Annotated in this window: 52 protein-coding genes and 1 tRNA gene; 36 read left to right on the top strand and 17 right to left on the bottom strand. The window is 68.2% G+C overall.

Annotated elements, in window-relative coordinates; translation table 11 throughout:
- Nucleotides 1–136 precede the first annotated feature (136 nt).
- Genes ACWGLC_RS09000 through ACWGLC_RS08990 form a run of 3 tightly spaced genes read right to left on the bottom strand, consistent with a single transcriptional unit; the run spans nt 137 to nt 2,295 of the window.
- The gene (locus tag ACWGLC_RS09000) at nt 137–979 is read right to left on the bottom strand and encodes a DUF1707 SHOCT-like domain-containing protein (protein ID WP_452099562.1); all 843 of its coding nucleotides are present in this window, start codon (nt 977–979) and stop codon (nt 137–139) included.
- A 32-nt stretch (nt 980–1,011) separates the two neighbouring features.
- On the bottom strand, nt 1,012–1,656 hold the full coding sequence (locus ACWGLC_RS08995; RefSeq protein WP_452099560.1) for a hypothetical protein: 645 nt from the start codon (nt 1,654–1,656) through the stop codon (nt 1,012–1,014).
- Nucleotides 1,657–1,698: 42 nt separating this feature from the next.
- Nucleotides 1,699–2,295, bottom strand: coding sequence for a hypothetical protein (locus tag ACWGLC_RS08990; protein ID WP_452099559.1), 597 nt, complete (start codon nt 2,293–2,295; stop codon nt 1,699–1,701).
- Nucleotides 2,296–2,375: 80 nt separating this feature from the next.
- On the opposite strand from ACWGLC_RS08990, the gene ACWGLC_RS08985 reads away from it, so the two are divergent.
- Complete coding sequence (locus ACWGLC_RS08985; RefSeq protein ID WP_452099558.1) at nt 2,376–4,019, top strand: AMP-binding protein; 1,644 nt, start codon at nt 2,376–2,378, stop codon at nt 4,017–4,019.
- An 84-nt stretch (nt 4,020–4,103) separates the two neighbouring features.
- Here the strand turns inward: ACWGLC_RS08985 and ACWGLC_RS08980 are convergent, their stop codons facing one another.
- Nucleotides 4,104–4,847: a hypothetical protein gene (locus tag ACWGLC_RS08980; protein ID WP_452099557.1), complete on the bottom strand. Its 744-nt coding sequence runs from the start codon at nt 4,845–4,847 to the stop codon at nt 4,104–4,106.
- Between the two features lie 494 nt (nt 4,848–5,341).
- Between ACWGLC_RS08980 and ACWGLC_RS08975 the strand changes: the two genes are divergently transcribed.
- The 10 genes from ACWGLC_RS08975 (at nt 5,342) to ACWGLC_RS08930 (ending at nt 17,910) form a co-directional block, all read left to right on the top strand.
- Nucleotides 5,342–6,037: a hypothetical protein gene (locus ACWGLC_RS08975; protein WP_452099556.1), complete on the top strand. Its 696-nt coding sequence runs from the start codon at nt 5,342–5,344 to the stop codon at nt 6,035–6,037.
- A 180-nt stretch (nt 6,038–6,217) separates the two neighbouring features.
- Nucleotides 6,218–6,751: an alternate-type signal peptide domain-containing protein gene (locus tag ACWGLC_RS08970; protein WP_452099555.1), complete on the top strand. Its 534-nt coding sequence runs from the start codon at nt 6,218–6,220 to the stop codon at nt 6,749–6,751.
- A 7-nt stretch (nt 6,752–6,758) separates the two neighbouring features.
- Complete coding sequence (locus ACWGLC_RS08965) at nt 6,759–7,295, top strand: hypothetical protein (protein WP_452099554.1); 537 nt, start codon at nt 6,759–6,761, stop codon at nt 7,293–7,295.
- Nucleotides 7,292–7,912, top strand: coding sequence for a signal peptidase I (locus ACWGLC_RS08960; RefSeq protein ID WP_452099553.1), 621 nt, complete (start codon nt 7,292–7,294; stop codon nt 7,910–7,912). Before ACWGLC_RS08965 ends, ACWGLC_RS08960 begins: the two co-directional genes overlap by 4 nt.
- Nucleotides 7,899–8,513, top strand: a complete 615-nt coding sequence (locus ACWGLC_RS08955) for a SipW-dependent-type signal peptide-containing protein (protein ID WP_452099552.1) — start codon at nt 7,899–7,901, stop codon at nt 8,511–8,513. The genes ACWGLC_RS08960 and ACWGLC_RS08955 overlap by 14 nt, the downstream gene beginning before the upstream one ends.
- Nucleotides 8,510–9,115 carry a signal peptidase I gene (locus ACWGLC_RS08950; RefSeq protein WP_452099551.1) on the top strand — a complete coding sequence of 202 codons (606 nt, stop codon included), beginning with the start codon at nt 8,510–8,512 and terminating at the stop codon, nt 9,113–9,115. Before ACWGLC_RS08955 ends, ACWGLC_RS08950 begins: the two co-directional genes overlap by 4 nt.
- A complete protein-coding gene (locus ACWGLC_RS08945; protein WP_452099550.1) occupies nt 9,108–10,229 on the top strand; it encodes a hypothetical protein in 1,122 nt (373 codons plus the stop codon). Before ACWGLC_RS08950 ends, ACWGLC_RS08945 begins: the two co-directional genes overlap by 8 nt.
- Before the next feature lie 436 nt (nt 10,230–10,665).
- A complete protein-coding gene (locus tag ACWGLC_RS08940) occupies nt 10,666–12,042 on the top strand; it encodes an Ig-like domain-containing protein (protein WP_452099548.1) in 1,377 nt (458 codons plus the stop codon).
- Between the two features lie 248 nt (nt 12,043–12,290).
- Entirely contained in the window at nt 12,291–16,346 is a 4,056-nt protein-coding gene (locus ACWGLC_RS08935; protein ID WP_452099547.1) for an Ig-like domain repeat protein, read from the top strand.
- Between the two features lie 103 nt (nt 16,347–16,449).
- Entirely contained in the window at nt 16,450–17,910 is a 1,461-nt protein-coding gene (locus tag ACWGLC_RS08930; RefSeq protein WP_452099546.1) for an aldehyde dehydrogenase family protein, read from the top strand.
- 46 nt (nt 17,911–17,956) lie between these two features.
- Here the strand turns inward: ACWGLC_RS08930 and ACWGLC_RS08925 are convergent, their stop codons facing one another.
- The gene (locus ACWGLC_RS08925) at nt 17,957–18,763 is read right to left on the bottom strand and encodes a crotonase/enoyl-CoA hydratase family protein (RefSeq protein WP_452099545.1); all 807 of its coding nucleotides are present in this window, start codon (nt 18,761–18,763) and stop codon (nt 17,957–17,959) included.
- A gap of 81 nt (nt 18,764–18,844) precedes the next feature.
- Here ACWGLC_RS08925 and ACWGLC_RS08920 point away from each other — a divergent pair, with 81 nt between their 5' ends.
- Both ACWGLC_RS08920 and ACWGLC_RS08915 read left to right on the top strand, forming a co-directional pair.
- The gene (locus ACWGLC_RS08920; protein WP_452099544.1) at nt 18,845–20,482 is read left to right on the top strand and encodes an acyl-CoA synthetase; all 1,638 of its coding nucleotides are present in this window, start codon (nt 18,845–18,847) and stop codon (nt 20,480–20,482) included.
- A gap of 2 nt (nt 20,483–20,484) precedes the next feature.
- A complete protein-coding gene (locus tag ACWGLC_RS08915; protein ID WP_452099707.1) occupies nt 20,485–21,591 on the top strand; it encodes an NAD(P)H-dependent flavin oxidoreductase in 1,107 nt (368 codons plus the stop codon).
- Between the two features lie 331 nt (nt 21,592–21,922).
- Here ACWGLC_RS08915 and trhA read toward each other — a convergent pair whose 3' ends face one another.
- From trhA to ACWGLC_RS08895, 4 genes are read right to left on the bottom strand one after another with little or no spacing between them, the layout of a single operon-like run.
- Nucleotides 21,923–22,618, bottom strand: coding sequence for a PAQR family membrane homeostasis protein TrhA (gene trhA, locus ACWGLC_RS08910; RefSeq protein ID WP_452099543.1), 696 nt, complete (start codon nt 22,616–22,618; stop codon nt 21,923–21,925).
- Between the two features lie 34 nt (nt 22,619–22,652).
- Entirely contained in the window at nt 22,653–24,392 is a 1,740-nt protein-coding gene (locus ACWGLC_RS08905) for an AMP-binding protein (RefSeq protein WP_452099542.1), read from the bottom strand.
- Entirely contained in the window at nt 24,374–25,540 is a 1,167-nt protein-coding gene (locus ACWGLC_RS08900) for an acyl-CoA dehydrogenase family protein (protein ID WP_452099541.1), read from the bottom strand. The genes ACWGLC_RS08905 and ACWGLC_RS08900 overlap by 19 nt, the downstream gene beginning before the upstream one ends.
- Nucleotide 25,541: 1 nt before the next feature.
- Nucleotides 25,542–26,846, bottom strand: coding sequence for an acyl-CoA dehydrogenase family protein (locus tag ACWGLC_RS08895; RefSeq protein WP_452099540.1), 1,305 nt, complete (start codon nt 26,844–26,846; stop codon nt 25,542–25,544).
- Nucleotides 26,847–27,069: 223 nt separating this feature from the next.
- Between ACWGLC_RS08895 and ACWGLC_RS08890 the strand changes: the two genes are divergently transcribed.
- The 12 genes from ACWGLC_RS08890 (at nt 27,070) to ACWGLC_RS08835 (ending at nt 38,839) form a co-directional block, all read left to right on the top strand.
- Nucleotides 27,070–27,264, top strand: coding sequence for a ferredoxin (locus ACWGLC_RS08890; protein WP_182631440.1), 195 nt, complete (start codon nt 27,070–27,072; stop codon nt 27,262–27,264).
- A gap of 20 nt (nt 27,265–27,284) precedes the next feature.
- Nucleotides 27,285–28,199 carry a 3-oxoacyl-ACP reductase gene (locus ACWGLC_RS08885; protein WP_182631439.1) on the top strand — a complete coding sequence of 305 codons (915 nt, stop codon included), beginning with the start codon at nt 27,285–27,287 and terminating at the stop codon, nt 28,197–28,199.
- A gap of 242 nt (nt 28,200–28,441) precedes the next feature.
- Nucleotides 28,442–29,206, top strand: a complete 765-nt coding sequence (locus tag ACWGLC_RS08880) for an MlaE family ABC transporter permease (RefSeq protein WP_230930980.1) — start codon at nt 28,442–28,444, stop codon at nt 29,204–29,206.
- Between the two features lies 1 nt (nt 29,207).
- Complete coding sequence (locus ACWGLC_RS08875) at nt 29,208–30,059, top strand: MlaE family ABC transporter permease (protein ID WP_182631437.1); 852 nt, start codon at nt 29,208–29,210, stop codon at nt 30,057–30,059.
- Nucleotides 30,060–30,069: 10 nt separating this feature from the next.
- A complete protein-coding gene (locus ACWGLC_RS08870) occupies nt 30,070–31,308 on the top strand; it encodes an MCE family protein (RefSeq protein WP_452099539.1) in 1,239 nt (412 codons plus the stop codon).
- Nucleotides 31,305–32,360 carry an MCE family protein gene (locus tag ACWGLC_RS08865; RefSeq protein ID WP_452099538.1) on the top strand — a complete coding sequence of 352 codons (1,056 nt, stop codon included), beginning with the start codon at nt 31,305–31,307 and terminating at the stop codon, nt 32,358–32,360. Before ACWGLC_RS08870 ends, ACWGLC_RS08865 begins: the two co-directional genes overlap by 4 nt.
- On the top strand, nt 32,353–33,504 hold the full coding sequence (locus ACWGLC_RS08860; RefSeq protein WP_452099537.1) for an MCE family protein: 1,152 nt from the start codon (nt 32,353–32,355) through the stop codon (nt 33,502–33,504). Before ACWGLC_RS08865 ends, ACWGLC_RS08860 begins: the two co-directional genes overlap by 8 nt.
- Nucleotides 33,501–34,766, top strand: a complete 1,266-nt coding sequence (locus ACWGLC_RS08855; protein WP_452099536.1) for an MCE family protein — start codon at nt 33,501–33,503, stop codon at nt 34,764–34,766. Before ACWGLC_RS08860 ends, ACWGLC_RS08855 begins: the two co-directional genes overlap by 4 nt.
- Before the next feature lie 8 nt (nt 34,767–34,774).
- A complete protein-coding gene (locus ACWGLC_RS08850) occupies nt 34,775–36,013 on the top strand; it encodes an MCE family protein (RefSeq protein WP_452099535.1) in 1,239 nt (412 codons plus the stop codon).
- Complete coding sequence (locus tag ACWGLC_RS08845; RefSeq protein ID WP_452099534.1) at nt 36,010–37,428, top strand: MCE family protein; 1,419 nt, start codon at nt 36,010–36,012, stop codon at nt 37,426–37,428. Before ACWGLC_RS08850 ends, ACWGLC_RS08845 begins: the two co-directional genes overlap by 4 nt.
- Nucleotides 37,428–37,970, top strand: coding sequence for a hypothetical protein (locus ACWGLC_RS08840; RefSeq protein WP_452099533.1), 543 nt, complete (start codon nt 37,428–37,430; stop codon nt 37,968–37,970). The genes ACWGLC_RS08845 and ACWGLC_RS08840 overlap by 1 nt, the downstream gene beginning before the upstream one ends.
- Nucleotides 37,967–38,839 carry a hypothetical protein gene (locus ACWGLC_RS08835; protein WP_452099532.1) on the top strand — a complete coding sequence of 291 codons (873 nt, stop codon included), beginning with the start codon at nt 37,967–37,969 and terminating at the stop codon, nt 38,837–38,839. Before ACWGLC_RS08840 ends, ACWGLC_RS08835 begins: the two co-directional genes overlap by 4 nt.
- Nucleotides 38,840–38,870: 31 nt before the next feature.
- On the opposite strand, the gene ACWGLC_RS08830 is transcribed toward ACWGLC_RS08835, so the two are convergent.
- From ACWGLC_RS08830 to ACWGLC_RS08820, 3 genes are all read right to left on the bottom strand, one after another.
- On the bottom strand, nt 38,871–40,319 hold the full coding sequence (locus ACWGLC_RS08830; RefSeq protein WP_452099531.1) for an alpha,alpha-trehalose-phosphate synthase (UDP-forming): 1,449 nt from the start codon (nt 40,317–40,319) through the stop codon (nt 38,871–38,873).
- 56 nt (nt 40,320–40,375) lie between these two features.
- Nucleotides 40,376–40,558 (bottom strand): hypothetical protein, encoded by a 183-nt coding sequence (locus ACWGLC_RS08825; RefSeq protein ID WP_452099530.1) that lies wholly within the window; start codon nt 40,556–40,558, stop codon nt 40,376–40,378.
- Between the two features lie 75 nt (nt 40,559–40,633).
- On the bottom strand, nt 40,634–42,016 hold the full coding sequence (locus ACWGLC_RS08820; protein ID WP_452099529.1) for a threonine/serine ThrE exporter family protein: 1,383 nt from the start codon (nt 42,014–42,016) through the stop codon (nt 40,634–40,636).
- A 135-nt stretch (nt 42,017–42,151) separates the two neighbouring features.
- On the opposite strand from ACWGLC_RS08820, the gene ACWGLC_RS08815 reads away from it, so the two are divergent.
- Both ACWGLC_RS08815 and ACWGLC_RS08810 read left to right on the top strand, forming a co-directional pair.
- A tRNA-Thr gene (locus ACWGLC_RS08815) sits at nt 42,152–42,224 on the top strand.
- A gap of 43 nt (nt 42,225–42,267) precedes the next feature.
- Entirely contained in the window at nt 42,268–42,633 is a 366-nt protein-coding gene (locus tag ACWGLC_RS08810) for an META domain-containing protein (protein ID WP_452099528.1), read from the top strand.
- A 1-nt stretch (nt 42,634) separates the two neighbouring features.
- Here the strand turns inward: ACWGLC_RS08810 and ACWGLC_RS08805 are convergent, their stop codons facing one another.
- Nucleotides 42,635–42,904: a hypothetical protein gene (locus ACWGLC_RS08805; RefSeq protein WP_452099527.1), complete on the bottom strand. Its 270-nt coding sequence runs from the start codon at nt 42,902–42,904 to the stop codon at nt 42,635–42,637.
- 69 nt (nt 42,905–42,973) lie between these two features.
- Between ACWGLC_RS08805 and ACWGLC_RS08800 the strand changes: the two genes are divergently transcribed.
- Both ACWGLC_RS08800 and ACWGLC_RS08795 read left to right on the top strand, forming a co-directional pair.
- Nucleotides 42,974–43,387, top strand: coding sequence for a nuclear transport factor 2 family protein (locus tag ACWGLC_RS08800; protein ID WP_452099526.1), 414 nt, complete (start codon nt 42,974–42,976; stop codon nt 43,385–43,387).
- Between the two features lie 18 nt (nt 43,388–43,405).
- A complete protein-coding gene (locus ACWGLC_RS08795; RefSeq protein ID WP_452099525.1) occupies nt 43,406–43,798 on the top strand; it encodes a nuclear transport factor 2 family protein in 393 nt (130 codons plus the stop codon).
- An 11-nt stretch (nt 43,799–43,809) separates the two neighbouring features.
- Here the strand turns inward: ACWGLC_RS08795 and ACWGLC_RS08790 are convergent, their stop codons facing one another.
- Complete coding sequence (locus tag ACWGLC_RS08790) at nt 43,810–44,238, bottom strand: HIT family protein (protein WP_452099524.1); 429 nt, start codon at nt 44,236–44,238, stop codon at nt 43,810–43,812.
- 128 nt (nt 44,239–44,366) lie between these two features.
- Between ACWGLC_RS08790 and ACWGLC_RS08785 the strand changes: the two genes are divergently transcribed.
- From ACWGLC_RS08785 to ACWGLC_RS08775, 3 genes are all read left to right on the top strand, one after another.
- Nucleotides 44,367–45,098: a TetR/AcrR family transcriptional regulator gene (locus ACWGLC_RS08785; protein ID WP_452099523.1), complete on the top strand. Its 732-nt coding sequence runs from the start codon at nt 44,367–44,369 to the stop codon at nt 45,096–45,098.
- 80 nt (nt 45,099–45,178) lie between these two features.
- Nucleotides 45,179–46,435, top strand: coding sequence for a phosphoribosylamine--glycine ligase (purD, locus tag ACWGLC_RS08780; RefSeq protein WP_452099522.1), 1,257 nt, complete (start codon nt 45,179–45,181; stop codon nt 46,433–46,435).
- A gap of 303 nt (nt 46,436–46,738) precedes the next feature.
- A complete protein-coding gene (locus tag ACWGLC_RS08775; protein WP_452099521.1) occupies nt 46,739–48,709 on the top strand; it encodes a calcineurin-like phosphoesterase C-terminal domain-containing protein in 1,971 nt (656 codons plus the stop codon).
- Nucleotides 48,710–48,741: 32 nt separating this feature from the next.
- On the opposite strand, the gene idi is transcribed toward ACWGLC_RS08775, so the two are convergent.
- Nucleotides 48,742–49,290 (bottom strand): isopentenyl-diphosphate Delta-isomerase, encoded by a 549-nt coding sequence (gene idi / locus ACWGLC_RS08770; RefSeq protein WP_452099520.1) that lies wholly within the window; start codon nt 49,288–49,290, stop codon nt 48,742–48,744.
- A gap of 130 nt (nt 49,291–49,420) precedes the next feature.
- Nucleotides 49,421–50,578, bottom strand: coding sequence for an acyl-CoA dehydrogenase family protein (locus tag ACWGLC_RS08765; protein ID WP_452099519.1), 1,158 nt, complete (start codon nt 50,576–50,578; stop codon nt 49,421–49,423).
- Nucleotides 50,579–50,769: 191 nt separating this feature from the next.
- On the opposite strand from ACWGLC_RS08765, the gene ACWGLC_RS08760 reads away from it, so the two are divergent.
- From ACWGLC_RS08760 to ACWGLC_RS08745, 4 genes are all read left to right on the top strand, one after another.
- Nucleotides 50,770–52,401: an AMP-binding protein gene (locus ACWGLC_RS08760; RefSeq protein WP_452099518.1), complete on the top strand. Its 1,632-nt coding sequence runs from the start codon at nt 50,770–50,772 to the stop codon at nt 52,399–52,401.
- A gap of 179 nt (nt 52,402–52,580) precedes the next feature.
- Nucleotides 52,581–54,206, top strand: coding sequence for an SLC13 family permease (locus ACWGLC_RS08755; protein ID WP_452099517.1), 1,626 nt, complete (start codon nt 52,581–52,583; stop codon nt 54,204–54,206).
- A 35-nt stretch (nt 54,207–54,241) separates the two neighbouring features.
- On the top strand, nt 54,242–55,417 hold the full coding sequence (locus tag ACWGLC_RS08750) for an aminotransferase class I/II-fold pyridoxal phosphate-dependent enzyme (RefSeq protein WP_452099516.1): 1,176 nt from the start codon (nt 54,242–54,244) through the stop codon (nt 55,415–55,417).
- A 53-nt stretch (nt 55,418–55,470) separates the two neighbouring features.
- Nucleotides 55,471–55,614, top strand: coding sequence for a hypothetical protein (locus ACWGLC_RS08745; RefSeq protein ID WP_452099515.1), 144 nt, complete (start codon nt 55,471–55,473; stop codon nt 55,612–55,614).
- A 58-nt stretch (nt 55,615–55,672) separates the two neighbouring features.
- On the opposite strand, the gene ACWGLC_RS08740 is transcribed toward ACWGLC_RS08745, so the two are convergent.
- Nucleotides 55,673–56,326, bottom strand: a complete 654-nt coding sequence (locus ACWGLC_RS08740; RefSeq protein ID WP_452099514.1) for a hypothetical protein — start codon at nt 56,324–56,326, stop codon at nt 55,673–55,675.
- Nucleotides 56,327–56,512 lie beyond the last annotated feature (186 nt).

Here is a 56,512-nt window from a genome sequence, read left to right as displayed (position 1 = left end):
CAGATGTCGGGCAATCGCGCGGCCATGTCTTGCAACCGCGCGGGGGAGGGCGAACGGGGAGGCCGCGCGGGGAGGGCGCGGTCATCAGAGCGGTGGACTCCGACCCGAGGTCTCGGATCACGTGTGCGCGAGTTCGTCAGTCGGGGAGGGTGACTTCGCGGACCTGGCCAGCCGGGCCGAAGGTGGCGGTGCCGAGGTCGCCGTACTTGCCCTCGGAGGCCGAGACCCGGAATTCGGGGTCGCCGAGCGCGTCAGCCGAGACCTGGACATGGCTGATGACGGTCTTGTCGGGGTCGAGTTTGAGAACACCGGTGGCGGCGGTAATCGCGGCCATCACGTCGGCGGCGTCGATCGAGCTCACGGTGAGATCTGCGTCGGCCTGGATCGGATCGAACCGCCGCTCCTCCCATCCGCCACGGAATTCATGCGTGATCCGCTTGTGTGGATCGGCCGGGTCCTGCTGCGAGAGGGTGGCGTACTCGCCGTAGATCAGGATCGAGTCGATTTCTTGGGCGGGGAACTCGGATTCGGTCTCGGCGAGCAGGCGGGTGACCCCGTTCTCGGTGTGCAGGAGGCCCGGGCCGACCTCGTCTGTGCCGGCGTTCGACGAACCGTCGGAGACGTTGGCGGCGATCGCCCCGCCGGCGATCGCGAGCACCGCCACCGCGACCGCGATCCCGATCGTCCATCCCCGCTTCGCGTGGCTGAGATCTTCACGGCGACGTGCATCCCAACTGGTGTCCGCGGAGCCGGTGGGGGCGTTGTCGTCGTCATCGCCGTCTAATCCCAGGTCGTCGTCACCGCCGCGCAGGTCGGCCACGAGCGGGCGTAGCTCGTCGATGTACTTGGCCTTGGTGGCGGTCCGGATGCGCTCGAAGTGCTCGAAATGGTCGAGCCGGCCCGCCGCGAAGGCCTCGTCGATGGCCTGCTGGACGGCGGCGCGCTGGGCGTCGGATGCGCGGTTACGGTGCTTCGCCATGAGCGAGAGCGTAGCCGCCGGACCGGGTCAGATCACCTGGGAGCCTCGACCTCTCGTTCCTGGCCGTCGGGGCCGAAGGTCACAGTGCCAAGCGAGCCGCCGGTGGCCAACGCGACCAGGTACTCGGCCCGGCCGCTGTCGTCCGGATAGATGGACACGTGACTCAGCCGCGCCTCGTCGGTGCCCAGCAGCGTCGGAGTGGCCTCGATCGCGGAGCGGACCACCACCGGGTCGATCGCGTCCAGTGGCAGGGGCGGTGCGGTTCCCAGTCTGGGGCCGCGGGTGGGGGCGGACCAGGTCGAATCACGCAATTCCGTGCGGTGCCTGGTGCCCGGATCGGCCGGATCCACGTAGAACAGGCTCACGTGATCGGCGTAGACCAGGAGTAGATCGACCTCCACGTCGCCGAACTCGTCGGCCGCCGACGTGAGCGAGGCGGCGAGTCGGTCACTGATCGCGAGGGCCGCGGCGTCGGCGGGTTCGCCGTCGATGGTGGCGTCTGTAGTAGTGGCAGTCGCGGTGACAGCTGTGTCGGTGGCGGTCGCGGCGGTGGTCGTGTCCGTGCTGTCCCCGGAGTCGTCTGCGCTGCACGCCGTGAGCGTCAGGGCCGCGAGCACGGCGGTGATCAGCGCGGCGCCGGATGCGGCACGGCGGTGGGCGCGCGGGGCACAGGTCATGAGCTCGAGACTAGGCGGCGACGTGGTTCGATCGGGCCGGTCTCAGCGGTATACGGAGGTCTCCAGGACCCGGAGGTCGGGGGAGAAGATGACGGAACCGTCGCCGTCGTCCGCGGTCAACGACACCACGTACTCCTGCTCGCCGGTGTCGCCGGTACCGATCCCCACGTGATCGATCTCGGGGTCGGTCAGCTCGGACGCGTCGGGGGCTGCCTCGACGGCCGCTCTGACGGTGTCGGGGTTGATCTCGTCCAGCGACAGGTGCCGTCTGGGAGAAGGTCGGGAGTCGCGGGTCGGGCTGACCCAGGCCCCGTCCCGGTAGGTGCGGCGCAGGACCGAGGTGCGGGTCGGGGACGGGTCGGCGTGCGTGAGTAACGCGTGGTCGGAGAAGACATAGAGGACGATCACCGGGACCTCTCCGAACTCGTCCCGAACCGAGTCGAGAAGGGGCGCCACGTCCTCGTAGAGAGGGGCGGCGTCGGTGTTGGCGGCGGCCGTGCTGGAGGTGACAGCACCGGACGCGGTCGTGTGATCGGCCGCGATCATCGATGACTCCTGCCCGCAGCCGGACAGGACCAGGACCGGCACGAGGGCGAACGCGGCGGCGAGACACCGGCGTCGACGAAGACAGGAACCCATTGATGAAGCGTAGAGGCCCGACCCGGTTCGTCGGGAAGAAAGACCGCCGCTGAGATAGAACACGTTCTATCGTGGGGCGCATGAGTGCACCCACGCCTACCGTCCCCGCCGACGCCGGAATCCTGGACCCGCGGACCGGCGAGCACGTGACCAGCGTCTACCGCATCGCCGAGGCCGAGCCCGACCGGGTCGCGGTGATCGAGGGCGGCTCCGCCGACCAGCCCGGTCGCCAGGTGACCTTCGGCCAGCTCGCCGAGGCCGCCCACGGCTACGCTCGCGGACTGCAGGAATTGGGTCTGAAGACCGGTGACTGCATCGTGCTGCTGGCGCCCAACTCGATCGAGTTCCTCGAGGTCTACTACGCCGCGCTGGAGATCGGCCTCTATGTGGCGCCCGCCAATTGGCATCTCACCGGCCCCGAGGTCGCGTACATCATCGACAACTCCGGCTCGACGGTGTTCATCGCGGACCAGCGGTTCGCCGACGTCGCCGCAGTCGCCGCGGCCGAGGCCGGGCTCGACATGGCCCGCTGCTACGCGATCGGCGACGTGCCCGGATTCCGTCCGCTCGCCGAGCTGGCCGCTCCGGCTGCGGGTGACGGTGGCGCGGGGGAGGCCTCGTCGTCGTCGCTTCCCTCGGATCGCACCCTCGGCGCACCGATGCTCTACACCTCGGGCACCACCGGCCGACCCAAGGGCGTGCGCCGGCCGCTCACCGGCGCGAGCCCCGACCAGGTGACGGTCCCCAACTACTACTTCTTCGCCGGCTTCAACATCCACGCGCCGGACAACGTCCACATCTGCGGCTCGCCGCTGTACCACACGGCCGTGCTGAACTTCGTCACCATTTCGCTCAACCTGGGCCAGGCCGTGGTGCTCATGGACAAGTGGACGCCGGAGGAGATGCTGCGGCTCATCGACGCGCACGGGGTGACCCAGTCGCACATGGTGCCCACCCAGTTCTCCCGGCTGCTCGAGCTGCCCGACGACGTGCGGGCGAAGTACGACGTGTCGAGCCTGCGCACGATCGTCCACGGCGCTGCGCCATGCCCCAAGCACGTCAAGCAGGCGATGCTCGACTGGTGGGGTCCGGTGCTCACCGAGTACTACGCCGGCACCGAGGGCGGCGGTTGCACCATCACCGGCGAGGAGTGGCTGCGCAAGCCCGGCAGCGTGGGGAAGCCGTGGAAGACCACGACGTTGAAGATCCTCGACGACGACGGAAACGAGCTGGGCACCGACGAGATCGGGAACGTCTATCTGCAGATGCACGGTTCCAAGTTCGAGTATCACCAGGATGCCGAGAAGACCGCCAAGACGTATGTCGGCGAGCTGTTCACCATGGGCGACATCGGGTACGTCGACGCCGACGGCTACTTGTTCCTGTGCGACCGCAAGAACGACATGATCATCTCCGGTGGTGTGAACATCTACCCGGCCGAGATCGAGTCGGAGATGACCCGGCATGAGGCGGTGCGCGACGCGGCCGTGTTCGGGATCCCGCACAAGGACTGGGGTGAGGAGGTCAAGGCCGTGATCGAGCTGGCCGAGGGCTTTGACGAGTCCGACGAGATCAAGGCGCAGATTCTCGACGACCTGGCCGGGCGACTGGCCAAGTTCAAGATGCCGCGGACCATCGACGTGGTGAACGAGCTGCCGCGGCAGGCCAACGGCAAGCTGGTCAAGCGGACGCTCAAGGATCCGTACTGGGCTGACGTGAAGTAGGGCGTACGTTTCGAGCCCCTGACGCTCTCCGCAAGGAGGGAGTCAGGGGCTCGAGGCGTTCTGTGCCGGCTGGCCTCTAGCTGGTCAGCTGAGGCCGATCAGCTGACCGATGTCGATGCCGTTGATGATGTCGGAGCTGAAGGTGGCCGGGTCGCTCGAGATGCCGCCCGCGGTGGTGGATCCGGAGGTGACGGAGCCCAGCCCGAGGTCGTTGAGACTGCCGGTCGCGGCTTCGACGGCGTTGGGCTCGCGGATGGTGACGCAAACGTCGATGGGGTTGTCTACTCTGTTGCCGTTGGCAACTGCGGCCACTCGGAAGGCGGCACCGGTATTGAAGACGTTTCCGGCGCTGGCGTCGCGGGGCACCCGGTAGGTGGTCTCCAACGTCACCCGGGCGTTGCCAGCCGTAGTCCACCCACTGCTCGTCAGAGTCACTGAGTTGTTCGTGGAGTTCCGACTCACGTCGTTTGTCACAGTTGTCCATTTCTGGCCACCGAGCAGATACCACACGCTATGCCTCGCGCTGACGAGTTCGAACCCCTCCGGGTGGAAATCCTGTATGCGGTTGATCAGGGCGCCGGCACCGGTCACGGTGGTCCGGAAGGTGACCTCACCGCCGGGGGCCGCAGTACCGTCGCCGACGACCTCCTTGTTTACGGAGTAGGTAGTGCCGAGTACTCCGAGCCAATCGTGATCGACAGTCCTGCTGGTCACGCAGTTCTCTGTGTTGGGCTGCGCGCTCGCAGTGGCGACGCCGGTGGTCAGGCCGGACAGGGCCATCAATGCGGCTGCCCCCAAGGCGACCGTCTTCCTGCGGTTCTCGGACATTCATCGATCCTCTCGACGGGTGCGAAGTAGCTCAGTGTTTGCCTGCGGCGTTGAGATGAGCCGACAGGCTGTGCGGCATCGGGCTGCCTGGAGCTGTCTTTTCCTGGGGCCACGAAGCAGTTGCGTAATCCAAGACTCCCGCGCCGGTGTGGTACAGATCACCATGCGGGATAAGCGTGACCTTACCGCAAGCCCCGCCGTGGGTGGGCCTGTGGGTGGGTGGCCCGCAGCGGCGCAGTTTCTTGGTCGTGTCACATAAGCTGCGGCTCACCAGGAGCCAGGTAGACGCTCAGTTTATTTGCAGGATTCCCGCGCGGCAGCAAGTCTGGCTATGCGCACTAGGCGACCTTCTACCTGCGCCTATCGAGTAGGCGCGGTATCGATATCGAGCGTAGGTCATATATGAAAAAAACATGATGTAAGTCTGGACGGATGCATAAGTGTGAGTTAGGTTACTCGCCATGCTCGCTTCGTCACCGCCGTGCACTTCTCGCTTGAAGAGCCGTCGCGGTCCCCTGCTCGCCGCCTCCGTCGCGGTCGTGTCGTTCTTCGCGGCCGGCTGCATGGCCGCCGCCGCACCCAGTGAGTCGGTGGCCGTTGACAGGGAGCGCCAGCAGTACTCCGCTGACGGGGTCGCGTGGGGCGGCGTGGAGTCGATCCCTTGGGACACCACGACGATCCCGGTTCCGGGCGGTACGCCGAACTCGACGTCGTTTCATCTTCGGGTGACGGGTGACACGGCAGTCGACGGCGAGGTGTACCTCGGCAACTGGTCCATCGATCGCGGAAGCGCGTGGTTCCGTGTCGACGTCAACGGGGTGCAAGGAGAGACGCGAATTCTGCCGGTGGCGCAGGCTCCCGGGCCTGGCGTTCTGATGAGTGAGTTCTCCTTGCCTGCCGGTGAGTCCGTGCGCCTGACTCTCAACGTGGGCGTGCCCTTCAGCGAGGTTGAGCAATCGGCTCGCATCACGCCGGACTGGGGGATCACCCTGCAGGAGCGCCTAGGTTCCGGCGGCGGTTCCGGCTCCGCCGGCTCGTCGGGCTCGTCCGGAAGTAGCGGTTCTCTCGACTCCGGCTCAATCGGCTCCTCCGGGGGGAGCGGGTCGTCGGGGTCCTCGGGCTCGAGTGGCTCGTCGGGTTCGAGCGGTGGTTTCGGCTCGCTCGGCAGCCCCTCCTTGGGCTTCGGATAGAGGCCCACAACCAGCCCCGGACTCTCCGGGGCTCCTGAACTCGGTCGCCAGCATCCGCTGTTGACCGTTGGCGGACCTGAGTCCGTCATGTACGAGCGATGGGATGGCCCGTGGCCAGCGACATCGCACCGCTGGTCCGGGCGGTTTCATCGCACGGTACCGATCACCTTGAGGGGAAACATGAAGAAGAACACCAAGGGGGCAATCGCCCTCGGCGCGGCCGCGCTGCTGCTCGCCGGCGGTGCCGGAACCTACGCGGCGTGGAGCGATGAGGCCACGCTCGGCGGCGGCCAGGTGTCCTCCGGCCATCTGCGAATTACCGAGACGACGGCAGGCACCTGGACCTGGGCGGACGGATCGACGTTCGTTCCGAGCACCGACCGCATAGTTCCCGGAGACGTGGTCGAATACACGGCCACGTACACGCTGGCGGTCGAGGGAAATAACCTCGTCGCCTCGCTCACGCCGAATCTCGGCGGTGTCGGAGAGACCGGCCTTGGGCAGTACCTGACAGTTGCTGCGGAGTCGGACACTGAGGGCATCACGCTGGACAACATCACCGATGCCAACGACGGAGACACCGTCGAGGTGACTACCACCATTACATTCGACGCGGACACGACGAGCGAAGCCAGTATGGACGCGACCGCGACGCTCGACGGTTCGACGATCACCCTCCAGCAGACCGCTCCTGCAGGCCCGGCAGCCCCCTGATCGACTGATGGCCACTCATCTTCGTTGGGCCCTCGCGGCGGCTGCTGTCGCGGGGGTATCCATCTTGTCCGTGCAGCAGACCGGCGCGCTATGGAGCGATTCCGCAGAGTCGTCTGGGGCGACCATCAGCTCCGGCCGACTTGACATCGCTGTCGGCACGTCCGAATCCCAGGTGGAGGCGTACTCGTTCACGGGTCTGGAGATGGGCGACATGATGAGTGGCGACTTTGTGCAGCGCCCGCTGCACGTGTACAACACCGGCAGTGTCCCCATGCAGTACCGGCTCGTCTCTACTGAGCTCGGCGCGGACCTGCCGTTGAATCTGCGGGTTGCCGCGGTGTCCTCCGAGACCGACTGCCTGGAATCGGGGGACACCGCAGGCAACGAGCTGTACGCGGGTGAGCTGAAGTCTGCGTTCACCGCGGACCGCGGCCTCGCAGTCGGCGCGTGGGAGATCTTGTGCTTCCGAGTCGAGATGGTCGACGACTCGACCTCCGACGACGAAGGCTCGGCCACCTTCACGTTCCAGGCGACGCAATCATGACGTCGGTGGTGGACCGTCCGGCGGCGGTGGCAGAAGCCGATTCAGAACAGACCGGGGTGTGGTGGTGGATCCGCACGGTCACGTCCTGGTTGCTTCTGCTGGTGGCGGTGGCGGTGCTGGCCGCACTCGCGGTGGTGCCTAGGCTCGCCGGCGCCACGCCTTACACAGTGCTGACGGGATCGATGGAACCCACGCTGTCGCCTGGCACGCTGATCGTGGTCAAGCCCGTCCCCGCCACTGAACTTCGCGCGGGGGATGTGATCACCTTCCAGACCGAGTCGGATAACCCGGCGGTCAATACCCACCGCATCACGCAGGTGGTCTACGACGCGCAGGGAACTCCGCGGTTCCAGACCCAGGGCGATGCCAACAATGTCGCCGACAGGGACTTGCTGGTACCGGGGCAGATCCGGGGCGAGTACTGGTACTCGGTGCCCTACCTCGGCTATGCCAATAACGCGCTGACGGGCGACAGCCGTCAGCTACTTCTGGTCGTCGCCATCGGTGGGCTGGGCGCTTACGCGCTGTGGATGTTCGGGTCGAGTGTCGCTGACGCACGGCGCAATCGCAGTGATGCGGCCGATGCGGGATCGGAGAACAACGATGAATCTCTCTGACAGGCGGAGCAGCGCCGAGACGCGGTCCGGGCTGCAGAAGTTCGGCGAGGGACGCGCGTGGGCATATACCCGTGCCGGATTGACGCTCGGGATCGTTCTGGGCGCCGGTGCCGTGGGCACCATGGCGGCCTGGTCCGATTCGGCCACGGCGACGAGTGGCACTTTCAGCGCCGGGGAAGTCGAGGTGGTGGACCTCAAGATCAACGGCGATGCTCCGGTCAGCCAGTTCGTCGCCATGAATCACAGCAGCATGCTCCGTGGCCAGAGTGTGGCTGGAGTCCTCGATGTCGAGAACACGGGCACGGCCGATTTCAGCTGGTCGGTGTCCGCCCAGGCAAGCGGGGCGCAGGAGTTGATCAACGTGCTCACGGTGGGTCTGTATTCCGGAGCGAGCAACGATGGCTCCGTCTGTTCGGGCGCTCAGATCGGGTCGACGGTGGCGGTGTCTTCGTCGCCCACTCTCGCGACCGGGAGGGATCTCGCTAGCGGGGAGTCCGAAGAGGTGTGCGTCCAGGTGGCGGTCCGATCCGACGCGGGAAGCGCCGCCCGCTTCAAGATCGCCCATCCGACATTCCACTTCGTGGCGGAGGGAGTGTCATGACCGTGATCGAACAGTCGACCATCCCCGCTGAAACGTCTCGTACGGACCGACGTCACCGAGTTCGCGAACTGATCCTCAATGTGGGTGCGGTCGTCGGGCTCGTCTGCATCGGGATCGCAGCGGCCTCGATGCTGCTCGGGGTGACCCCACTGGTTTTCCGGTCGGGTTCGATGTCCCCGGAGATCCCGACAGGGTCACTCGCGCTGGCCAGGTCAGTGCCGGCGTCGGAGATCTCCGTCGGTGATGTGGTGAGTGTGGACAACCAGCAGGGTGTCCGCATCACTCACCGCGTGGTCGACCTCGCCCCGGCGCCGGCAGATCACGGCGTCGTGGCCACGCTGCAAGGTGACGCCAACCCGGTCGCGGATGTGTCGCCGTACGTGTTCGGCCAGGCGGATCGGGTGTTCTTCCATGCCCCAGGGCTCGGGTACGCGGTGAGCTGGCTGACCAGCCCGGTCGCGATCTTCCTCGGGGGTGCGCTCGTCGGCGCGGTGGTGGTTCTGGCGGCCGGGTATGGTCCTGCGCCGCGCCGCGCCCGACGACCAGATTATGACGACGACGACAACGTCAGTTCCGAAGCTCAGGAGGGGCACCATGCGTGATCACATGCCGATCAGGACTCGCATGAAGTCGTGGCGTACCGCCGTGGCGGTTGCCGGCGTCGCCGCGATGGCAGTGACGCTGGGACAGTCCGTGTCTACCCTCGCCAATCCAAATGAAGTCGTCTCCACTGATGGCTCCCAGATCGCGACGGGTAACTTCTTCCCGACGCCGCTCCCAGCAACGATCAATTGCGAAAGAGACTATGACTGGAGCGGGAACACAGGAGCGATGATCACATGGTCGACGGCTGGCCCAGGGATGAAGTACCGGGTGCTCATCCTGCGTGACAACGATGAAAGCAAGGTACGCGAAGATTTCTACACCACCGAAACGTCGTATCGGTATCGTTCGAGCGGCGGCACCGCGTCGGATCGCGTGAGAATCTACACCGTCAACATTACAAGCGGGTCAGACGATCCTTTGCGAGTACGGTCATCCGGCTACGTGAGTCATACGACCTACACCTCTTCCAGCGTCCTGACTAGATGTTCCGGTGATCCCCGGTACGACGCACCTAACTCGGACTGGGAGGACACCACCGTGTGGGACCCATCGACGGATGCACCCGCGTCGGCTGGGCACCAAACTGTGATGGCGGCTCCGCGATCGGCGCCAGCTGCCGAGCTCGATCGGGTTGAAGAAGACCCCGCTGAAGTGAACGCAGAAGCGGGGGAGAGGGAGGTCGGCGAAACTCGGACGTCGGCTGACGAGGCGACTGAGGCAGCCTCACCGTCGTCGACTCCCGCTACCGCTCGGCCGGCCGTTGCCCCGCGCTCCTCCGTGACCGCGGCGCCCAGCCCGTTGGCGTCCACGCGGTCGTCAACCACCGCAAAGTCCACACCGGCACCGACATCGAGCCGCCCGCCGTCATCTGATTCTCCGGCTACGACCACGACGCAGCCGCCGAATAAGTCAGTGCGTCTACCGGGTGGCGGGCAGGCCGAGATCGTCGATGGCGCCAAGCTGGTCGTTTCCGGCACAGGAGCACCCCAGTGTTCGGTTACGGTCCGCAGGGGCTCGACACTTGAGTTGCGTGATGGCGTCCTCGAAGTGGCTGATTCGGTCGAGGCCCGGGCCGTAGATCTGGAGTCGTGCGAGTTGTCCGAGGTCTAGTGCCGTAGGTCGAGCCGCGCTTGCTTAGCCAGCGTAGGCGCGGCTCAATTCCGATGTGCGTCTGACTAGCGACCAATTGGGTGAGCCGGGCGAGGATGCACGTTCACGCAGGGCATACCGTCGTTCCGTCTGCCGGGCGGGAAAGAACAACGTCCATATGAGAATTTGTTTCTCATCAGAGTTTCGTTATTGTTAGTTGTGTCACACCGTGCGCAGTGTGTCTTCGGCGATCAGCGCCGATCCGCGTTCGGGGGTTCATGAAGACCAGGAGAGGTTCATGAGGAACGAAGTAATTCGCCGGGGGGTAGCCGCAGCGACCGCGATTGCGGGCGCAGCGCTCATTGTGGGCGGCGCAGGGGTCGCGTCAGCGGCGCCGACACCGCCGGCGACCTATCAGGTGGGCGGTGTTGGGTCGCCGTTTAAGATCACACGCACCGTGAGCGAGGCCACGCCGACGTACGGACAAGTTGTAACCGTGAGGACCGAGGTTATGCGCGAATCCGGTGGATATCTCCTCTACCGGGTGCGTGATTTCACTCCAACGTGTTTGGAGTACGTGCCGGATTCGGCACGGTGGCAGGCGACTGGCGGGGATGTCGCGTCTGAAGCAACGGCGGCAGGCGAGTTCTCCAGGACGAGCGAGTATGTGCAGTTCGCCAATGGGGGCGGTGTAACGGCAAGGCCGTTCTGGATGACTGCGGAGTACACGGTGAAGTGTGACGCTACCCAGCCGAACACGGGCCTCAACGCGGGCGGGACTTGGATCAAGCGGGCGCCTGGAGGGAACGATGAACTGGGTAACAGAACCATGGGGCCGCAAATCTCGGTGCAGCGTCTCGGGACTTCGCTCCTGTTTCACCAGCCGGTTAACCCGCAGGTGAACCAGCAGATTACGTTCAATGTCGATGCGAACAACGTCCCGGACAGCTCGGAAGTCGCTTTCACCGCTAACGGGCAGCCCATCGGATCGGGCGCCGTCTCCGCAGGAAAGGCATCGCTTCAGTGGGCGCCGACCGCGGAAGGGGTCACCACCATTCGGGCGACTTTTGCGCAGACTGCGACGCACGGCGGGTCGTCAGCAGAGCGCATGGTTACCGTGTCGCCGGTCAATGAGGACTCGGCCGTTGACGTTGACGTCGCAGGCACACCAAAGGTGGGGCAGACATCGCAGCTCACGGCATCTGTGACTCCCGCAGGCGCGGGTGGAACGGTCGAGTTCCTGGCGAACGGCGAGACGATCGGAGAGAGGGCGGTCCGAGCTGACGGCACCGCGACGATCAATTGGATTCCAGACGCTGCGATTCTCACGACGATTGACGTCAAGTTCTCCGGTAGGCCGGGTGTCAACCCGTCAGCAGGGGCTGCGCCGGCGTTCACTGTCGAGGCAGCCGACCCGGGTGCCCAAGCGACCAGCATGACTCTCGATCCGGTCGCCAGCACTACTGTTGGAGGAAACGTCTCCCTGACAGCGACAGTCAGCCCGACCAATGCCACCGGCAGCGTCACCTTCACAGACGGTGACACTGTCATTGGTACGGCGATCGTGACGAACGGCGTGGCGACGATCCAGTGGACCCCGGAGGCGGAAGGTGTACGGACAATCCGAGCAGAGTTCGTCCCGTCGGGTAATTTCCACGCTACAGAGGCCAGGACCCAGGCGACTATCACCCCTAAGGTCGTCGACCCAGTCGATCCTGACCCGACCGACCCGACTGATCCGGGTGCAGGAACAGGCAGCCTCGGCTCGCTGACCGACAGCCTCGGTGGCGGGGCTGGGGGCGGCGCCAGCTCGCTCAGCTCGCTCGGCAGCTGACCAGCCAATGACTCGGTGCCCCGTCGTCCGAAGGCGGCGGGGCACCGCTATTCGGGTCGCTGCACCGACCCAGTTCGGAAACCCCATGGCAACCGCGACAAAGTGAAGCTTGCGACAGTGTCCCGTCGTGGCTGACTGCCCACGAACGAGTTCCCGCTCCCTGAAAAGGTAGACGCGGCTAGTTTCTCAAGCCAATTTGATGCCGCCAGCGACCATCGGCAGCCAATGAAGTTATGTAGGAGATCCTGATGACCACATTCACCCCGGCTCGGCGGATGATCACCCTGCTCGCCGCGCTCGTGCTCATCGCGACTGTATTCGTCTTAGACCGCGCACCGACAGTGTCGGCTGGTCCGACGCCGCCCGCGACTTACGATGTCGGTGGTGTGGGTTCGCCGTTCAAGATTACACGCACCGTGAGCGAGGCCACGCCGACGTATGGACAAGTTGTCACCGTGAGGACCGAGGTTATGCGCGAATCCGGTGGATATCTCCTCTACCGGGTGCGTGATTTCACTCCAACGTGTTTGGAGTACGTGCCGAATTCGGCACGGTGGCAGGCGACGGGCGGGGATGTCGCGTCTGAAGCGACGGCGGCAGACGAGTTCTCCAGGACGAGCGAGTATGTGCAGTTCGCCAATGGGGGCGGTGTAACGGCAAAGCCGTTCTGGATAACTGCGGAGTACACGGTGAAGTGTGACGCTACCCAGCCAGGCACGGGGTTGAACACGGGCGGGACTTGGATCAAGCGGGCGCCTGGAGGGAACGATGAACTGGGTAACAAAACCATGGGGCCGCAGATCGCGGTCCAGCAAATCCAATCCGAAGTCGAGCTGACGGCCACGCCCAATTCGGTGTCGGTCGGCGAACCGGTTTCGCTTGCGGCTGGCACGTCAGGTATTCCTGACGGACACGAGCTCGAGCTCTTGGTCAATGGCACCCCATCCGGGACCACAACCGTCAACGCCGGGTCAGCCTCGTTCTCAGACTGGACACCGACGGCGACAGGCGACTTCACACTCGCTGCTCGCTACGCGGGATCCACGAACGTCGCGGGGAGCACATCCCAGGACGTGACCGTGCATGTCGGCAAGATCGCGACGAGAGTTAACCTCGAGGTCGGCTCACCTGCGCATACCGGCAGCGCAATCCCGCTCACGGCCACCACGACCGGCATTCCGGACGGACAGCCAGTCGAGTTTGTCGTCAACGGCGACGTGCAGGGCGTCGCCGACGTCGCTGGCGGTACCGCAACCTATACAGGCTGGATTCCAGAGCGCACGGGGGATTACCCGGTGGAGGCGCGGTTCGTAGCCACAGACACTCACGCCTTCTCGACATCCGGCACACGGATGGTGAGCGTTGCCACCCCGACGCAGCAGACGTCCACCGCACTCGCCGTGTACCCGGCGCCGGTTGCCGGAGAAGTCTCACAACTCATAGCTACCGTCCACGAGGGCAACGACGGCGACACGGTCGACTTCACTCATTACGGCACCCAGATCGGAGAAGGCACCGTCGTCGACGGTGTGGCCACCGCCGACTGGGACGTCCCGATCGAACTCGCGGGTCAGGATTACAGCATCGTGGCCCGTTACCGAGGATCTGAAGGGTACGCGCCTTCATCTTCGACGCCTGTCACCGGCACCGTAGGCAAGTCCCTGACGCACGTCTCAACGGTTGAAGCAACCGTCCACGGAGAGGTCAATTCCCAGGTGCGACTCTCGGCCACCATTACAGGCGCGGCGGATGGCGGTGAGGTCGTATTTCGCGATGCCACCGACGCGGAACTCTGTTCGGTGACCAAGGGCTCGGGAGCCACCGCGTCGTGCTTCTGGACCCCGACTGCAACCGGCGCCTACGAGATCACCGCCCACTACATGGGAACCGAATCCGCCGCAGCAGCATCGTCGGCTGCGCCTACCGCGGTCACCATTGGTACGGCAGCCTCGTCGATCGAACTTTCCGGGCCGGGTTCGGTCAAGCCAGGCCAGGCCGCAGAGCTGACCATCACCACGGTCGGCATCGCTGACGGGCAACAGATCGGCATCATGGTCGGTACCAACACGGTCGACACCGTCACAGTCAACGGTGATCAGGCCATGTACGAGTGGACTCCGGCCGAGGCGGGCGCCTACGTGCTCAAGGCCGTGTACGAGGGGTCGGAAACAGTCTCGCCGTCCGAGTCCGATGAGCTGACTATTACAGTGGACGCCTCCGCCACGCAGACTTCGCGGGTGAGCGCCTCGACCGCGGCGATTGCCGGCCAGCCGGTCACACTGTCGGCCACGGTCACCGACGGGACCGGGGGTGCCACGGTCGAGTTCCGCGACGGCGAAGCCCTGCTGTGTGAGGGGATCCTCAAAGTTGACGGCACCGTTGAATGCGACTGGACCCCGCTCTCAGTCGGAACGGTCAACGTCATCGCCTACTACCCGGGCGATGCCGCCACAGTCCCGTCGAAGTCACCGAGGGCCACCGCCGTGGCGGTAGACAAGGCAGCATCGACCGTATCGCTCGACGCAACGAGCCCAGTAGGTGTGGGAGGCGAGGTGACGTTCACCGTCACCACCACCGGGATCGCCAACGGCGACACCATCGACATCACGGTTGGTGACACTGTGATCGGCTCGCCCACTGTTACAGACAACCAAGCGAAGTACACCTGGACCGCGCCGGCGACCGCCGGAACGGTCACGGCTGTCGCCGGATACGCGGGCACGGACTTCGTCGCAGCATCCGAGTCCACGCCGGTGACCATCGATGTCACCGCCGCGGGCACGACAACGTCCGACGTCACGGCCTCTCCAGATGTGAGGGTCGGTCAGGATGTCGTGCTGTCGGTCACGGTTGCCGGCGGCACGCCGGGTGTCGCTGTCGAGTTCCGCAATGGCGATAGCGAGCTGTGCACCGGCACGCTCGCCGCTGACGGCACCGTTGAGTGCAACTGGACCCCGGCGGCTGCCGGAACGGTCAACGTCACGGCCCATTATCAGGGCGACGACGCCACGTCCGCATCGCAGTCGGCGAACGCCACGACCATCGCCGTGGGCACGGCCGCGTCGTCGGTCTCGCTCACCGGCCCGGGTTCAGTGCAGCCGGGTCAAGCGACGGAACTGTCGGTCAACGCCATCGGAATTGCTGACGGGCAGCAGATCGACATTGTCGTCGACGGCACCACGGTCGACGCTGTCACCGTTATCAGCGGAGAGGCCGCGTATTCATGGACTCCGGTCGAGGTCGGCACGTATGTGATCAAGGCCGTGTACGGGGGATCGGAGACGGTCTCACCGGCCGAGTCCGACGAGCTCACCATCACGGTCGACGCCGCGGCGACTCAGACTTCTCTGGTGACCGCCTCGGCGGACCCGACGGTGGGGGAGCCGGTCACGCTTTCTGCGACGGTCACTGGGGGGTCCGAGAACTCTCTGGTCGAGTTCCGGGACGGATCGACCTTCCTGTGCTCGGCCAGACTGACTGACGATGGCGCCGCGACGTGTGACTGGACGCCGACCGAGGCAGGCGCCATCAACGTGACCGCCTACTACGCCGGCGACGCCACCACGCACCATTCGCAGTCGCCGACGGCAACAGCGATCGCAGTGGCGGAGGCGCCCGACACCGAGGCGCCCGCAGCGCCCACCGGGGTCACGGTGTCGCCGCAGCCGGCGACGGTCGGGGAGACGGTCACGGTCACGGGCTCGGCCGAGGCGGACACGACCGTGTCGGTGAAGGTCGGCGGCGAGGAGGTCTGCGAGATCACGGCGACCGACGGCACCTTCACGTGCACCTTCACCGCGACCGAGGAGATGGACGGCCAGCAGGTGACGGTCACCGCCACCGACGAGGCCGGCAACACCTCCACGGCCGCCGACGGCGGGGCGCTCGAGGTCCAGCCCGAGGCCGTCGACCCGACCGAGCCGATCATCACCCTGACCCCGGCCCAGCCGGTGGCGGGGGAGAAGGCCGAGATCGAGATCACCGGTGACGCGGGCGAGGAGGTCGTGATCGTCTCCGGCGACCGCGAGCTCTGCCGCGTCACTCTCGACGAGGACGGCACCGCCACCTGCGAGTGGACGCCGGACGCAGAAGGCCAGGTCGTCCTGACGGTCACAGTCGGGGACCAGACCGTCGAGAAGACGGTCACCGTCCGGCCCGCCGACGACGATGGTGATGACGGCGACGAAGGCGGCGACGACAACGACGGCTCCGGCTCGCTCGACTCCGGCTCCCTCGGCAGCCTCATCGGCGGAACCGGCGGAACGAGTGGATCGCTCGGGTCACTGAGCTCGCTCGGCGGCTGACACCGCGCATTCCCGGGGGCCCGCCTTCTCATCCAGAGGAGGCGGGCCCTCGTCGTCGTCGCCTCCTGCCCCACCGCGCGAGAACAGGTTCTACCCTGGGGGCATGGCCACCACACCCACCGCCCGCGACCTCACTCTCGCCCAGATTCTCGAGCGGCAGCAGCAGGCGTTCCTCGCCGACCCGCAGCCCAGCGCCAAGATCCGCCGCGACCGCATCTCGAGGCTCAAGCGGCTCGTCCTAGACAATGCCGCCGAGCTCACTGAGGCGATGCGCGAGGACTACGGCTCCCGCCCAGAGACGCTGTCGACGCTCACCGACATTGCGTCCTCGATGCCGGACCTGGACCATCAGCGCAAGAACGTCAAGAAATGGATGAAGCCCACCCGCATCTCCCGCGCGCTCGACAAGCTGGGCTTCCAGCAGGAGGTCCGGCACGATCCCAAGGGCGTGGTGGGGATCATCGGGCCCTGGAACTTCCCGCTTTACCTCACGATCGTCCCGGCCGGGTCCGCGCTGGCCGCCGGCAACCGCGTGATGATCCGACCTTCCTCCGTCACAGCCCTCACCACCGAGGTGCTGTGCCGGCGGGCGCCCGACTACTTCTCCGTGGACGAGCTGGCCATCGCCGGCCCCGAGCACGGCCGCGGCGCCGACTTCTCCAAGCTCGCCTACGACCACCTGTTCTTCACCGGCTCACCGGGTGTGGGTAAGTCCGTCGCCAAGGACGCCGCCGAGAACCTCACCCCGGTGACGCTCGAGCTGGGCGGCAAGAACCCGGTGGTCGTGGACACCTCCGCCGACGTCGAGCGGGCAGCGCGTAACATCGCCTCGGCCCGACTGGTCAACGGCGGTCAGGTCTGCATGTGCCCGGACTACGTGTTCGTGCACGACGACCACTACGACGAGTTCTGCGACACCGTGCTGGACCAGTGGCGTCGCACCCTGCCGGCAATCGTCGGCAACCCGGACTACACGGCCACGGTCAACACCTCGAACTACGAGCGGATCGTCGGGCTGGTGGACGACGCCGTGGTCAAGGGCGCGACCAAGCGGGACGCCACGCCGACGGGGGAGCGGTTGCCGGACGCGCTCACCCGGAAGATCGCGCCCACGCTGCTCACCGGCGTCACCCCCGAGATGGACATCGACTCCGACGAGGTGTTCGGCCCCGTCCTCACCGTGTTCCGCTACTCGAGCATCGACGAGGCCATCCGGTACATCAACGACCGGCCCAGCCCGCTCGTCCTGTACTGGTATGGCGAGAAGAACGACCGTTTCGAGGTCGTCGCCGACCGCACCCGCTCCGGCAACATCTACGGCAACGACTTCGGCATCGGCATGGTCTCCTCCGCCATCCCCTTCGGCGGAGTCGGGAACTCCGGCATGGGCTCGTACCACGGCCACTACGGCTTCCGGACCTTCACGCACGAGCGGGCCGTGGCCCTGCACTCGTTCGACTACTCGGCCGCCGACTTCATGGTGCCGCCGTTCGGGCCGGACAAGAAGAAGCAGGCGTCGATGTACTTCGGCGCGATGAAACTGCGGACGCGGCTTAAGTTCTAGCCTCGCGCCCGCGGAGGGGCCGAGCGTGACGGGCGGAGTGCAGGGGCTACTCCCCCCGGAACTCGGCCTTGCGCTTCTCGGCGAAGGCGCGCGGGCCCTCCTTGGCGTCGGCGGAGGCGAACACGCGGCCGCCCACCTCGGCGTCGATCTTGAACGCCTCCTCCTCGTGCATGCCCTCGGTACGCCGGATGGTCTCGATCATCCCCTGCACCGCAAGCGGGCCGTTGGCGGCGATCGACTCGGCGATCTCGAGCGCCTTGTCCAGCGCCGAACCGTCGTCCACCACGTGGCCGATGAGCCCGAAGCGCTCGGCCTCCTCGGCGGAGAGGTGGCGGCCGGTCATGAGGACCTCCATCGCCAGGGTGTACGGGATCTGACGAACCAGCCGCACGGCCGAGCCGCCCAGCGGGTACAGGCCCCAGCGCGCCTCGGAGACGCCGAACTTGGCCGAACGTCCAGCCACCCGGATGTCGGTGCCCTGCAGGATCTCGGTGCCGCCGGCGATGGCCGGGCCCTCGACCGCGGCGATGAGCGGCTTGCTCAACCGGCGCCCCTTGAGCAGTGCGGGGAGCTTGGTCAGGTCCCAGCCGCCGCCGGCGAACTTGTCGCCCGGGGCGTCCTTGTTCATGGCCTTGAGATCGGCACCGGCGCAGAAGAAACCGCCCGCACCGGTGAGGATGCACGCCCGGATCTCCGGGTCGGAGTCCACCAGGTCCCAGGCGGCCTCCATGCCGCGCATCATCGGCCCCGACAGGGCGTTGCGCGCCTCGGGCCGGTTCATCGTGACGATCAGGACATGACCGCGCCGCTCGGTGAGCAGGTGCTGGTCCTCGGGCGTGACGGCGCTGGTCAACGGAGCCTCCTGGGAAAACTGGTCGAAGTGAGATTCAAGTAACACTCACCACGGGACGGTAACACGTTCTACTTTGGTGGCATGGCTTACACCATCGGAGATCTTGTCGAGCACAGCGTCGATCGCGTGCCGGACCGCGAGGTCCTGGTCCAGGGTGATCGGGTCCTGACATTCCGCGAACTGGAGGAGCGCGCAAACCGCCTCGCGCACCACCTCCGATCGGTCGGCGTGGGCCCCGAGGGGAAGGTCGCGGTCTACAGCCGTAACACCATCGAAGCCGTCGAGGCGATGGTCGCGATCTTCAAGCTCCGCGCGGTCATGGTCAACGTCAACTTCCGCTACGTCGCGCCCGAACTCGAGTATCTGCTGAACAACTCGGACAGCGTTGTCGTCGTCGTTGAACGTCGCTACACCGACGTCCTCGCCGAGGCCCTCCCGCAGACCCCGGGCGTCACCCACGTGGTGCTGGTCGAGGACGGCACCGACGGCCCCGACCCGCAGGTCCCCGCCGGCGTCACCGTCTCCCACTACGAGGACGCGCTGGCCGCGCAGTCCGCCGAGCGCGACTTCGGCGAACGCTCCAACGACGACATCTACATGCTCTACACCGGCGGAACCACCGGCTTCCCCAAGGGCGTCGTGTGGCGGCAGGAAGACGTGTTCATGGTCCTCGGCGGCGGCATCAACTTCCTCACCGGCGAGAAGGTCGCCGACGAGTGGGAGCTCGCCAACAATGCCGTCGACGGCGGCGTCCTGGTCCGCGCCGCACTCCCGCCGCTCATCCACGGCGGCGCCCAGTGGGCCATCCTCATGGCCCTGTTCGCCGGCCACACCAGCGTGCTCGTCCCCGAATTCGACGCCGAGGCCGTGTGGCAGACCATCACCGACCGCAAGATCAACCTCATGTTCATCACCGGCGACGCCATGGCCCGCCCCATGATCGAGGCCTGGGACCCCGAGAAGTACGACGCCTCGAGCCTGCTCTATATCGGCTCGTCCGCGGCCCTGCTCTCGCCCTCCGTCAAGGACCAGTTCGTCGACGCATTCCCCAACCTCATGCTCTCCGACGCGATCGGCTCCTCCGAGACCGGATTCTCCGGCCTCTCCACCGCCGAGAAGGGCAAGAACCACACCGGTGGTCCCCGTGTGATGATCGACGGCGAGACCACCGTGCTCGACGACGACGGCAACGAGGTCCAGCCCGGATCCGGGGTCATCGGCAAGGTGGCGCGAACCGGGCACATCCCGCTGGGCTATTACAAGGACGAGGCCAAGACCGCCGAGACCTTCCGTACCTATAACGGCAAGCGCTACGCGATCCCCGGCGACGACGCCCGCGTCGAGGAGGACGGCACCGTCACCATGCTCGGCCGAGGCTCGGTGTCGATCAACACCGGCGGCGAGAAGGTGCACCCCGAAGAAGTCGAGGCCGCGCTCAAGACCCACCCGGACGTGTACGACGCGCTGGTGATCGGTGTCCCGCACGAGCGCATGGGCCAGCAGGTCGCCGCCGTCCTCCAGACCCGCGACGGCACGTGCCCGCCGATCGAGGAACTCAACGAGTACGCCCGCAAGGAGATCGCCCGCTACAAGTGCCCGCGCGCACTGTGGGTCGAACCCGCCGTCAAGCGGAACCCCGCGGGCAAGCCCGACTACCGCTGGGCCGCGGAGATCGCCGCGTCCCGCCCCGCCGCAGACAGCCAGGAGATAACCAAGTGAGCATCAAGACCGCCCTCGCCGAGGAGTTCGGGATCGAGTACCCGATCTTCGCGTTCACCCCGTCCAAGTACGTGGCCGCCGCCGTGACGCGCGCCGGCGGCATGGGTGTGCTCGGCGCCGTCCGCTACAACGACCCCGCCGAGCTCGACGAGGTCCTCACCTGGATGGACGAGAACACCGACGGCAAGCCATACGGCGTCGACGTGGTGATGCCCAACAAGGTGCCCACCGAGGGCAGCTCGATGGACCTGGGCGCCATGATCCCCGAGGAGCACAAGGCCTTCGTCAACCGCGTCCTCGACGACCTGGGCGTGCCGCCGCTCGGCGACGACGCCGGGAAGAACGCCGGCGTGCTGGGCTGGCTCCACTCGGTGGCGCAGTCGCACGTCGACGTGGCGCTGAAGCACCGGCCGGTGCTCATCGCCAACGCGCTCGGTTCGCCGCCGGTCGAGGTGATCGAGCAGTCGCACGCCGCAGGACTCAAGGTCGCGGCGCTCGCCGGTAGCACCAAGCACGCGCTGGCCCACGTGGAGAACGGGGTCGACATCGTGATCGCCCAGGGCGGCGAGGCCGGTGGGCACACCGGTGAGGTGGCGACTATGGTGCTCGTGCCCGAGATCATCCGCGCGCTCGACGGCCGGGCACCCGTGCTCGCCGCCGGCGGGCTCGGCGACGGCACGCAGGTCGCGGCCGTGGTCGGCATGGGCGCGCAGGGGGCCTGGATGGGCTCGCGCTGGCTCACCGCCGCCGAGTACGCCGAGGACGGTGGCTCGCGCGCCATGCAGAAGGCACTGCTCGCCGCGACCAGCCGCGACACCGTCCGCAGCCGCATCTACTCCGGCAAGCCGGCCCGTCTGCTCAAGAGCAAGTGGACCGACGCCTGGGCCGCTGACGACGCGCCCGATGCGCTGCCGATGCCGCTGCAGAACCTGCTCGTGGCCGAGGCGCATCAGCGCATCTCCGAGGCCCAGGACCCCGAGGTCGTGGCCATGCCGGCCGGGCAGATCATCGGTTCGCTCGACGGCATCGTGCCGGTCGCCGACACGATGGCGCAGATCGTGGCCGAGTACGAGGCGGCCGTCGAGCGGCTGCGGGCCTCGCTGGGCTGAGCTGGCTGGCCGGGCAGTGTTGGCTGGTCTGGCTGTGTTGGCTGGCTGGCCTTGCCGGGCTGCCTCCTCCGGAATCCGCTGCGCCCCACCCGGGCAGCGGATTCCGCCCATTTCGAGGCATCTCCCCAAGTTGCAAGACATCGCGCCCGAGCTGCAAGGCAGGAGCTTCGATTCCAAAGCCGAATCTCGCGTGATCTGTCTTGCGACTGCGGAGCGATGTCTTGCAACCGGCCGCGGGTCGGCCTGCGAGTCGCGGGTGTCGCGGCGTGGGTGTCGCGGCGTGGGTGCCGCGGGGCGGCGTGCGGGGGTCGGCCTGCGGTGCGGCGCGGGCTCAGCTGCCGAGGACGAACAGCAGCATCGCGGCCCAGTGGCAGGCGAACGCCACTACCGTGCACGTGTGGAACACCTCGTGGAAGCCGTATATGCCCGGCACCGGGTCGGGCCGCTTGAGCCCGTACACCACCGCGCCGCCCGTGTAGGCGAGGCCGCCGGCCAGCACCAGGCCCACAGCGACGGGGTCCACGTTGATGAGGTCACCGGCGAACCACACCGCGGTCCAGCCCAGGACGATGTACAGCACCACGTACAGCCAGCGTGGGGCCGAGAGCCAGAACAGCCGGAACGCGATCCCCAGCAGCGCGCCCGTCCACACGACGACCAACAGGATCGTGCTGGCCGGCGGCTCGAGTGCGGCCACCGTCATGGGCGTGTATGTCCCGGCGATGAGCAGGAAGATGTTCGAGTGGTCCAGCCGTCGCATCAGTGCCGCGGCCCGCGGGGACCACTTGCCCCGGTGATACAGCGCCGAGATGCCGAACAGCAGCGACGAGGTCGCCAGGAACACCACACACGCCCACTTCAGCGCGGTGCCATCAGCCAGCACGGTGAGTACGACGCCCAACGCGATCGCCACCGGCAGCGTGCCGGCATGAATCCAGCCGCGGAGTAGCGGCTTGGGCGGGACGGCGGCGATGCCGAAGTCGTCGCCCTCGGCAGGTCGCTGGTCAACGTTCACGGTGGGGTCCACATTCCGAACCTACCCGTGGCGCCTGCGCTGCCCATCACGCTGACGGCGAGAACCCCTCCGCCCCGTGCCCGCGCACCCACACGCGGTCCCCGGCGGGATCGGCGCCGAGCGAGGTGAGATCCCGGGCCCGGAACTTGAAACTCGCGGTCCGCGGCAGCGCCGAGGTGATCCGCAGAAGTGTCGGCCACTGCTTCGGGCCGAGATCGGGCTGCCCGGACAGGAATTCTCCGAGCCCCTCGGCAAACCAGCAGGCCACCGTGGCATCGGCGTCGCCGCGCAACACCACTGCCGCGGCCACGGCGTCACCGATGGCGCCCGGGCCGCGCACCTCGGCCGCCGGCACCGCGTACACGCCCACCTCTGCCACGTCGGGATGACGCCGCAGCACGCGCTCTATCGGTGCTGCCGCAAGATTCTCGCCGTCGACACGCATCCACCCGCCGGAGCGCCCGGCGAAGTAGACGTACCCGTCGTCGTCGACATACGCAAGGTCGCCGGAGTGGAAACGTCCCCCACGCATCCTCTCGGCGTCGGCGGCCTCATCGCCCCAGTACCCGGCGAACAGGCCGGGCCCGTCGGCGATCATCTCGCCCACGGCTTCGTCGGGGTTGACCAGCGCGCCGTCGGCGTCGAACCGGGCGCGCGGGCACTCGGCGCCGGTCTCCACATCGACGATCCGCACGCCCGCGGGCAGTGGCCCGAGCGCGGCGTCCGGGGTGTCGGGCGTGCGCGAGATGGACAGGCCGCCCTCGCTGGAGCCGAACCCGTCGACCACCCGCGCGCCGAAGCGGCGGGTGAACTCGCGCCGCACGTCGGCGGGGGCCTCGTTGCCGTAGACGACGCGCATGGGATTGTCGGCGTCGTCGGCGCGCTCGGCGGTGGCGAGGATGTAGGAGAGGGGCGCGCCCACATAGTTGGCGAACGTGCAGCCGTAGCGGCGGACGTCGTCCAGCCAGCCCGACGCGGTGAAGCGGCGGCGCTGCGCGATCGAGCACTGCGCGAACAGTGCGATCGGCCAGGCCACCATCACGGCGTTGGAGTGGAAGAGCGGCATCGCGCTGTACACGCAGTCCTCGGGACCCATCTCGAACCGCTCGGCGAGCATCCGCCCGGGCACCGAGATCTTGGACTGGGTGATGCGCACGGCCTTGGGGTCGCCGCTGGTGCCGGAGGTGAACACGAGCGCCACCAGGTCGTCGGCGCCGGTGGGGACGGTGTCCGGGGCGGGCAGCGTGGCGTCGGCGTGGCGGGTCAGCAGCGACGACCATTCCGGCGAGTCCACCGAGATCACGGGGATGCCGGTATCGAGGCTGTCGAGGAGCGCCTCGTTGTCCGCATCGGTGAGGAGAACGGCGCAGTTCGCCAGCGTCGCGTCGCGCAGGAGTGCCTCTCCGCGCCGCGTGGGGTTGAGGCCGGCCACGACGAGCTCCGAGCACGCCGCCGCGCCGAGCAGGTGGAGGTACTCCGGGGTGCCGGACATGAGGAGACCGACGTGGGGATGCGGTGCGTCCGGCGCGGCCGCGGCGGGGGCGCCGGGCGACGAGTCCGACGACGACGACACGTCCGCCCGCGACCCCATCAGTTCCCGCAGTGCCGCGATCCGCACTGCGCTCTCCCGGGTCGCCTGCGACCAGGGCGTGAGCTGCCCGTCGGCCCAGATTCCGCGGTCGTCGATATCGGACAGGGCGTGCATCGCGTCGGCGACCGAGCGGAACGGCTCGGCGGCGACGTCGGCGATCGTCCGCACAGCGGCGCTCATGCTGAGTACTCCCATGGGTCTCCTTCGGTGGCCAGCACGTCGCCCAGGTCGAGCAGCTGCCGGGTGGCGCCACCGAGGCGGAACTCGCCGGCCTTGGCGGCGAGGAAGTAGCGGTGCGCGGGCTCGGAGCGGTCCAGGCCCACGCCGCCGTGGATGTGCACGGCGCTGTGGGCGAGGCGGTGGCCGGCGTCGCAGGCCCAGAAGTGGGCGGAGGCGACGGCATCCCGGGCGGCGGGCCCCGGGTGGCCACTACAGGCGTCGAGCTCGTAGGCCGCGCGCAGGGTGGACAGGCGGACCGCGTCCACGTCGATCATCCCGTCGGCCAGCCGGGCCGCGACCGCCTGGAACGAGCCGATGGGACGACCGAACTGGTGACGCGTGGTGGCGTAGGCGGCCGTGCGCTCGAGCGCGGCCTCGAGCACGCCCCACTGGTAGGCGGCCAGGTGGACGCGGCGACGCAGGGCGTCGAGTCCGATCACTTCGGCGGGCACCGGCGGGATGTCGTTCCCCTCGGAGAACTTGTAGTGGGACTCCGTAGCGCCCGGTTTGCGGTCCGCCAGCGGCCAGTACATCGGGGCGCCCGCGACGAGCCCAGCGCACGAGAAGTCCACCGGCACGGTCCGTTCGATCCGGACCGTATCCGCCGCGCGCGCCGTCGCGACGTCGCACACCCAGAGAAAGGAGTGCTCCTTCGACGGTGCGGGCGAGACGATCACGTCGGCGATCGGTGCCCAATCCACCTCCGCAGAGGGGCGAAGGTTCCCGTCGCCCACCGCTGCGATCTCCGCGCCCTCGGCCACTGCGACGGCGCGGTCGGTCAGTCCGGCCGCAGTAAGCAGGTGTGCCGCGCGGATCCCGGGAGATAGCGGGACGGGCGCCAGCACGCGGCCCAGCTCCCGCAGGACCAGAGCCTCGCCCACCACGCCGAGCCCGGCACCGCCGAGGGGCTCGGGCGCCAGCGCGGTGGGCACGCCGGCGCGGACGAGTTCGTCCCAGAACCGGGCGTGGAATCGGGCGGTCTCACGGTCCGCGCCGCCGGACTCGGTGCCGGGGCCGAAGCGGGCGTCGAGCTCGCGCAGGGACTCGTCGGTGACCAGCTGCTCGCCGATCTCGCGGACGAGGCCGGCCAGCTCCGCGGTGGTGTCGTCGACGGAAAAATCCATGTCAGCTGTCCTTCCGGGCGGTGCTGGGGGACGCGGTGTCGGCGGACGCGGTGTTGGCCGACGCTGCGCTGGCGGGGGCCGGCGCAACGCGCGGCGCCGGCGGCAGTCCCAGACCGGCTGCGGCGATGATGTCGCGCTGCACCTCGTTGGTGCCTCCACCGAAGGTGAGGATGAGCGCCGAGCGGTGCAGGCGCTCGATGCGGCCGTGCAGCGCCGCGGTGGGGGAGTGGGACCGCTGGTGACCCGACGAGCCGAGAACCTCCATGAGTAGGCGGTATGCCTCGCACGCGGTTTCGGTTCCGTACACCTTGGTAGCCGAGGCGGCGATGCGGGTTGGCGCTGCGGTGTCCGCGGAGACGATCTCCCAGTTGCGTAGTGCCAGGTACTCGGCCATCGCGTGGACGCGCGCGAGGTGGGTGCGGACCCATTCGTTCTCGATCACCATGCCGTCGCCGGGCAGGCCGACCTCGGCGGATCGGGTGGCCCGCGCCCAGGCGAGCACCTGCCGCAGCGAGGCCTGCAGAGGGCCGGCGGAGGTGAGGGCGACGCGCTCGTGGTTGAGCTGGTTGGTCATGAGCGGCCAGCCGCCGTGCTCGGGGCCGACGAGGTTGCTCGCCGGGACCACCACGTCCTGGTAGTAGGTCGCGCTAGTGTCGGGGCCGGCCATGGTGTGCACCGGGGTCCACGAGAAGCCCTCGGCGGTGGTGGGCACGACGATCATCGAGATGCCCTTGTGGCGCTTGGCGGCCGGATCGGTGCGGGCGGCCAGCCAGATCCAGTCGGCGTACGCGACGAGCGACGTCCACATCTTCTGTCCGTTGATCCGGTAAACGTCCTGCCCCTCGTGCTCGCCGGTCCCGGCCTCGCGAACCGCGCGGGTACGAAGCGATGCGAGATCGGTGCCGGAGTCGGGCTCGGAGTAGCCGATGCCGAAGTGCAGCTCGCCGCGACTGATGCGGGGGAGGAAGTAGTTCTTCTGCTCGTCCGAGCCGAACGCCATGATCGTCGGCGCGACGGAGTTGATGGTGAGGAAGGGCACTGGCACGCCGGCGATCGCAGCCTCGTCGGTGAAGATGAGCTGGTCGATCATCGGGCGGGCGCGGCCGCCGAACTCCTCGGGCCAACCCAGGGTCAGCCAGCCGTCGCGGCCCATCTCCGCGACGATCTCGCGGTAGGCGTTGCCGTGGCCGTACTCGCCGGTGGTCGAGGTGAACGCCTCACGTCGCTCGGGGGTCATCAGTGCCGAGAAATACTCTCGCAACTCGCCGCGCAGCCGTTGCTGATCGGGGGTGTAGGTGATGTCCATGGGTCCCTATGCTCGTCGTCGCTGTTGGAACGTGTTCCAGTTATGCGGATCACGCTAACACCGTGGGGCGCCGGATGGCGGGGCTCGGCGCGGGTGCGGCCCGACCGTGGCCGGTGACTTACACTCATGCTCGAGTAGGAACACGTTCTAGTGTCCCGGCTCACATAGAATCGACCCAGCCCCGGGGGCGCCGTGCCCGCTGGACCGACCAAGGAGAACTGGTATGCGGATTGAAGTGGATCCCGACCGCTGCGAGGGGCAGGCCGTGTGCGTGGGCCTCGCGCCCAAGGTCTTCGAGTTGAACGACGACGACGAGATCGTTCGCGTCATCGTGGACGAGGTGCCCGAGGAGCTCCAGAAGCGGGCCCTCAAGGCTGTGGAGAAATGCCCGATGGCGGCGCTCAAGGCCGTCGAGTGAGTGTGGAGGAGAAACGCGGAATGCTCGATCAGGATCTGTCCCTCGACGGCCGGGTGGCCGTGGTCACCGGCTCCGGCTCGGGCCTCGGGGCCTCGGAAGCCGTTGAGCTGGCCCGGTCGGGCGCGGCCGCTGTCGTGATCAACGACATCCGGGCCTCCGAGGCCACGGATGCGGTTATTGCGGATATCGAGGCCGCGGGAGCCAAGGCGGCTCTCGTCGTGGGCGACGTCTCCGAGCGGGAGACCGCCGACGCGATGATGGCGGAGGCCATCAAGCTGGGCGGCCTGCACGTCGTCGTCAACAATGCGGGTATCACCCGCGACAAGATGCTCTTCAACATGTCCGACGACGACTTCGACGCGGTGGTCAAGGTCCACCTGCGTGGACACTTCCTGCTCACCCGCAACGCCGCCGCCCACTGGCGAGCGGAGGACAAGAAGCGCACCGAGGGCAGCGCGCCGATCTACGGCCGCCTCATCAACACGTCGTCCGAGGCAGGGCTCTTCGGCCCTCCCGGTCAGGCCAACTACGGCGCGGCCAAGGCCGGCATCACGGCGCTCACGCTCTCGGCGGCGCGCGTTCTCGGACGCATCGGCTGTACGGCCAACGCCATCGCCCCCCGGGGGCGTACCGGCATGACCGAGGCGGTCTTCGAGGCGTGGGACGAGTCCCAGGGGCCGGACCCGCTGTCCCCGGACCGCGTGGCCGACCTGGTCTCCTACCTCGCGTCGCCGGCGGCGGCGGGGGTGTCGGGGCAGCTGTTCGTGGTATATGGCGGAATGGTGGCGCTCGTCGAGGCCCCGGTCGTGGAGAAGCGGTTCGACGCTTCAGGGGGCGTCTGGGATCGTCGCGCGTTCGCTGATGCTGTGTCGGGGCACTGGTCAGGGCGCGCGGAGGGCAAGTCCTTCTCGGCCGCGGAGATCATGAAGCTATGACCCCGACAGGTGGCCCCTGACGTGTTTATACGAGTTCACGCCAGGGGCCGCTGTGATGGGTGGGGCGCATGTTAGATTCCGTCCACATAATGCAAGGGGTCCGCTCGGGGGGTGCCGAGGAAGCCCTTGCGGGATAGAACGTGTTCTAGCTAGTTTGTTACCGCGATCACACCTGACCGTCACCGTCGCGTGACTCGGCCGAGACCAGTGATCCGGGGGATGAAAGGTAGGAGGGGGGCGTCATGGCGAGTGTTCTCGACAAGCCACTCAGGGGGGTCGGCGACTTTTTCGCGATGACGCTCGACACCTTCGTCGCGTTCCCGTCGATCGTCCGCCAGGGGCGCGAGTTCATCGACCAGTCGTGGTTCATCGCCCGTGTGTCGATGATGGCCACGATCCTGGTGGCGATCCCGTTCACCGTCCTGGTGAGCTTCACGCTCAACATCCTGCTGCGGGAGATCGGTGCAGCAGACCTCTCCGGCGCCGGCGCCGCGCTCGGTGCGGTCACCCAGGTCGGACCCATGGTCACCGTGCTCATCGTCGCGGGGGCGGGTGCCACCGCGATCTGTGCCGACCTCGGTGCCCGCACCATCCGCGAGGAGATCGACGCGATGGAGGTGCTGGGCATCGACCCGGTCAAGCGTCTCGTCGTTCCGCGCGTGGCCGCCTCGACGTTCGTCGCGCTCCTGCTCAACGGCCTGGTGTGCACGATCGGCATCCTCGGCGGCTTCCTGTTCTCCGTCCTCCTCCAGGGCGTCAACCCCGGCGCGTTCGTCAACGGCATCACGCTGCTGACCGGCCTGGGCGAACTCGTCCTTGCCCAGGTCAAGGCCGGCGTCTTCGGCATGCTGGCCGGCCTCGTCGCCTGCTACAAGGGGCTCTACGTCCGCGGCGGACCGAAAGAGGTCGGCAACGCGGTGAACGAGACCGTCGTCTTCGCCTTCATGGCGCTGTTCGTGGTCAACACCGTCATCACCGCCGTCGGCGTCAAGGTTCTGGGGGCGTGACATGGCGGTGATAGAGACCACGCGGTTCCCACGCCTGTCGCGTGCTCGCCATCGGGCGATCGGCGGGTTCGACAACTTCGGCGATCACGCCCTGTTCTTCTGGCGCGCGTTGGCGGCCACGCCCCGCGCGCTCACCCAGTACCCCAAGGAGACGCTGCGGCTCATCGCCGAGATCGCCATGGGAACCGGTGCGCTCGCGATGATCGGCGGCACGGTCGTCATCGTCGCCTTCCTCACCCTGGCCACAGGCGGCGTCATCGCCGTGCAGGGCTTCTCCTCGCTGACGGATGTCGGCGTGGAGGCGCTCACCGGCTTCTTCGCCGCGTTCATCAACGTCCGTATCGCCGCGCCGGTGATCGCCGGCATCGGTCTGGCGGCCACCATCGGCGCCGGCGCCACCGCCCAGCTGGGTGCCATGCGTGTCTCCGAGGAGATCGACGCGCTCGAGGTCATGGCCATCGATTCGGTGACCTACCTGGTGTCCACGCGCATCGTCGCCGGGATGATCGCGGTGATCCCGCTGTACTCGCTCGCGGTCATCGCCTCGTTCCTGGCGAGCCGCTTCGCGACGGTCGAGATCTACGGTCAGTCCGGAGGCGTCTACGACCACTACTTCTCGACGTTCCTCATTCCGACGGACATCCTCTGGTCGTTCGTCCAGGCCATCGCCATGGCCATCACGATCATGCTGATCCACACGTACCACGGGTACAACGCGGCGGGCGGCCCCGCCGGCGTCGGCGCGGCGGTGGGCAACGCGGTGCGCACGTCGCTCATCGCCGTGGTGACGGTAACCCTTCTCGTCTCGCTCGCGATCTACGGCGGAGACGGCAACTTCAACCTGTCGGGATAGGAGAGACGATATGGCGAGGACGGTGAGCCAGAGCGACACGGTGCCCAAGCGCATCGCGGGCGCGGGCCTGGCGTTGTTCATCGTCGTGGTGGTCGCGCTGTCCCTGCTCCTGTTCGTGCGAGCGTTCGACAGCCGCGTCCCGATCACGGTGCGTAGTGATCGCGCGGGTCTCGTCATGGAGGCCGACGCCAAGGTGCGGTCCCGTGGTGTGGAGATCGGTAACGTCACCCGAATCACGCAGGAGTTCGACGGCGCGACCCTGGTTCTCGAGGTGGATCCTTCCGCACTCGAGGCCATCCCCGCGAACTCCCCGGTCTCCATCGGGTCCAATACCATCTTCGGTGCCAAGTCCGTGGACTTCGGGGCGCCGGCGGACCCGGACTCCGCGACGCTGGAGCCCGGCGCGGTCGTCCAGGCCGGCAACGTCACCACCGAGATGAACACCCTGTTCCAGGATCTGTCGGATCTGCTCCTGGCGATCGAGCCGGAGAAGCTCAACGCCACACTCGGCGCGATCTCCGGGGCCGTCGACGGGCGGGGCGAACAGATCGGCCAGACCATCACGGACCTCAACGCCTACCTGGAGGAGATCAGTCCGCGGATCGAGACGCTCCAGCGCGACCTCGCCAAGGGCTCGCGTGTGGCGAACCTCTACGCGGACGTCACCCCGGACGTCATGCGGATTCTGGACTCCGGTACCGACGTCGGCGCCAACATCGTCAACAACCAGGCCCGCTTCGAACAGCTGCTCGCCTCCGCGATCGGCACCGGCGAGACCGGCAAGCGGCTGCTGAGCGAGAACGGCGACCAGCTGGTCAAGGCGCTGTCCGACCTCCGCGCCTCGACCAGCCTGCTCGGCGAGTACTCGCCCATGCTCACCTGCCTGATCGTCGGCCTCAACCAGGGCGTCGAGGGCGCCGGGCAGGCGTTCGGTGCGTCCAACCAACCGGGCCTGACTTTCAAGGCCGGCTTCCAGCAGGGCGCGCGAGCCTACGAGTACCCGAAGGATCTGCCTAAGGTGAACGCGAGCACCGGCCCGAACTGCTACGGCCTGCCCTTCCCCGACCCGAGCGTCCACGCGCCGTTCGTCGTCACCGACACCGGCTCCAACCCCGTGGAGGGAATGCCCGACGTGTTCACCTCGCGACCCGGTCCGCTCTTCGGCCCGCTTCCGTCGACCGAGCCCGGAAGGCCCGCGCCGCCCACACTGCTGCAGGTCATGCTCGGCATGGACGGAGGGAACCCGTGAGCGCCGGGCGCGCGGCAGCGCGCGCGGGCCGGGTTACCGCGGTCAAGCTCGGGATCTTCACCACTGTGATGGCCCTGGTACTGGCCGGGCTCGTCGTGGTGTTCAGCGAGTACCGCTCCGGCGACTTCGAGCGATATAACGCGCACTTCACCGACGTCTCAGGGCTCGAGTCCGGCGACAAGGTGCGTATCGCCGGCGTCGAGGTCGGCCAGGTCGGGAAGGTCGAGCTGGCGGAGGAGAACACCGCCCGCGTCCGCTTCACGGTCGCCGGAAACCAGAGCGTCCACCAGAGCACCGAGGCCGTGGTGCGGTACGAGAACCTGACCGGCGACCGCTACCTCGAGCTCAAGCGCGGAGAGGGGAGCCAGGCTCCGCTCGAACCAGGCGGCACCCTGCCACTCTCGCAGACCGCGCCCGCGCTTGACCTGGACGCGCTTCTCGGCGGATTCCGACCGCTGTTCAAGGCGCTTGACCCCGGGCAGGTCAACCAGCTGTCCGAGTCGATCGTCAAGGTGTTCCAGGGTGAGTCCGGCACCATTCAGGACCTGCTCGCCTCGACGTCGTCACTCACCCAGGCCCTCGCGGACCGGGACCAGCTCATCGGCGACGTGATCACCAACCTCAACTCCGTGCTCACCACGGTGGCGGACAACCAGGACAACGTCGACTCGATCGTCAACGACCTCCAACAGTTGGTCTCGGGCCTGGCAGCCAACTCCGAGCCACTCGCCGAATCCGTGAGCCGACTCAACGACTCGAGTGCCAACATGACCACCCTGCTCGCCGATGTTCGCCCGTCTCTGAAGGAGGACATCGCGCAGATCGACCGCGTGGCGACCCTGATCAATGACGACGAGGAGTTCGTCGAGAACGTCATCAACCGCCTGCCGTCGGACTTCGAGAAGATGGGCCGCCTCGGCGTCTACGGCAGTTTCTTCCAGTTCTACCTCTGTGGCGTCATTGTTCGAATCACTAACCCGGCCACCGGCAATGACCTCTTTCTGCCGCAGTATGAGCAGACGACGGGACGGTGTGCGTTCCCCGATGAGTAAGAAGAACAGTGACGGCGCGCCCCCCAAGGCGCCTCGCGGACAGCTCCGTTTCCGGGACCGTGACCCGAAGGTCATCGGCGTCTGGGGCGCGGTCGGCGTAGTGGCTCTGATGGCGGTCTCGCTGAACTACGACCGGATCCCCTACATCAACGGCATGCATGGCGCGACGGTCTACGTGGCCGACGCCGCCGGGCTCAACACCGGCGACGAGGTCCAAGTGGCCGGCATGCGCGTCGGCTCCGTCCGGAAGCTCCAACTCGACGGTGACCGGGTAAGGGTCAAGTTCGATATCGATACCGACGTCGACCTCGGCGCCGACACGTCGGCGCAGATCAAAACGGACTCGATCCTCGGCCGGCGTGCACTCGGGATCTTCTCCGACGGTCGCGGCGAACTCGAGGACCGTACGATCCCGATCGATAGGACGTCCGTTCCGTACTCTCTGACCTCCGCCCTCGGTGATCTCAGCGACACGGTCGAGGCCATGGATACTGACTCGGTGCAGGACGCGCTCGACGTGCTGGCAGAGACCATGGAGGACTCCTCGCCGGAGGTCCGCGGCGCCATCGACGGCATCACACGGCTGTCCCGTTCGCTCAACGAGCGGGATGAGGCCGTCCGCGACCTACTGGACAAGGCGGCCGGGACCACCGACGTGCTGGGTCAGCGCAGCGACCAGATCAACCAGCTCATGGTCGACGGCAATGTCCTGTTCACCCAGCTCGACATGCGTAAGCGCGCGTTGAGCGAGCTGATCGTCAACATCGACGAGCTCGCCCGGCAGCTGTCGGGGCTGGTGCAGGACAACGAGGCCCAGATCGGCCCGGCGCTCGACAAGCTCGAGCAGGTGTCCGATCTGTTGATCCGGAACAAGGAGGACATCGATCTCGGCCTGCGCCGGATCGTGCCGTTCTCCACTGCACTCAGTGAGGCCGTCTCCTCCGGCCCGTGGTTCAACGCCTACGTGTCCAACCTGTCGCTGGGCCAATACCAGCAGACGATCCTCCGCGACCTCATGCCGCTCATCGATGACCGCGTCCAGCCTGAGCCCGGGCTGGTCACCGAGCCCACAATTCCCGGCGTACCGGGGCTAACGACGATGGACGAGTTCCCCGGCTGGGGCGAGAAGAGGTTGCCGCGATGAACCGATTCCTGCCGGGCACCGCCGCGAAGGTGGTCGCCCTGATCGCCGTGGTGGCCCTGATCGCGGGAGCCGTGTGGATCTTCTCCGGTCGGACCAAGACGATCACCGCGTTCTTCCCGTCCACGCAGGGCGTCTACGCGGACGACACCGTCCGTGTGCTCGGCGTCGAGGTCGGCCGCATCACCGACATCGCTACGGAGAACGGGATGTCCAAGGTCACCATGAAGGTCGCCCACGACGTCCCTGTGCCGGAGGACGCCAACGCCCTGCTCGTGGCCCAGTCGCTCGTCGCCGAGCGGTTCATCCAACTCACCCCGGCCTACACCGGCGGCGAGGAGATGCCGGACGGCGGCACCATCCCCGTCGAGCGCACGGCGGTCCCGGTCGAGTGGGACGGCGTCAAGGAGCAGCTCATGAAGCTGTCCACCGCGCTGAGCCCCGCCAAGGGGGAGAAGACCGGCCCGCTCGGCGACTTCGTCGACTCAGCCGACGCGATGTTCGAGGGCAACGGCGCCGACATCCGCGACGCGCTCAATGAGGTCTCACACACCATGTCGATCCTGTCCGACGGTCGCGAGAACCTCTTCACCACGCTGAAGAACCTCCAGCTGTTCGTCACCGCGCTGTCCCAGAGCGAGGAGCAGATCGTCTCCTTCGGCGGCAAGCTCGCCAGCGTCTCGCAGGTGCTGGGGGACCAAACCGAGGATATCGACGCCGCCCTGCGCGACCTCGATCTCGCGGTGATGGACATCAACCGCTTCCTCGAGAACAACGGGGAACGGCTCTCCGTGGGCGTCGACAAGCTCGGCCGCGCCACCCAGGTGATCCGCGACCGCCGAGCCGATCTCGAGGGCATCCTCCACGTCGGCCCCACCGCCATGGCGAACTTCTACAACATCTACCGCCCGTATCAGGGCACACTCAACGGTGTACTGGCGATGAACCAGATGGCCAATCCGACCAACTTCATCTGCGGCGCCATCGCCGGCCTGGCCAACAACACCGCGGAGTCCGACGCGGAGCTGTGCGCCCAATACATGGGGCCGCTGTTCAACTCGCTGACCTCGAACTACCCGTACGGTGTGGTCGCCCCGCCGATCACCCCGACCGCCGAGCCGGACCAGATCTGGGACCTACAGAAGCCGGGCACACAGACGGCGCCGGGCGTCCAGCCCGTCTCGGACCGCCCTGACCCGCTGGTCAACGTGGTCAACAAGGGCGACAACCTCACCGACACCCTGCTCGTGACGGGAGGCGCATGATGAGCGGCATGACCGTACCGACCGGAAGGATCCTCCGTTCGCGGGTCCTCGCTGCCGGCGCGCTCGCCAGCACCGTCCTGCTCGTCGGGACCGGTTGCGCGTGGGACGGGCTCAACTCGCTCCCGCTGCCCGGAGCCGAGGGCAAGGGCGACGGCGCCTACGAGGTCACCATCGAGATGCCCAACGTCACCACCATCACCCGGAACTCACCGGTCCGGGTCAATGACGTCAATGTCGGCTCCATCGCGTCGATGAGGGTCGAGGACTATACCGCAATCGTCACCGTCTCACTCAACGAGGAAGTACGGCTCCCGGCCAACGCCTACGCCAAGATCGGGCAAACCAGCCTGCTGGGTTCGCAGCACCTCGAGCTGTTCCCGCCACCGGACGGCAGCGCGGAGGGGACGCTCGCGGCAGGTGATGTCATCCCCATCGAGCGTGCCGGTGTCTACCCGACCACCGAGCAGACGCTCTCGGCACTGTCGGTGGTCCTCACCGACGGTGGCCTGGCGCAGTTCGAGACGATCTCGCAGGAGCTCAACACCGCCCTCGACGGCCGTCAGCTCGACGCCAAGGAGGTCATCACCCAGCTGGAGACCACCGTCAGCGGACTCGACGACCAGCGCGCCGACATCGTCGCCGCGATGGAGGGACTCGACCGGCTGGCCCGGCAGATCGACGAGCAGAACGACACCCTCGCCCGTGCTCTCGCGCAGATGCCCGAGGCGGTCGGGCTGATCAACGACCAGAAGCAGGAACTGACCACCGCGCTGGTCTCGCTCGGCGATTTCGGCAACAAGGCCAACCAGATTATCGACGCCGGCGGCGGACAGAACCTGGTGGCGAACCTCCGCGACCTCACGCCGGTGCTCGAGGGACTGGCCAACTCCGGCCGCGATATGACCCGGGTGCTGAGCACGCTCATCACCTTCCCGTTCCCGCAGGCTGGCATCGACAACTTCCTGCGCGGTGACTACGCGAACCTTTATATCGACGCAGATCTCACCAATCCTCGTCTGGAGGAGACGTTCCTGCTGGGTACCGAGTTCGGTAATCGCATGGCCGGCCTCGAGGGCTACGTGGGGCTTGCTCCCGGGTCGGTGGTCAGTCCCGACCCGTTCTCCTTGGACGTGCCCCGGCCCGACGCGGACGTCGAGAACCCGGACGCCGGGAACCCGCCCGTCAGTGGGCAGTCGGCCGACGACCCCGGCGGCCCCGCCGCACCGACCGAGGAGGCCCCCCGATGACCCGGCTCGTGAAGATCCAGCTGACGATCTTCTCTGTGGTCACCGTCGTGGCGTTGCTGGTCATGTCGGTGGTGTACCTCCAGGTGCCTCGTGCGCTCGGCTGGCAGCGCACGGATGTCGCACTAGAGATGCCGGACACCGGCGGCCTGTACCAAAACTCCAACGTCTCCTACCTCGGTAAGACCATCGGCCGTGTGGACTCCGTGACGCTCAAGCCCGGCATGGTCGTGGCCGAGCTCCACTTCGACTCCGGTGCCGACGTGCCCGAAAACGTGCGTGCCGAGATCCGCAGTGTGTCCGCGGTGGGCGAGCAGTTCGTCGAGTTCGTGCCCGAGGGGAAGCCGGAGGGCCGCATGGCCGACGGCACCGTGATCGGCGAGGACCGCGTCGACATGCCGCAGAGCATCGGCCCGGTCCTCGACCAGGCCACCGTTCTCATGGCGTCGATCGATGATGCCAAGATGCGGCGGGTCATCTCCGAGTCGTTCGACGCGTTCAACGGATCTGCCCGGGACCTGCAGCAGTTCCTGGACTCCGCGCAGCTGCTGCTGGAGGAGGCCCAGCGCAACTCGGGAGTCACGCGTCAGCTCATCGAGGACGCGGAGCCGGTGCTCGACTCGCAGTTGCGCTCGTCCGACTCGATTCGCGCCTGGACCCGGAACATCGCCGACATCACCGATCAGCTGCGTGAGAACGAACCCCAGGTGACGTCGTTGATCCAGCGCGGCCCGGACGCACTGGGCCGGGCCACCAAGGTGCTCAACGAGCTTCAGCCCACGATGCCGGTGCTCGTGGCCAACCTGGTCAGCGTGGGTGAGGTCGGCGTGGTCTATAACCGTTCGATCGAGCAGCTGTTGGTGATCTACCCGGCGTTGGTGTCATCGCTTATCACCGCGATCGAAGGGGCCCGCGAATCCGGCCAGATCAAGGTGGACTTCAACCTGCAGATCAACGAGACCCCGCCCTGCACGACGGGGTTTCTACCAGCAGAAGACCGGCGGTCCCCGGCCGATCTGTCGGTGCCGCCCCTGATCAACGGGATCTACTGCAAGGTGCCGATGGACTCGCAGATCGCCGCACGAGGTGCACGCAACCTGCCGTGCATGGAGTTCCCGGGGCGTCGGGGAGCCTCCCCCGAGGAGTGTCGCGCCGGCAACTACGTGCCCGAGGGCCATAACCCGCCCAACACCAGCGAGGTCGGGCCGCCCGGCAACAACCCCAATGCCTACAACGTCGTGCCGTCGTCCACCTCGGGCGAGCCCGAGATCCGTACCTCCGCCGCGGTGTACGACGCCGAGACGGGCGAGTACTTCGGCGCCGACGGCAAGACGTATCGTCAGCTGAACCTCGGTACCGAGAGCCGGCTCGCCGCGGACGCCGACCTGGCTGACATCCTGACGAACGGAGTGACCTAGTGCCACAGTCTGACCAGACCCCCACCGATGGTGGGCGGACCGGACTGATCGTGGTTTCGGTGATCGCGGCCCTGTGCCTCGTCGCGGCGGTCGTCGCGGCCGGGCTGTGGGTGAGTGAGCGGAACGAGGCGGCCACCGTCCGTGCCGACCGCGCCTCGTCCGCAGAGCTCGACGCGTCCTACCGTGACTTCGCGACCGACGTCATGACCAAACTCATGACCATCCGGCAGGAGACATTGTCGGCTGATGTGGACGAGATCGTCGGACTCATCGAGGGCGACTTCTCCGAGCAGTTCGCCCCGCGCCGCGACTCGTACGAGGACGTCGTCACCACCACCAACGTCGTGGCCGACGGCGCGGTGTCCGCGGCGGCGGTCGAGCACTCCTACCCCGATCGAGCCGAGGTGATCATGGCCATCGACCAGACCATCGGCAATCCCAAGGCCGAGGACAACCAGGACCGCCAGTACCGCGTGCGCGTCACGGTGAACCGCCATGACGACGGTGTGATGAAGGTGTCGGGGGTGAACTTCATCCCGTGAGTGAGTCAGACGACAAGACAACCGAGACGAACGTCCGCGCCGCCCGCCGCGCCCAGCGCGAAGCCGAGCGTGCAGCTCGAGCCCAGCGCAAGGCCGATGCCGCGCGCCAGCGTGCGATGGAGGCGGCCCGGGCCGGCGGCCTCTTCGAGGGAATGGAGGCGTCTCCCGGCGGAGCAAGCGGAGCAGGCGCAGCAGGCGGAGCCGCGGCAGGCGTCGCCACCGCCGCGGGCGCAGCGACCACCCCGTCAGCCGCCACCCCGTCCGCATCTACCGCGGCGGCATCCGCCACGCCCGGCGACTCCGCTGACCCGGCGGCCCCCACGGCGAACGTGCGAGACACCCCGGCCCGCGAACCGATGGACCCGGCCCGCCAGCGGGCGCTGACCAGGATTCTGGCGGCGGTGTCGGTGGTCCTCGTCGTCGTCGCGGGGTTGGCCACCTGGCAGTACGTCGAAGCCCGCGAGGCCACGGCAGCCGAGGAACAGATCGCGAACGCGCCGACCGCGGCGACCGACGCGGCGCGTGAGATCGCCACCCAGATGTTCACCTACGACCACCGCACCGTCGACACGGACCTCGCCTCCGTGCGGCCCGGCCTCACCGAGCCGGCGCTCGGCGAGTTCGTGGAGCAGTCCATGCCGACGGTCGCCTCGGCGGCCAAGCAGCAGGAGGCCACCGTCTATGCGACCGTCGCCGCCGCGGCACCGCAGGACGTGGTCGACCAGGACAACGTCACCGTGCTGGTCATGCTCAACCGCATGGTCTCCACGAAGGATGCCCCCGAGGCCGCCAGTTCGGCGTCGCGGCTGAGCCTGGAGATGAAGCGCGAGGGCGACACCTGGAAGCTGGCCAAGCTCAACGCCCTGTGACGCGGGCGGCCGGAGAAACCGGCCCTGTGACTCAGGCGTTCGAGGTGGCGTCGAGGGTCGTGAAGAAGCGGCGCGCCCACGCGTGGACGTCGTTGCCCAGGACCTGACGCCGTAGCGACCGCATGCGGCGGCGGCGCTCCTCGCGCGGATCGTCGATCGCGGACATGATGGCGTCCTTGACGCCGTCCAGATCGTGCGGATTGCACAGGTATGCCTGGCGAAGCTCATTGGCGGCGCCGGCGAACTCGCTGAGGACGAGCGCGCCCTCGCCGTCGGTGCACGCGGCCACGTACTCCTTGGCCACGAGGTTCATGCCGTCGCGCACGGGCGTGACCAGCATGACGTCGGCTGCGGCGTAGAACGCGGTGAGCTCCGACTTGGGCACGGGCCGGTGGATGTAGGTGACGACCGGCTGCCCGATCTCGCCGTACATGCCGTTGATGCGGCCGACCGACTCCTCGATCCGCGACCGCATGATCTGGTACTGCTCGACGCGCTCACGGCTCGGCGTGGCCAGCTGCAGCAAAGTCACCTCGGACGGGTCGAGGCGCTCCTCCTCGATCAGCTCCTCGAGCGCGCGCAGCCGCACGTCGATGCCCTTGGTGTAGTCGAGTCGGTCTACGCCCAGCAGGAGCACGCGTGGGGAGCCCACCTCCTGGCGGAGCCGGTCGGCGCGGACCAGGGTCTCGCGGCCGCGGGCACTGCGGTCGACCGCCGCCGAGTCGATGGAGATGGGGAACGCGCCGACCCGCACCATGCGGTCGTCGACCCGGATCTCGGCGGCCTTGGTCTTACTGGAGGTCAGGCGCACCGACGGGTGTCCGCGCAGTTTGTTGGCGAGGATGCGGAAGTTGTCGGCCCCGCCGGGCAGGTGGAAGCCCACCAGGTCGGCGCCGAGCATGCCCTCGACCAGCTCCGCGCGCCACGGCAGTTGCATGAACAGCTCGACGGGCGGGAACGGGATGTGGAGGAAGAACCCGATGGTCAGATCGGGTCGCAGCTCGCGCAGGAGTCGCGGGACGAGCAGGAGTTGGTAGTCCTGGACCCACACGGTGGCGCCGGGGGCCGCCGCGGCGGCGGTGGCCTCGGCGAAGCGGGTGTTGACGTCGCGGTAGGCGTTCCACCATTCGCGGTGGTACTCGGGCGGAACCACGACGTCGTGGAACAGCGGCCACAGGGTGGCGTTGGAGAAACCCTCGTAGTACTGCGAGATGTCCTCGGCGGACAGCTGGACCGAGTGGAGCCGGATGCCGTCGGAGTCGAACGGCTCCGGCGCGGCGTCGGGGACACCGGGCCACCCCACCCAGGCACCGTGGTTGGCCCTGAGGATCGACTCCAGGGCGGTCACGAGACCGCCGGGGCTGGCCTTCCAGTGCTCGGTGCCGTTGGCATCGCGGACGAGGTCCACGGGGAGCCTGTTGGCGACGACGACGAAGTCGGCTCCCGCATCACCTGGGGTCATGCCGGAATCGCGTGTCACTCGTCTGCTCCCTGTCCGGTCACCGTCGGGTACTGCGCTCGCTGAGCTGCTGCCGCTTACTCGGCGACAGCAGGCTCGGGCGTCTCGGGCCCGATGCCGAGCATGTCGAGGAGCATGCGGCACTCCTCGGCGTCTTTGGAGTAGGAGGCCACGACGAGGCGGGCCTGGTCCGCGGTCTCGTCTGCGACCGGCTCCAGGTCGTCGATCTCGGTCTCTTTGCTGTCGGCGGCGGCTGCCATCGATGTCCTCCTGTGGTCGGGGTCGGACCGCCGGCGCCCGGCGTGGGGCGCGGAAGTCCTCCTGCCGATCCTACGTCACTGGTCGGCGGCTGCCGACCGGCGGAGATTGCGGGCCATCCACTCGCCGAAGACGATGCCGGCGGCCAGTGCCAGCGCGATCGCCAGCGCCGTGAACATGAGGCCGAGACCGACACCGGTCTGGTCGCTCGTCAGAGCCGACAGGCCGCGGTAGACGGAGAGGCCGGGCAGGAACGGGGTGATGCCGGCGATGGTCACCACCAGCGGCGGGACGGTCGCGATACGGGCGAGGATGCCGCCGACCAGGCCCATCGCGCATGCGGCGAGGGCGGAGCCCACCACGATGTCGAACCCGGCGCCCAGAACCGCCTGGTAGATCGACATCCCCAGGGCGCCGACGCTCGCGGCGAGAAGGGTCGCCCGCACGGTGGCGTAGCTGGCCACCGCGAATCCGGCCGCGCCGACACCCGCCGCGAGGATCGCCACGTGTACCGCGGCGTCGCCCTGGATCGCGGGGTCGATCGGGGGAGGGGAGAAGCCGAGGCGGCCGAAGAGCGCGAGCGCGATGGTGATGCCGCCCAGGACGCCGCCGGTGAGGATCAGCGTCTCGACCCCGCGGCCGGCCGAGGTGACGGGGAAGCCCGTGATGGCGTCCTCGATCGAGCCGACGAGTGTCAGTCCGGCGAGGAGGACGATGATTCCCGCGGCGACGAGTTGGGATGGTCTGACCTCGATGAACGCGCCCGCGACGAGGACGAAGGCGGCCAGTGCCCACGCGGTGGCGATGAAACCGCCCACGACCTGCTGGAAGAAGGTCGGCAGTCGCATCCCGTCGAGGAAGCGGTTGGCGTACATCAGGGCGAACGTCGACACCATCGACAACAGGCCTGCCAGCGGGGTGCCACCGAGCTGGATGACGACCGCGCATCCCAGCATCGCCCAGCCCAGCACGGCCACCCGGAACGAGTGCGGGTGTGGGGACTCGATGATCTTCTCGACCTCGGCCGTGGCCTGGTCCACGGTGAGCTGACGGCGCACGATGAGGTCGATCAGCCGGGCGACGCGTGTCACGCGGGTCATGTCGACCGTGCGGTAGTTGACCACCCGGATGACCGACAGCGGAGGGCGACCGCGCCGACGGTTCACGCCGATCGTCAACGATGTGAACGTCACCTCGACCGTCGCGCCGGGAAGACCGAACGCCGCGGCCACGGACTCGGCCTGCGCGACAGTGTCGGCCGCGCCTTCACCGGAGGACAGCAGGATGCCACCGATCTCCAGGGCGAGGTTGAGTACGTCGGTGACGGCGCCGTCGTCGTCGAGATCCACCGGCGCCATGGGCGACAGCGGCGGCTCCGCCGCAAGATCCATCGCGGACTTGCGGACACCCAGCCACGCCAGTGGGCGGGTGAACCGGGAAAGGGCGTCGCGGGTCTCCACGTAGGGACACGGTAGTCGGGAGCGGCGGCGGTGGTCAGGTTAGGATGATCCCTGATCGCCGAGTACGCGACGGGTTCGCACCCGCCGGGCTTCCCGCCCGGGGATCCGGGCGTCCGTCGCGTGGTCGTAGGTCGTGCTGGAGTGGCGCAATTGGTAGCGCACCCGACTTGTAATCGGGCGGTTGCGAGTTCAAGTCTCGTCTCCAGCTCTCGTGCCGGTGGCCGTACCGGCGGCAGGGGACAGGAGCTCCCATGAAGCGCGCACTGGTGGCCGGCGCCGCGGTCATACTCGGGGGCATGGTCCCACTTTCCGGATGCGCTTCGTTCGACCCGCCGAAGGGGCCGTCTCCCGTCGGCATCTGGGGAGAGCCTGACGGCCCCCATCTGGACCTCGGCGAGGACGGCCGGTTGTCCGGCTCCGACGGCTGCAACCGCCTCATGGGCACCTGGGAGGCCGAGGGCCAGACTGTCGAGTTCGTGGGGGTGGCCACCACGATGATGGCGTGCCTCGATGTCGACGACTGGCTCAGCCGCCTGCGCACCGGCACGGTGGACGGCGACGAGATGACGATCTTCAACATCGACGGCGGGGAGATCGGGCTGCTCGCCCGGCAGTAGGTCAGTCCGAGGCGAGCCTGCCGATCGCGGCCCATGCGCCCTCGATGCGGCCCCGCGCCGCGCGCAGTGCCTCCTCGGCCCCGGCGAGGTCGCCGAGCGCGGCCGCAAGCGACTCGTCCGTCGACCACGAGGAGCCGGAATCGACGCGCAACTCAGCTGGGTCCCAGGTTTCGCTCGCGGCGCGGATGAGTGCGAGATCGTCGGCGAGAACCGCTATTGTTCTGGCGATTTCGCCCATCTGTGGGTAGAGGTCCTGAGGTCGGGAGGTCATCGTGGAGGTACCTCGGAGGTCGGCGGGTAGGATGCTCTCATCAATGCTCGAATCGAGTACTGCTGACGTGTGACGAGCATCGACCATATCCAGGGAGCGGGGCCCGAGATGGACCAGTCGGCCACTGATATCGCGACAGCCTGGATGAGGGCCGTCGTCTCGGGTGACGCGGACACGGCGATCGCGTTGTCGTCGTCGTCCATCGTCTACACCACGGGGCAGGTACGTCACTACTCCGGTCACCAGGGGATCCACGACATCGTCTCGGATTTCGACCGGCTGTCCGGGATCCTCGAGGTCGCCGTCGAGGGCGAGATCCTGGAGTCCGACGGGGTGGTCGCCCTGCGTCGGATCGAGCGGTACCTGCTGCCCAGCGGCGGGATCGAGATCCGCGGATGCTCGTTCGTGGAGGTCGAGGACGGCCTCGTCACGCGGTGGTCGGACTACAAGAGCATGGAGTCCATCGACTCGGTCGCCGGGTAGTGGACGAAGGAGCGAGGGATGAGTGACCGACAGATGTCCGAACGCGGCCCCGCCGACGTGGCGCGCGCGCTCGTCGACGCCGCGTTCTCGGGGAACTACGAGGCGGCCGCCGCATGCTGCACGCCCGACCTGGAGTTGCGGATCGAGGGGATCCAGACCGTGCACGGGCACGAGGGGCTGCGGCACGTCATGGAATTCAACGGCGAGGTCTCGACCGACGTCAGGGTGACGATCCACCACGTCCTGGCGGCGGGGGACACCGCGGCGCTCAACCGGACCACCCATCTGACCATCGGCGGCCGGGCCCTCGCGCTCGAGGTGGGCGCGTTCTTCGAGTTTCGCGACGGTCTGGTGTGCCGGTGGGTCGACTACCAGGACATGAGAATCGTCACCGACGCGCTCGGGCACTGAGGGCTCAGGGCTCAGGCCTCGGGGACGAACTCGCCGTAGCCCAGCTCGCGCAGTGACCGGCGGAGGGTCTCGGCGGCGGCGTCGGACTCCTCGGCCGGGGCGTCGGGATCGGCCAGCGACAGGTCGAAACCGGACATGTCGTTCGCGGGGAAGACGTGGATGTGCGTGTGTGGCACCTCGAAACCGGCGATGAGGTAGCCCGCGCGGGACGCACCGAACCCGCTCAGCACGGCCTTGCCCACGGCCTGCGCGACCTCGTTGAGCCGCGTCAGCAACGCGGGCTCGAGGTCGGTCCAGCGGTCCACCTCGGCCCGCGGAACGACGAGGGTGTGCCCGGGCGCGACCGGCGCGATGGTCAGGAAGGCGACCACCTCCGGGTCCTGCCAGACGAACCGGCCCGGTAGCTCACCGGCGATGATCTTGCTGAATACCGTCGACATGACTCCCAGCCTACGGACCCGTGCCCGCGCTTCCGGCGGGCTCGTGGCAACAAGTGGTCTAATGGGTTTTATATGGCCCCGCTCACGGGCGGAGGCCGCATGTCACAGCGAAGAGAAGGAGCGTCGCAATGATCGAGGCTCAAGTTCCCACAGCGGCGGACGCCGCGAAGGCGGCTCCAGTGAACGAGGGTGGCAAGAAGAAGTCCTACCACCACGGGGACCTGCGCAACGCCATCATCCTCGAGGCCACGGCCCGGGCCCGCGAATCCGGTGAGAAGGCGATCGTGCTGCGCGAGATCGCCCCCCGGATCGGTGTCTCGGCAACGGCCGCGTACCGGCATTTCGCCAACCGGCAGCAGTTGGTCGAAGAGGTCTCGGGGAGAGGCTTCGCCGCGATGCGTGACCGTATCGCCGCGATCGAGCCGACGACGGCGACGACCGATCCCGTGCTGGCCGCCTACATCGACCTGCGCAACGCCGCGATCGCGGTCGTCGGTTTCGCCGTCGACGAGCCCGCCTGGGCGAGGATGATGCTCGAGACCCTCGGCGTCTCGTCCGTCGTCGCCGAGTCGGGCATGTCGGTGCGCGAGGTCATGCAGGACATCGTCGATCGCGGTATCGACGAGGGCGCCTTCATGCCCGGACTGCGTCTCGACGGCCAGCGGGCCATGTGGGCGGCGATCGACGGGCTGAGCGCGCAGGCGATGTTCGGGGTCCACCCCATGGACACCGAGAGCGCCGGCCAGGCGATCGCCCGCACCCTCGACCTGTGCCTGACGGACCTGCTCACCGAGCGGGCCATCCAGGCCCGGGCCGCGGTCGACCTGCCTCCCGGGATCATCACCGACGCGCGGGTCTGAGCCCGTCCCGGTCCCGGATCCCGGGCCGATCCGGCCAGGCCCGGGGAGAGCGATGAGGTCGCGGCGCTACTGTAGGCGCTGTGCGCATTCTCGTGATCGGATCCGGTGCCCGTGAGCACGCCCTTCTCGTCGCCCTCGCGGCCGACCCGGTGGTGACGGAGCTCCATGTCGCGCCGGGGAACCCCGGCATGGCGCAGGCGACCAGTCATGACGTCTCGGTGACGGACCCCGCGGCGGTCACCGCGCTAGCCCGCCGGGTCGGCGCCGAGCTCGTCGTCGTCGGACCCGAGGTCCCCCTCGTCGCCGGCGTCGCGGACGCGCTACGCGCCGCCTCCATCCCCGTCTTCGGACCGTCCGCCGACGCGGCGCGCATCGAGGGCTCCAAGGCGTTCGCCAAGGACGTCATGGCCGCCGCCGGCGTGCGCACCGCACGCGCCGAGATCGTCGACTCGCCCGCGGACCTCGACGAGGCCCTCGACCGCTTCGGACCCACCTGGGTGGTCAAGGACGACGGCCTGGCCGCAGGCAAGGGCGTCGTGGTGACCGGGGACCGCGCCGCCGCCCACGCCCACGCGCTGGCCTGCCTCGACGACGGCCACCCGGTCCTGCTCGAGTCCTTCCTCGACGGCCCCGAGGTCTCCCTGTTCTGCCTCGTCGACGGCGAGACGGTCGTCCCGCTGCTGCCCGCCCAGGACCACAAGCGCGTCGGCGAGGGCGACCGCGGCCCCAACACCGGCGGCATGGGCGCCTACACCCCGCTGCCGTGGCTGCCGGACGGCATGGTCGAACGGATCGTCAGCGAGGTGTGCGAGCCCGTCGCCCGCGAGATGGTGGCACGCGGATGTGGCTTCTCCGGGCTGCTCTACGCCGGGCTCGCGATCACCTCCAACGGGCCCGAGGTCGTGGAGTTCAACTGCCGCTTCGGCGACCCCGAGACCCAGGCCGTCCTCGCGCTGCTCGAATCGCCTCTCGGGCAGACCCTGCACGCCGTGGCCACCGGCACGCTCGCCGAGCAGCCGCCGCTGGTGTGGCGCGACGGCGCCGCGGTGACCGTGGTGCTGGCCGCCGAGAACTACCCGGGCGTGCCGCGTCGCGGTGACCTCATCGAGGGCGCCGAGCAGCCGGGCGTGCTGCACGCCGGCACCGCCCGCGACGCCGACGGCCACCTGGTCTCCGCCGGCGGGCGCGTGCTGTCGGTGGTCGGCACCGGCGCCGACCTGGCCGCCGCCCGCGCCGAGGCGTACCGGATCCTCGACGGGGTCGGGCTGGCCGGAGGCCACTTCCGGCGTGACATCGGCCAGGCCGCCGAAGAGGGACGCATCAGCATCCCCGGCTGATCTCGGCTCGTCCCGGGCGTCTCCTGACTGCCTCCCGGCCCGCCCCGACTCGCCCGCCGGGAGGCGGGTTCACTGAATCCTTATTTCCACGCGCCGCCGGGATTTCACAATGTGGTCACACCAGTCCACTATGTGGAGCTCGGCGGCGATCGCTGATCGGTCATCAACGCTATGTGGCCACGGTGATCACGGGTGGACGGTTCGTGTTCAGGTTCGTGCCCCCGTGGCGACACTTCGATGTTCCGCCCGCTCCCTACGGTTCGACTTCGCAAGAAGCACTTCACTTTTCCTGAAGGAGAACCGATGTATCTGCAAGCGAACCGTGCAGGCGCCGCGCGCCTCGCCGGGGTTCGAATCGCGGTGGCCGGGGTGTCGGCCGTCGCCGCGGTCGGGCTGTCCGTCACGCCCGCCATGGCCCAGGACGGTGGGAGCCTGCCCCTCGGATCGGTGAGCGGGGCCGACGGGTCGAGCGGATCGCTCACCGGCTCGCTCGGCGACCTTCTCCCCGGCGGACCCGGCGGGCCCGGCAACGACGGCCTCTACGCCGGAGGCGTCCAGGTGGTCGACGGCGAGGCCGAGAATCCGGAGATCCTCACAGGTCAGGTGTTCGACGACGCCAACAAGAACTCGCGGATTGACGGTGGGGAAGCCGGCATTCCGGGGGTCAGCGTCTCCAACGGCCTCGACGTGGCCCAGACCGATGCCGAGGGCCGCTACGAGCTGCCGGTCCGCGGCGACTTCACCGCGTTCGTGACCCAGCCGGCCGGCTGGCAGGTGCCGGTCGACGAGCAGAACTTCGCCCAGTTCAGCTACAACCACTACCCGGAGGGCTCGCCGGAGCTGGAGTTCGGCGGCCTCGAGCCGACCGGAGATCTTCCGAAGGCCGTGAACTTCCCGATGTCGGCCTCCGGGGCCACCGCGGCTGCCGAGCAGTCCTGCGCGATCGCCTCGGATACCCAGGCATACGACATGGAGGAGATGGAGTACGCGCGCGCCGGCGCGATCGCCGACCTCATGGCCCGCGACGACTACGCGGGTTGCGGCCTCCTGCTCCTGGGCGACAACGTGGGCGACGACCTCGCGCTGAACCCTGCGCTCAAGGACTCTTACGCCGCGGCCAACGGCCCGGTGCGCGCCATCCCGGGTAATCACGACATGGACTTCGATGCTGCGGGCCCGGAGAACTCCGTCGACACCTACCGGCGCGACTTCGGCGCCCCGTACTACTCCTACGACGTGGGCCAGACGCACTTCGTGGGCCTGTTCAACGTCATCTACAACGGCGCGTCGGCCGATGGCGGCAACGGCGGATACGCCGAGGCGATCACCGACGAGCAGCTCGAATGGCTCCGCAACGATCTGGCCACCGTGGACGAGAACACACCGATCGTGGTGGCCGCGCACGCCCCCATCGTCAGCTACACGGGGGTCGTCACCGACAACGCCAGCGAGCTCTACGAGATCCTGGCCGACTACCCGAACGCCGTGACCGTCGGCGGCCACACCCACACGCTCGAGAATCACATCGCGGGCGATCAGCGCGCGGAGTGGGCGGACGCGGGGGTCCCCGAGCTGACCCACGACCAGGTCGTGGCTGGCGCGGTGTCGGGTTCCTGGTACTCGGGTGAGCTCAACGACGACGGCGTGCCCTACTCCTACACCTCGGACGCCGCCGAGCCGGGCGTACTGACCTTCGAGTTCGACGGCACCGAGCGGTCCGAGTACTACACCGTCCGGGGCGAGCCGCAGGACAAGCAGTTCCTCACCGGGGTCAACAGCCCCACCTGGCGCGCGTGGGCCGAGGAGGCGCAGCAGTGGCAGGACGACGACAAGGCGGGCGAGGGCCCCGGCCCGATCGCGACCGACACCGTGTCGCTGGAGGACGTCCGCTCGGGCGAGGCCTGGATCTCGACCAGCTTCTTCGCCGGCTCCACCGCTGCCGACGTGAGCTTCTCACTGGACGGCGGCGAGGCGACCGAGGGCACGCACACGCAGCCGGCGACTGGTGAGGCGCTCAACAAGGGGTGGGAGTTCACCGACCCGGTCTCGGCCACGCACAACCTGTCGAGCAGCGGAGCGATGGCGCAGGCGAGCCCGCACGTGTGGCGGTTCGACCTGCCGTCCGATCTCGAGGCGGGCGAACACACCGTCGAGATCAGCGGGACCGACCGGTACGGCGTGACCTACACGGACACGCTCACCTTCACCGTCGATGCGGCTGCCGCCGAGTTGCCGGCGCTGAACCACCGGCGCCGAACCGCCGGCGCGTGGTAGGCGCGGCCGGCCGGAGGTCACGCGGGTGGCGCTCAGCGGGAGTAGAGCGCCATCCGCGGAACCTGCGCCACCATCCACGGGCTGAACGCGAAGGGCGTGGCGTCGACGGCGGCGCGCACATCCTCGGGGCGAGCCCAGTGGTGGGCGCACACCTCGTCGGGGTGCGGGTTCAGGTCAGCGCGGATGCGGGCGGTGAACACCGGGCAGATCTCGTTCTCGACCACCCCGGAGTCGTCGACGGCGCGGTAACGGAAATCGGGGATCGCGGGCTCGATCGAGTCGACCCGCGTGCCCAGTTCCTGCTCCGCCCGGCGCACGATCGCCTCGGCCGGGTCCTCGCCGGGCCCGGGGTGGCCGCAGAACGAGTTGGTCCAGATCCCCGGCCAGGTCAACTTCCCCAGTGCGCGTCGGGTCAGCAGAACCCGCCCGTCGTCGTCGACCAGATGGCACGAGAAGGCCAGGTGCAGGGGGGTGGCGTCGGTGTGGATGACCGCCTTGTCGGCGGAGCCGACGGGGGTGCCGTCCTCGTCGAGCAGAACGACGTACTCGGCGGGGGCGGGGGAGTCAGAGTGCGGGGGCATGCGGCCCACCATAGGCGCAGGGCGGGGCGCGCAGCCGACCGCGCGTCCCGCCCCGGGGTGCCGGGCTCAGTTCGTCATGCTCGCTCCGTCATTTCCGCTCCGTCGTTTCCGGTCCGTCATGCCCGGTCCGTCATGCCCGGTCCGTCATTCCACGCGCGATCACCAGGCGCTGGATCTGGTTGGTGCCCTCGAAGATCTGGGTGATCTTGGCCTCGCGCATGTAGCGCTCCGCCGGGAACTCGCGGGTGTAGCCGACGCCGCCGAGCACCTGGACGGCGTCGGTGGTGACCTTCATGGCCGCGTCGGTGGCGGTGAGCTTGGCGATCGACGCCTCGCGCGAGTACGGGCGGCCGGCGTCCTTGCGGCGCGCGGCATCCAGGTAGGTGGAGCGGGCGGAGCCGACTGCGGCGGCCATGTCGGCGAGCAGGAAGCCCAGGCCCTGGTGGCCGATGATGGTCTTGCCGAACGCCTCGCGCTCGTTGGCGTAGGCCACGGCGTCGTCGAGGGCCCGCTGGGCGATGCCGGTCGCGACCGCGGCGATCCCGAGGCGGCCCGAGTCCAGGGCCGAGAACGCGATCCGCAGGCCGTCGCCCTCGGCGCCGATCAGTCGGCCGGCGTCGACCCGGGCGCCCTCGTAGGACGCGGTGGTGGTGGGCACGCCGTTGAGGCCCATCTTGTCCTCGGGCTTGCCGAAGTGCAGGTTCTCGGTGTCACGCGGCACGAGCAGGCAGGAGATGCCGCGCGAGCCCTCGCCGGTGCGCAGGAAGGTGTTGTAGACGTCGGCGATCCCGCCGTGGGTGATCCACGACTTGGTACCGGTGACCACGTACTCGGCGCCCGGGCCATCGCCCTCCCGGACAGCCCGGCAGCGCAGCGCCGCCGCGTCGGACCCGGCCTGCGGCTCGGACAGCGAGTACGCGCCGATCTGCTCACCGGCGAGCAACCCGGGCAGCCACTCGGCCTTCTGCTCGTCGGAACCGGCGGTGGCCAGCGGGAAGCAGGACAGTCCGTGCACGCTGGTGGCCACGGCGACGGCGGCCCAGCGCGCGCCGAGCTCCTCGAGCACCTGCAGGTACACCTCGTACGGCTGGTCGCCGCCGCCGAACTCCTCGGGGTAGGGAAGGCCGAGCAGCCCGACCTCGCCGAGCTGCGCGAACAGCCCCTCCGGGTAAGTGTGGTTCCGCTCGTGCTCTGCGGCGATCGGCTCGAGCAGCTTGTCCGCGACGTCGCGGGTCATCTCGAGCAGCTCGTAGGCCTCGTCGGTGGGGAGCAGTCGGTCGACGGCCATGGGGTCCTCCGGGGGCGTTCGGTAGTCGTGCGGGCACAAACAGCGTGCATGCGAAAACAGATAGATGTTCCATTAGAGTGCACCGCCAGACTGCACCGGCGTCGCCGCGGCGGGCCAGCCCCGAAACCGGGGGTGCCCGTCGGTGGGTGGTGGTGGCGCAGTATCCGGCCACTCGACCAGAATCGATGGGTATGACCCAGAACACCGCGTCCACGCCCCTGTCGCCGGAGCAACTGCTGGCGATCTACGACGTCCCCGGCGCCAGTGCCGCGGAGTTCCTCTGCGACCGGCATGACCCGGAGGCCGTGGCCTTCACGGTCATCGACGCCGATCTCTCCGGCCGCGACATCACCTACAGCGAACTGCGCACCGAGAGTGAGAAGGTCGCCGCAGCGCTGGCCGACCTCGGGGTGTCCGAGGGCGACCGGGTGGCCACGCTGATGTCCAAGTCGGCGGACCTGGTGTTCACGCTCGTGGGCATCTGGCGCCTGGGCGCCGTCCACATGCCGCTGTTCACCGCGTTCGCGTGGCCCGCGATCGAGATGCGTATCAACGGCGGCGACGCCAAGGTGATCATCTCCGACGCCGACCAGCGCGGGAAGATCGAGAAGGCGGACGTCCCGGTGGTCGTGGCGGGGCTCGCCGACTGCCCCGATGCCCTCGAGGGCGACCTGGACCTGGCGACCATCATCGCCGCCCAGGAGCCCGGCCGCCCCGCCGCGGTCACCGGCCCGGACGCCGGCATGGTCATGCTCTTCACCTCCGGCACGACCGGCACCCCGAAGGGCGTGGTGGTGCCGGTCCGCGCGCTGGCCGCGTTCCACCAGTACATCGAGACCGGCCTGGACGTGCGTGCGGACGACGTGTTCTGGAACGGCGCCGACCCGGGCTGGGCGTACGGCTTGTACTACGGCATCCTCGGCCCGATGGCGGTCGGCCGGCGTAGCCTCCTGCTGCACGCGCGCTACTCGCCGGAGCTGGCGTTCGCGGTGCTGCAGTTCTTCCACGTCACCAACTTCGCGGCCGCGCCGACCGTCTACCGGACGATGCGCGCCAAGGCCGACATCGCGCCCGCGGACGTGAAGCTGCGCCGCGCCTCGGCCGCGGGCGAGCCGCTCACCCCCGAGGTGATCGACTGGTCGATCGAGCAGTTCGGCGTGGAGGTCCGCGACCAGTACGGGCAGACCGAGCACGGCATGTTCATCATCAACCCGTGGCACGACTCGCTGCGCGAGGACGTCCGCCCCGGCTCGATGGGTGTGCCTCTTCCGGGATGGACCTGCGCAGTCCTCGCCGCCGACACCGACGTGCCCGCCCCGACGGGCGAGCTCGGCCGGGTGGCGATCGACGTGCCCGCGAGCCCGCTCATGTGGTTCACGGGCTACCACGAGGCGCCCGAGAAGACCGCCGAGCGGTTCAGCAAGGACGGGCGCTGGTACTACACCGGTGACGCCGCCAAGCTCGACGACGACGGGCACTTCTACTTTTCCAGCCGCGACGACGACGTGATCATCATGTCCGGTTACCGCATCGGCCCCTTCGATGTGGAGTCGGTCCTCGCCAAGCACCCGGACGTCCTCGAGTCGGCGATCATCGGCGTGCCCGACGACCTCGCGGGCGAGGTCCTGGAGGCGTACGTCGTGCTACGGGACGGGGTGGAGGGCGACGACGACAAGGCCGCCGAGCTCCAGAAGTGGGTCAAGACCGAGTTCGCGGCGCACGCGTTCCCCCGCAGGATCCACTTCGCACGCGAGCTGCCCAAGACCCCCTCGGGCAAGATCCAGCGCTTCCTGCTCCGCAAGGAGCGTTCGGGCCAGAACTGAGCAGCGCGCTACTCGCCGGGCGTCATTTTTCGCAGTGACGGCGACAGAACGTCGGTGGCGGCCAGCGTGCCCCGGCGGTCGTCCTGTAGGTGTGGTCCGAATGTGGGCCCGGCCTGCAGACCGCTACCGTAGAGCCGCCCTGCACCGGGTAGGACGGTGAGGCGGACAAGGGAGACGAGATGGCCGAACACGACGACGGGAACGACGATCGCAAGATCGTGTTGGCCCCGCACCTACAGGGACTGGAGCCGGACCCCGACCGGGGTGCCGAGATCGACCAGCGGTCGCCGGGCGAGCTCGACGAGGCGGTGCCCCGCAGCGAGTTCATCCGCTCGGTCGTCGGGGTGGTCGCGGGCGTGGCGGCAGCTCTGTTGGTCTACTTCGTCATGCCGGGCGACCTCGAGCACAACGCGCGGCTCACCGCCGCCGTCGCCGTCCTGTTGGGGATCTGGTGGATGACCGAGTGTCTGCCCATCCCGGCGACCGCGCTCGTGCCCCTCGTCGCGTTCCCTGTGTTCGGCACCGACATCACGGTGGACGACGTCGGCGCCGAGTACGGGAACAACATCATCTTCCTGTTCATGGGCGGGTTCCTCATCGCCATCGCGATGCAGCGGTGGAACCTGCACAGACGAATCGCGTTGCTCACCGTGCGCGCGATGGGGACCCGGTCCACGAGGGTGGTGGCCGGGTTCATGATCGCCACCGGCTTCCTCAGCATGTGGGTGTCCAACACGGCGACCGCGGTGATGATGCTGCCGATCGGTGTCTCCGTGCTCATGCTGGCCTCCGAACTCGGACGGGAGGCCACGGCGGATGACGGCTCCGGGGCGTCCATGGACGAGGCCGCCAAGACCGTCATCCGGTCCAACTTCGGCACCTCGCTCATGCTGGGCATCGCCTACGCGGCCTCCGTCGGGTCGCTGGCGACCATCATCGGTACCCCGCCCAACACCCTGCTGGCCGGTTACCTGGAGACCGAGTTCGACATCGTCCTGGGCTTCGGACGGTGGATGCTGGTGGGCCTGCCGCTCGCCGTGGTCATGCTGGTGTTCACGTGGTTCCTCCTCACCAAGGTGCTGTTCAAGCCCGAGCTCGAGGAGATCCCGGGCGGCCGCGAGCTGTTCGACGACGAGCTCCGCAAGCTCGGCACGACCTCGTCCGGGGAGAAGCGCGTCCTCGTGGTGTTCGTCGCGGCGGCCGTCGCCTGGGTGGCGGTCCCGCTGGTGTGGGAGACCCCGCCCGTCACGGACGCGGGAATCGCGCTGATCGCCGGCCTGCTGCTGTTCCTGCTGCCCGCCGGAACGGCGCGTGGGGTTCGGCTGCTCACCTGGAACGCGGCCCTGGAGCTGCCATGGGGCGTGCTGTTGTTGTTCGGCGGCGGCCTCGCGCTGTCCGCGCAGTTCTCCGCATCCGGCCTCACCGTATGGATCGGCGAGCAGGCCGCGGCGCTGGGAGCGCTGCCAATCGTCCTCCTGGTCCTCGTCGCGGCCGGCGGGGTCCTGATTCTCACCGAGCTCACCAGCAACACCGCTACTGCCGCGACGTTCCTGCCGGTGGCCGGTGGCGTCGCCATCGGTCTGGGTGTCGACCCGATGCTGCTGGCCGTGCCTGTCGCCCTCGCCGCGAGCTGTGCGTTCATGCTTCCCGTGGCCACTCCGCCCAACGCGATCGCCTACGGATCGGGGTACGTGACGATCGGGCAGATGGTCCGGGGCGGGATCTGGCTCAACCTGTTCGGGCTGGTGGCCATCACCCTGGTCACCATGACGCTGCTGGTGTGGGTGTTCGGGTTGACTGTGTAGCCACCGCCTCGAACGCGGACGCTAACGTCTGTGTCATGTCCGCCTTCCGCGAGCCCTCCCGCCGCTCGGCCGTCGAGCCGTTCCACGTCATGAGCGTCCTGGCCGCCGCGGCCCGCCGGCAGGAGACCCACGGCGATGTGATCTCCCTCTGTGCCGGGCAGCCGTCGACACCGGCACCCGGCCCGGTGCTGGCGGCCGCGCATCACGCCCTCGACACGGAGATCCTCGGGTACACGGAGGCGCTCGGGATCCGCCCCCTCCGCGAGGCGATCGCGACGTATCACCGGCGACGGGACGGCGTGGACGTGACCGTCGACGACGTCGTCGTCACCACCGGGTCCTCCGGCGGCTTCACCGTGCTCTTCCTCGCCGCGTTCGATGCTGGCGACACCGTGGTGATGGCGCGTCCCGGCTATCCCGCCTACCGCAACACCCTCCAGGCGTTGGGGTGCCACGTGCGCGAGATCGCGTGCGGGCCCGAGACCCGCTACCAACCGACGGTCGCGCAGCTCGAGGCAGTCACGGCCGACCTCGGCCACGCACCGGCGGGACTGATCGTGGCCAGCCCCGCCAACCCCACCGGCACGATCATCGACTCGGGCGCGCTCGCCGACCTCACCCGCTGGTGTTCGGCGAACGGGACCCTGCTCGTCAGCGACGAGATCTATCACGGGGTCACGTACGGCCGGGAGTGCGCGAGCGCGTGGCAGACCAGCCGCGACGCTGTGGTGATGGGGTCGGTGTCCAAGTACTTCTCGATGACCGGGTGGCGGATCGGTTGGATGCTGCTACCCGAGTACCTGCGCGATCCCGTGGACCGGCTGATCGGCAACCTCACCATCTGTCCGCCCGCCGACGCGCAGTTCGCGGCCGTCGCGGCGTTCACCGAGGCCTCGGCTGCCGAACTCGACGGGCATGTCGAGCGCTACGCCCGCAATCGTGAGCTCGTGCTGCGGCGGCTGGGGGAGCTGGGAGTCGAGGAGGTGGCCCCACCGGACGGCGCGTTCTACGCCTACTTCGACGTGTCGCGCTGGACCGACGACTCCGTCGCCTGGTGCGCCGACGTCCTCGACCGAACCGGGGTCGCGCTCACGCCCGGCGTCGACTTCGACACCGTCGATGGCCGGCACACCGTCCGGTTGAGCTTCGCGGGCAGCACCGACGAGATCGCCGAGGCCATGGTCCGCCTCGAGGCTGTGTTGGTGGATTAGTTCTCAAGGCGTAGCTCACCCCACAGGTTGCCGCGGCGGGCTACCTTCACCCCATGGGTTCCGCAGAGATCATTACCATCGGCGTCTACATCCTTCGGCCGTGGCTACTGCTGCAGGCACCGCTGCCGGTCGAGGAGGTCTACCTCAACGCCTCGCAGATCTTCAACGGGTCCACCGGTGGGTCCATGATCTCCTGATCGACCTGCTGGCCCCGCCGAACCTCGGTCTGCCTGGTTGCCGCCCACCCTGCGTCGGTTAGAAGGGCGGTGGGTCGGTGAGGTTGTCGATGATGGTTTTGAGTTGGTTTTCCAGGGCGCTGTTTCCGGGTGGGTGGTAGCGGTGGTGGTTTCGGTTCCACCAGCGGCTGTGGCGGTGGGCTGGTAGGTCGATGATGGTCCGGGGTTCGATAGTCACGGTGATGGGCTGGAATGTGGCTCCGGCTTTGGCGAGTGCTGTGGCGCGGGCGGTGTTGCGGGCCTGGTGTCTGGCTTGGGCGGCGGCGTCCTGGCTCGCTGCTTGGCGGTTGGCGGCGTTGTGGCTGCGTTGTGTGTCGCGGTGGGTGTGTTGGCGGGCGTCGCGTCGGGCCCAGGAGGTTTTGGTGGCACGCCCGGTCGGGCTGGCGCCGCCGGTGGCGGCCGCGCGTCCGGGGTCGGGGTTGCGGCGTTGTTGCTTCTCCCACGCGGCGGTTTCGACCCGGGCCTGCTCGCGCCGATAGTCGGCCAGGGGCCCGTCGGGGTGGGTGACCATGGTGTGGCCTTGGTCGGTGGTGATGATCAGGGTGCCGTCGGGGTCGAGTTGGTAGTGCCAGTCGTTGAAGGTTTTGAACCGGTGATGCCGGCGGCACAGGCAGGCCATGTTCGATTCGACTGTCTGTCCACCTTGGGTGGGGTCGGCGTGGTTGAACGGCACGACATGGTCCAGATCACAGGCGTCGGCCGGGACGGTGCATCCGGGGTGGCGGCAGGTGCCATCCCGTAGGCGGATCTGCTTGGCCAGGGCTGCGGAGGGGCGGTAGCGCAGCGCAGCATGGGGGTCGTCGGTGGAGTGTTCCCGCTAAAGTGGCCACTGAAATTAAGCAGCGAGTTCGTATATGTC

The organism is Dietzia sp. NPDC055877, assembly GCF_053615975.1.
The sequence above is the reverse complement of the archived record's forward strand: the minus strand, read 5'-3'. Positions and strand labels throughout refer to the sequence as shown.

What these genes read in the sequence shown, in the direction of transcription:
- ACWGLC_RS09000 (WP_452099562.1), bottom strand. Translation starts at nt 979, where the DNA reads ATGGCGAAGCACCGTAACCGCGCATCCGACGCCCAGCGCGCCGCCGTC.
- ACWGLC_RS08995 (WP_452099560.1), bottom strand. Translation starts at nt 1,656, where the DNA reads ATGACCTGTGCCCCGCGCGCCCACCGCCGTGCCGCATCCGGCGCCGCG.
- ACWGLC_RS08990 (WP_452099559.1), bottom strand. Translation starts at nt 2,295, where the DNA reads ATGGGTTCCTGTCTTCGTCGACGCCGGTGTCTCGCCGCCGCGTTCGCC.
- ACWGLC_RS08985 (WP_452099558.1), top strand. Translation starts at nt 2,376, where the DNA reads ATGAGTGCACCCACGCCTACCGTCCCCGCCGACGCCGGAATCCTGGAC.
- ACWGLC_RS08980 (WP_452099557.1), bottom strand. Translation starts at nt 4,847, where the DNA reads ATGTCCGAGAACCGCAGGAAGACGGTCGCCTTGGGGGCAGCCGCATTG.
- ACWGLC_RS08970 (WP_452099555.1), top strand. Translation starts at nt 6,218, where the DNA reads ATGAAGAAGAACACCAAGGGGGCAATCGCCCTCGGCGCGGCCGCGCTG.
- ACWGLC_RS08965 (WP_452099554.1), top strand. Translation starts at nt 6,759, where the DNA reads ATGGCCACTCATCTTCGTTGGGCCCTCGCGGCGGCTGCTGTCGCGGGG.
- ACWGLC_RS08960 (WP_452099553.1), top strand. Translation starts at nt 7,292, where the DNA reads ATGACGTCGGTGGTGGACCGTCCGGCGGCGGTGGCAGAAGCCGATTCA.
- ACWGLC_RS08955 (WP_452099552.1), top strand. Translation starts at nt 7,899, where the DNA reads ATGAATCTCTCTGACAGGCGGAGCAGCGCCGAGACGCGGTCCGGGCTG.
- ACWGLC_RS08950 (WP_452099551.1), top strand. Translation starts at nt 8,510, where the DNA reads ATGACCGTGATCGAACAGTCGACCATCCCCGCTGAAACGTCTCGTACG.
- ACWGLC_RS08945 (WP_452099550.1), top strand. Translation starts at nt 9,108, where the DNA reads ATGCGTGATCACATGCCGATCAGGACTCGCATGAAGTCGTGGCGTACC.
- ACWGLC_RS08935 (WP_452099547.1), top strand. Translation starts at nt 12,291, where the DNA reads ATGACCACATTCACCCCGGCTCGGCGGATGATCACCCTGCTCGCCGCG.
- ACWGLC_RS08930 (WP_452099546.1), top strand. Translation starts at nt 16,450, where the DNA reads ATGGCCACCACACCCACCGCCCGCGACCTCACTCTCGCCCAGATTCTC.
- ACWGLC_RS08920 (WP_452099544.1), top strand. Translation starts at nt 18,845, where the DNA reads ATGGCTTACACCATCGGAGATCTTGTCGAGCACAGCGTCGATCGCGTG.
- ACWGLC_RS08905 (WP_452099542.1), bottom strand. Translation starts at nt 24,392, where the DNA reads ATGGGAGTACTCAGCATGAGCGCCGCTGTGCGGACGATCGCCGACGTC.
- ACWGLC_RS08900 (WP_452099541.1), bottom strand. Translation starts at nt 25,540, where the DNA reads ATGGATTTTTCCGTCGACGACACCACCGCGGAGCTGGCCGGCCTCGTC.
- ACWGLC_RS08895 (WP_452099540.1), bottom strand. Translation starts at nt 26,846, where the DNA reads ATGGACATCACCTACACCCCCGATCAGCAACGGCTGCGCGGCGAGTTG.
- ACWGLC_RS08890 (WP_182631440.1), top strand. Translation starts at nt 27,070, where the DNA reads ATGCGGATTGAAGTGGATCCCGACCGCTGCGAGGGGCAGGCCGTGTGC.
- ACWGLC_RS08885 (WP_182631439.1), top strand. Translation starts at nt 27,285, where the DNA reads ATGCTCGATCAGGATCTGTCCCTCGACGGCCGGGTGGCCGTGGTCACC.
- ACWGLC_RS08880 (WP_230930980.1), top strand. Translation starts at nt 28,442, where the DNA reads ATGGCGAGTGTTCTCGACAAGCCACTCAGGGGGGTCGGCGACTTTTTC.
- ACWGLC_RS08875 (WP_182631437.1), top strand. Translation starts at nt 29,208, where the DNA reads ATGGCGGTGATAGAGACCACGCGGTTCCCACGCCTGTCGCGTGCTCGC.
- ACWGLC_RS08870 (WP_452099539.1), top strand. Translation starts at nt 30,070, where the DNA reads ATGGCGAGGACGGTGAGCCAGAGCGACACGGTGCCCAAGCGCATCGCG.
- ACWGLC_RS08860 (WP_452099537.1), top strand. Translation starts at nt 32,353, where the DNA reads ATGAGTAAGAAGAACAGTGACGGCGCGCCCCCCAAGGCGCCTCGCGGA.
- ACWGLC_RS08855 (WP_452099536.1), top strand. Translation starts at nt 33,501, where the DNA reads ATGAACCGATTCCTGCCGGGCACCGCCGCGAAGGTGGTCGCCCTGATC.
- ACWGLC_RS08850 (WP_452099535.1), top strand. Translation starts at nt 34,775, where the DNA reads ATGACCGTACCGACCGGAAGGATCCTCCGTTCGCGGGTCCTCGCTGCC.
- ACWGLC_RS08845 (WP_452099534.1), top strand. Translation starts at nt 36,010, where the DNA reads ATGACCCGGCTCGTGAAGATCCAGCTGACGATCTTCTCTGTGGTCACC.
- ACWGLC_RS08825 (WP_452099530.1), bottom strand. Translation starts at nt 40,558, where the DNA reads ATGGCAGCCGCCGCCGACAGCAAAGAGACCGAGATCGACGACCTGGAG.
- ACWGLC_RS08810 (WP_452099528.1), top strand. Translation starts at nt 42,268, where the DNA reads ATGAAGCGCGCACTGGTGGCCGGCGCCGCGGTCATACTCGGGGGCATG.
- ACWGLC_RS08805 (WP_452099527.1), bottom strand. Translation starts at nt 42,904, where the DNA reads ATGACCTCCCGACCTCAGGACCTCTACCCACAGATGGGCGAAATCGCC.
- ACWGLC_RS08795 (WP_452099525.1), top strand. Translation starts at nt 43,406, where the DNA reads ATGAGTGACCGACAGATGTCCGAACGCGGCCCCGCCGACGTGGCGCGC.
- ACWGLC_RS08790 (WP_452099524.1), bottom strand. Translation starts at nt 44,238, where the DNA reads ATGTCGACGGTATTCAGCAAGATCATCGCCGGTGAGCTACCGGGCCGG.
- ACWGLC_RS08785 (WP_452099523.1), top strand. Translation starts at nt 44,367, where the DNA reads ATGATCGAGGCTCAAGTTCCCACAGCGGCGGACGCCGCGAAGGCGGCT.
- ACWGLC_RS08775 (WP_452099521.1), top strand. Translation starts at nt 46,739, where the DNA reads ATGTATCTGCAAGCGAACCGTGCAGGCGCCGCGCGCCTCGCCGGGGTT.
- idi (WP_452099520.1), bottom strand. Translation starts at nt 49,290, where the DNA reads ATGCCCCCGCACTCTGACTCCCCCGCCCCCGCCGAGTACGTCGTTCTG.
- ACWGLC_RS08765 (WP_452099519.1), bottom strand. Translation starts at nt 50,578, where the DNA reads ATGGCCGTCGACCGACTGCTCCCCACCGACGAGGCCTACGAGCTGCTC.
- ACWGLC_RS08760 (WP_452099518.1), top strand. Translation starts at nt 50,770, where the DNA reads ATGACCCAGAACACCGCGTCCACGCCCCTGTCGCCGGAGCAACTGCTG.
- ACWGLC_RS08755 (WP_452099517.1), top strand. Translation starts at nt 52,581, where the DNA reads ATGGCCGAACACGACGACGGGAACGACGATCGCAAGATCGTGTTGGCC.
- ACWGLC_RS08750 (WP_452099516.1), top strand. Translation starts at nt 54,242, where the DNA reads ATGTCCGCCTTCCGCGAGCCCTCCCGCCGCTCGGCCGTCGAGCCGTTC.
- ACWGLC_RS08745 (WP_452099515.1), top strand. Translation starts at nt 55,471, where the DNA reads ATGGGTTCCGCAGAGATCATTACCATCGGCGTCTACATCCTTCGGCCG.